We start from the raw sequence: 57,671 nt of genomic DNA, 5'->3' as shown, positions 1-57,671 counted from the left end.
GCCGCGTTGGAGGCCTTCACCGAGCCGCCGTACAGGACGCGGACCTTCGACGCCAGGTCGGCGTCGTAGAGCTCGGCCAGGCGGGCGCGGATCGCCCCGCAGACCTCCTGGGCGTCCTCGGGGGTGGCGACCTCGCCGGTGCCGATGGCCCACACCGGCTCGTACGCGACGACGACGCGCTCGGCGTCGGAGGCCGGCACGCCCTCCAGGGCGCCGTCGACCTGGGCGAGGGTGTGCGCGACCTGGTTGCCGGCCTTGCGGACGTCCAGGCCCTCGCCGACGCAGAGGATCGGCACGATGCCGTGGCGGAAGGCGGCCTTGACCTTGGCGTTGACGAGCGGCTCGTCCTCGCCGTGGTACTGGCGGCGCTCGGAGTGCCCGATCGCCGCGTAGGTGCACTTCAGCTTCGCCAGCATCGGCCCGGAGACCTCGCCGGTGTAGGCGCCGCCGTCGTGCGCCGAGACGTCCTGGGCGCCGTAGCGGATGCGGAGCTTGTCGCCGTCGACGAGCGTCTGCACCGAGCGCAGGTCGGTGAAGGGCGGCAGCACCGCGACCTCGACCGCGTCGTAGTCCTTGTCGGTGAGGGCGAAGGCGAGCTTCTGGACGTGGGCGATGGCCTCGAGGTGGTTGAGGTTCATCTTCCAGTTGCCCGCCATCAGCGGGGTGCGGGGGGTGGTGTCGCTCATGGTGGTTCAGTCCTCCAGTGCGGCGAGGCCGGGGAGCGTCTTGCCCTCGAGGTACTCGAGGCTGGCCCCTCCGCCGGTCGAGATGTGGCCGAAGGCGTTCTCGTCGAAGCCCAGGGTGCGGACGGCCGCGGCGGAGTCGCCGCCGCCGACCACGGTGAACGCCGGGCTGTCGAGCAGGCCCTGCGCGACGGCCTTGGTGCCCTCGGCGAAGGCGGGGTGCTCGAAGACGCCCATCGGGCCGTTCCAGAAGACGGTCGCGGCGTCGGCCAGCTTGGACGCGAACAGCCGGCCGCTCTCCGGGCCGATGTCCAGGCCCAGCCTGCCCTCGGGCATGGCATCGGCGGGCACGACCTCGAAGTCCTCGACCGGGGCGCCGCCCTTGACGTCGGGGAAGGAGGCGGAGACGGCGACGTCGACGGGGAGGACGAACTCCACGCCGGCCTTCTCGGCCCGCTCCAGGTACTCCTGCACGACCGGGATCTGGTCCTCCTGCAGCAGGCTGGAGCCGACCTCGTACCCCTTGGCCTTGAGGAAGGTGAAGACCATGCCGCCGCCGACGAGGATGCGGTCGGCCTTGTCGAGCAGGTTCTCGATGACGCCGATCTTGTCGGAGACCTTGGAGCCGCCGAGCACCACCGCGTAGGGGCGGGCGACGTCCTCGGTGAGGCGCCTGAGGACGCCGACCTCGGCGGTGACGAGCTGGCCGGCGGCGTGCGGCAGCCGGGCCGGCAGGTCGTACACCGAGGCGTGCCTGCGGTGCACGGCGCCGAAGCCGTCGCCGACGTACAGGTCGGCCAGGGCGGCGAGGGCGTCGGCGAAGGCGCCGCGCTCGGCGTCGTCCTTGCTGGTCTCGCCGGGGTTGAAGCGCAGGTTCTCCAGCAGCACCACCTGGCCGTCGGCCAGCGCGGCCACGGCGGCCCGGGCGCTGTCGCCGACGGTGTCGGCGGCGAAGACGACGTCGCGGCCGAGGAGCTCGCCCAGGCGGCGGGCGACGGGCGCGAGGGAGAACTGCGGGTCCGGGGCGCCCTTGGGGCGGCCCAGGTGGGAGGCGACGACCACCTTCGCGCCGGACTGCGCCAGCTTGGCGATCGTGGGGGCGACGGCGCGGATCCGGCCGTCGTCGGTGATGGTCTCACCGGAGAGCGGGACGTTGAGGTCGGCGCGGACGAACACCCGCTTGCCGGCGACGTCCAGGTCGTCGAGGGTCTTCACGGTGGGGTCTCCTGATGGCGGTGCCGAGGTGCGGAGAGGACGGCGGCGCTGCGGCGGGCCGCCGGGCGGTGCGCTGAGGGTGCGGTGCGCCCGCGTGCGCGGGCGGGACAGGGGACGGGGCCCGGACGCGCGCCGTGCGCGCCGTCCGGGCCCCGTCCCTCACATCGCGTCAGCCCGCGGGTGTCAGAGCCGGCCGCCGACGTAGGCGGTCAGGTCGACGAGGCGGTTGGAGTAGCCCCACTCGTTGTCGTACCAGCCGATGACCTTGACCTGGTTGCCCTGGGCCATGGTGAGCGGCGAGTCGAAGGTGCAGGAGGCCGGCCAGTTGACGATGTCCGAGGAGACGATCGGGTCGGTGCTGTAGGACAGGATGCCCTTGAGCTGGCCCTCGGCGGCCTTCTGGAAGGCGGCGTTGACCTCGTCCTTGGTGACCTCGCGCTCCAGGGTGACCACCAGGTCGGTGACCGAGCCGGTCGGGACCGGGACGCGCATGGCGATGCCGTCCAGCTTGCCCTTGAGCTCCGGGATGACCAGCGAGGTCGCCTTGGCGGCGCCGGTGGAGGTCGGGATGATGTTCTGCGCGGCGGCGCGGGCGCGGCGCAGGTCCTTGTGCGGGAAGTCCAGGATGACCTGGTCGTTGGTGTACGCGTGGACCGTGGTCATCAGGCCCTTGACGATGCCGAAGTTCTCCAGCAGCACCTTCGCCATCGGCGCCACGCAGTTGGTGGTGCAGGAGGCGTTGGAGATGACGTGGTGCTTCGCGGCGTCGTACTTGTCCTCGTTGACGCCCATCACGATGGTGATGTCCTCGTCGGAGGCGGGCGCCGAGATGATGACCTTCTTGGCACCGGCGGCGATGTGCTTCTTCGCGGCCTCGGCCTTGGTGAAGATGCCGGTGGACTCGATGACGATGTCCGCGCCGAGCTCGCCCCACGGGAGGGCGGCCGGGTCGCGCTCGGCGATCGCCTTGAAGGTCTTCCCGCCGACGGTGATGCTGTCACCGGAGTGGGTGACCTCGGCGTCGAGGCGGCCCAGGATGGTGTCGTACTTGAGCAGGTGCGCCAGGGTCGCGTTGTCGGTCAGGTCGTTGACACCGACGATCTCGATGTCCGCGCCCTGGGCCAGAGCCGCACGGAAGAAGTTGCGGCCGATGCGGCCGAACCCGTTGATGCCTACCCGGATCGTCACGAACCGATCTCCTCGTTAGGTACGCCGGACGTTGAGCCGACGGGGTGGATTTGGGATGTCCCCGACCGAGTACGACCCTACCTCGCCCACGTGTCCGGCAGCACACGCGGTCGGGCCGACGGGGCCGTACGGCCCGCCGGACGGGGCCCCGGGGCCCGCCCCGCACCCCTCGCCGCGCCGTGCGGGCACGGCCCGTTCGGGCACGCACGGGAGGGCCGGGGACCGGACGGCGGGGGCGGTCCGCCGGACCGGCGCGCCCCGCCGGGCGGTCCGGTCAGAAGCCGCCGCCCCCTCCGTCACCGCCGCCGAAGCCGCCCCCGAAGTCACCGCCGCCCCCGCCGTCGCCGAAGCCTCCCCCGAAGTCGCCGCCGTCGCCGCCGTCTCCCCCGCCGTCGCCGAGGCCGCCCGAGAAGCCGCCGTCGCCGTACCCCCACGGGCCCAGACTCCCGCCCAGCGCGGTGCCGACCAGCAGGCCCGGCAGCAGCATCGACCCGTAGCCGCCGAAGTAGCCCGCGCTCCACGGCGCGTACGCCGGGCCCGCCTCCCAGTACGGCACCCGGCCCCCGGCCGTAGGCACCGTGCGGGACACCGGCTCCAGGCCGTCCTCGATCCGGACGGCGTCCGCCGCGCACACCGGCACCGGGCGGACGGCGCCGCCGGGCGGCGCCCAGTCGGCGTCCCGCACGGAGGGGCCGTGCCGGGGGTCGAAGAAGCAGGGGGGACGGCGCTCGGGCAGCGGGCGGCCGGTGCGGCGGGCGTCGAGGCGGGCGAGCGCGAACCGGCCCTCCTCCAGCGCCTCGGTCACGGCCCTGACGTCCTCCGGGCGGGCGGCCGCGGCCTGCGCCTGCTTGGCCCGTTCGTACGCGTCCAGGGCGGTGCGGTAGTCGTCCAGCATCTCCGGGCCGGTACCGGGTGCGGCCGGGTCGAAGTCGAGCCGGTCGAGGGTCTCGCCGTAGGAGGTGATGTCCTCGTCGACGGCGCCGCGGACCTGCTCCAGCGCGGCCCGCTCCTCCTCGCGGCGCCGTCGGCGCGAGGCCCTGCGGACCAGCAGCAGTCCGCCGCCCGCGACGGCGGCCGCGGCCAGCACGCCGACCAGCAGCCCGCCGCCCCCTCCGCCGCCTCCCCCGCCGCTCCGCGGGGCGCCGCCGCCCTGCAGGGACGCCTCGACGTCGGCGACGAAGCCGTCGAGGATGGCGGCGGGCTGCCCGCGGTGCTCCCGCACGTTGCGGGCGGCGAGCTGCTGCGCGGTGCGGCCGGGCAGCACCGAGGAGTCGGAGGCGGCGCCGAACCGGGAGCCCAGTGCGACCGCGTACACGCCGGGCCGGCCCACCGCGGTGCGCAGCCGGTCGAAGACGGCGTTCCCGCCGTACGCCGGGTCGTCGGGCAGCACGGCGACGAAGACGGGGACGCCGCTCTCCCGGATCCGCGCGGACAGGGCGGCCGTGTCCGCCGCGGAGAGCCGGCCCCGCACGGCGGGGTCGACGTAGACGGGGTCGCGCCGCAGCGCGGCCGCGATCTCACCGGTGCCGGTGGCGGCCCGTGCGGCACCCACCGGGCCGAGCAGCGCCGCCACGGCGGCGAGCAGCACGGCCAGGAGCGCCTGGACCGGGACCGGCCGACCGGTTCTCACAGCTCTCCCGTACCCGGTCCGGGGGGCGCGACTCCTCCCAGGGCGGACGGCGGGGTCCGGACGGACGGCTCGGGAGCCGTCCGGCGGGCCGTCGGTGAGGCCGTCCGTCGGGCCGGGGGCGGCGCCGCGACTCACCGGGCCGGGGGGCAGACGGCGGCGGACGTCCGGGACGGGAGCCGGGACCGGGCCCCGGACGGGAGCCGGACCGCGGTCGCCGGCCGGGACGGGAGCGCGGCGGCGTCCCACCGGGACGGGGGCCGGGCCGCCTCCCGTGGGCCCAGGGCGCGGCCGACGGGGGGCCCGGCGGCGTCCTCCTGGAGCAGGGCGGAGATCCGGGCGAGGTCGTCGGCGACCGCCAGCAGCCCCTGGATGTCCCGGACGGCCGCCCCGTTCACGCCGACGTAGAAGGTGTGCCGCCGCCCGCGGCCGGCGTCCAGGTAGCCCGCGACCGTCTCGGCCCCGACGGCCAGGCCCTGGTTGACCGCGTCGAAACCGGCGACGGTCCCGGTCTTGGCGGAGACCCTGCCGCGGGCCGGGCAGGCGGTGCACGAGCCGGCGAGGGTGCCGTCCACGCCCAGCAGCGGCAGTGCCCGGCGGAACCGGTCGGCGTCGGGGGTCCCCAGCCAGTACCGCAGGATGCGGGTCTGGGCGGCGGGCGTGGCCCGGTCCACGGGGTTGCCGCCCCGGCCGTCCAGCAGCTGCACCTGCGCCGGGTCGACCCCGGCGGTGCGCAGGAACCGGGTGAGCACGGGGAAGCCGTCGATGCAGCCGTGCTTCCCGGCCGCGGCCGCCATGAGGCAGATGCCCAGGTTGGCGCCGAGGTTGTGGCTGGTCTTCAGGATCAGCTTCGCGTACTCGGAGTAGACGGGTGAGACGTGGGCCGCGACGCGCGGCGCCCCCGCATACGAGGCCGGCAGGCGGCGGACCGGGTTGGGACCGGTGGCGGGGGCGGCGACGGAGACCCCGGCACGGCGCAGGGCCTCGACGAACGCGGTGCGGCCGAAGGCGGCCGGGTCCTTCACCGGGGAGACCCGCAGGACGGGCGCGCCGCCGGCGGGGACGGTGCCGGAGAGGGTGATGCGGGTGCCGTCGGGCGAGGCGGAGACGCTGACGTCGGCGGGCGTGCCGGCGGCGGCCGTCCGCACGGTGGAGGTGACCCGGTACGGCGCCACCTGCGGGCGCCAGCTGAGGACGGCGGGGCGGCCGGGGGCGCTGCCCGGCGTGGTGAGCAGGTCGATGACGTCGTCGTTGACGATGAGCGGCGCCGGGGCGGGGTCGAGCTCCGGGTACGCGGTGAAGAGCCGGTCGTCGACGACCACGTCGCCGGTGACGCGGGTGATGCCGGACCGCCGGACCTGGCGGGCGAGGTCGTCGATCCCGGCGAGCGGGTCCTCGGGGGTGAGCTCGGCACCGGGGACGGAGTCGGCGTAGGTGTGGTCGACGGCGCGGTAGTCGACGGTGCCGTCCGGCCTGGTGCGGCCGCCCATCGTGAGGTCGCCCCGGCCGACGAGCACCAGGTCGCCGTGGAGGGCGGAGCCGGCGCGGGTGCCGACGGCGTGGACCGGGGTGGTGAAGCGGTGGTCGCCGCCGAGGGTGTGCCAGGTGCCGGAGACGGTGAAGAGCTTGGCGGCGGAGCCGGGGATGAAGAACTCGTCCGCCGCCACGGCGTGCAGGACGCGGCCGTCGGCGGGGTCCTCCTCCAGCAGTCCCCAGTGGGCGTGCCGGTAGGCGGGCTTCTCCGTGATCGCGGTGATCCGCGGGTCGAGGCCCGTCGGGAGGCCGCCCCCCGGACCGTCCGCGGGGGCGCCTGCGGTGACACCCGCCGGCCCGGCGGCCAGGGGCCCGGCGGCGACCGCCGGGAGGGCGGCGGCGGCCAGCACGGCGGTGACGGCTGCGGCCCTGGCCCGCCGTCCCGGCCGACGGGGGCCCCGGATGCGGGGAGTCCTCATCCCTCGACGTTAGGTAACCGCCGCAGGTCCGGCAATCCGGACACGGCCGCCGGACGGAGGCGGTGCCGCCGGGGCGGAGGCGGCGCGGCCGGGGCGGAGACGGCGCGGCCGGGGCGGCCGGACTCGTCGGACCGGGATCGGGCCGCGATCGGGCCGGGGCCGGCCCCGCGGTCACCGGGCGGCGCGGTGCGCCCAGGCGGTGTGGGAGGTCGCGACGGCGGCGGCCAGGACGGCGGCGAGGAGGAGGCCCGCGGCCGCACCGTGGTGCGGGAGGATCCAGGCCCCGGCGGCCGCGCCCGCCACGAGGGCGAGGATGCCGCCGGCCCGCCGCAGCGCCCGGGGGTTGGAGCCGCCCGCCAGGGAGGAGTCCGCGACCAGGCCGGTGAGGGTCCTGGTGACCACGGTGGTGGTCATGTCGGGCACGGCGAGCCGCCGGACGGTGGCGTTGCGGATGCCCATCGCCAGGGCGAGGACCGCGACGACGGCGTGCTCGGCGGTCCGGCCCGCCGCGGTCGCCGCGACGGCCGCCGCGACGGAGACGAGGACCGCCTCGGCGGCGAGCGCGGTGCCGACCCAGCGGTGCCGGGGCCCGTCCGCCATCCCCGCGGCCAGGCGGCCGCCGACGGCGGTACCGAGGACGAAGCCGGTGAGCGCGGTCAGCGACCGGCCGACCGAGAAGCCGGGGGCACCTGCGGCGGAGAAGCCGAGGATGAGCAGGTTGCCGGTCATGTTGGCGGTGAAGACGTGGCCGAGGCCGAGGAAGCTGACGGCGTCCAGCACCCCGCTGACGAAGGTGAGCGCCAGCAGGGCGGCGACCTGCGGGTCGGACCGGAACTCCGGCACGGCGGCACCGTCCCTTCGGTCGCGGGAGGCGGGTCGGGGCGGTCCGCGCCGGGTCCCGTCCGGATTCCGGGCGGACCCGCCGGGAGCGCCGTCCGGGGCCGGGCCGGCCGCGGCCGGGCGGGCGGGCGGTGCGGCCGTTCCGTGCGGACGTGCCGGCGCGGCGGGGGGTGCGCGGCCGGGCGGGGCGGTCGACGCGGGGCGGGCCGTCGCGGGGGTCCGCCCCGGGACGGCCCGGCGGCCCGGCGGCCCGTCCGCCCGGTGCGGCCGCACCGGGCGGACGGGCAGGGCGCGGGCTCAGCCCGCGACCATCTCCTCGGTCAGATTGGCCTCGGTGCTGGGCAGGCCCAGCTCCTGGGCGCGCTTGTCGGCCATGGCCAGCAGGCGGCGGATGCGGCCGGCGACGGCGTCCTTGGTCAGCGGCGGGTCGGCGAGCGAGCCCAGCTCCTCCAGGGACGCCTGCTTGTGCTCCATGCGCAGCCGGCCCGCGGCCGCCAGGTGCTCGGGGACCTCCTCGCCGAGGATCTCCAGCGCCCGCTGGACCCGGGCCCCGGCCGCGACCGCCGCGCGGGCGGAACGGCGCAGGTTGGCGTCGTCGAAGTTGGCCAGCCGGTTGGCGGTGGCCCGGACCTCGCGGCGCATCCGCCGCTCCTCCCAGGCGAGGACCGCCTCGTGGGCGCCGAGGCGGGTGAGCAGCGCGCCGATGGCGTCGCCGTCGCGCACCACGACCCGGTCCACGCCGCGGACCTCGCGGGCCTTGGCGGCGATGCCGAGCCTGCGGGCCGCGCCGACCAGGGCGAGCGCGGCCTCGGAGCCGGGGCAGGTGATCTCCAGGGAGGAGGACCGGCCGGGCTCGGTCAGCGAGCCGTGCGCCAGGAACGCGCCGCGCCAGGCCGCCTCCGCGTCGCAGGTGGCGCCGGAGACCACCGCGGGGGGCAGGCCCCGGATCGGCCGTCCCCGCCCGTCCACCAGCCCGACCTGCCGCGCCAGCAGGTCGCCGTCCTTGACCACGCGCACCACGAACCGGCTGCCGCGCCGCAGGCCGCCGGGGGCCATCACCACGAGCTCCGAGGAGTGGCCGAAGATCTCCAGGAGGTCCTTGCTCAGCCGCCTCGCCGCAAAGGTGGTGTCCAGCTCCGCCTCGATCACGATGCGTCCGCTCACAATGTGCAGACCACCCGCGAACCGCAGGACCGCCGACACCTCCGCCTTGCGGCAGCAGGTCCGGGTGACGGGGAGCCGGCTGATCTCGTCCTTCACCGCTGCCGTCATCGCCATGCGCCGATCCTTCCATGTGTCCGGAAAATCCGGTCGTACGCGGCGGCCAAGAGCTCGGGGTCGTGTCGCGGGGTGCCGTCCGCCGCCGCCACGCGGTCGAGCACCAGTTCGCCGCCCATCCGCCCGGCGGCCTTCTCAAGACCGGGCAGGTCGGCGTCGCCGAAGGCGCCGCCGGTCACCGCGCCCTCGTCCACCAGGATCGCGTCCACGGAGAGCCGCGGGGCGTGGTGGGCCAGCACCTCCAGGTGCCGCTGCGGGGTGAAGCCCTCCGTCTCGCCCGGCTGCGGGGCGAGGTTGAGGGTGAGCAGCCGCCGCGCCTTGGTGGCGAGCAGCGCCTCGGCGAGCTCCGGCACCATCAGGTGCGGGAGCACGCTGGTGAACCACGACCCGGGGCCGAGGACCACCCAGTCGGCGTCCAGGACGGCGGCCACCGCCTCCGGGACGGCCGGCGGGTCCTCGGGGAGCAGCCGGATGGACTGCACCGTCCCCGGGGTCACCGCGACGTGGGCCTGCCCGCGGACGGTCCCGGTCTCGGTGGGGCGCGCCGGGTCGTGGCCGCGCACGGTGGCCTCGATGTCCAGGGGCACGGCGGACATCGGCAGGACCCGGCCGTGGGCGCCGAGCAGCCGCCCCACCCACTCCAGGGCGGCGACGTGGTCGCCGAGCTTCTCCCACAGCGCCACGATGAGCAGGTTCCCCACCGCGTGGCCGTGCAGTTCGCCGTCGCTGGTGAAGCGGTGCTGGATGACCTCGGACCAGGTGCGGCCCCACTCGTCGTCGCCGCAGAGCGCGGCGAGCGCCTTGCGCAGGTCGCCCGGGGGCAGCACGCCCAGCTCCTCGCGGAGCCGGCCGCTGGAGCCGCCGTCGTCGGCGACGGTGACCACGGCGGTCAGGTTCGCGGTGAGCCTGCGCAGCGCGGACAGCGACGCGGAGAGCCCCTGCCCGCCGCCGAGCGCGACGATCCTGGGAGCGGCGGCCCTGTGGGCACCTCCCTGCGCCCGGTCGGCAGCCCTGCGCTGGAGCTGCCGCCCCGGAGAGTGTCCCGTCACACGTGCCCCACGTTCCTCCGCCGACCGGGCGGCCCGCCGCCCCGGACCGGACCGGCCCGGGGCGGGAGGGTCGCTGCGGTCACTCCCGTCCCATGTCGCGGTGGACCAGGACCGTCTCCACGCCGTCCGCTATCAGCCGCTTGGCCAGGCGCTCCGACATGGCGACACTCCGGTGCTTCCCGCCGGTGCAGCCTACGGCAAGCGTCATGTACCGCTTGCCCTCCCGTCGGAAGCCCGCGGTGACGATGCGCAGCAGCTCGGAGTAGCCGTCCAGGAACTCCTTCGCGCCGGGCTGGTCGAAGACGTAGCGGGCGACCTCGTCGTCGGTGCCGGTGCGGGGGCGCAGCTCCGGGACCCAGTGGGGGTTGGGCAGGAAGCGGCAGTCCACCACCAGGTCGGCGTCGACCGGCAGGCCGTACTTGAAGCCGAAGGACATGACCGTGGCGCGCAGCTCCGGCTCGCCCTCGCCGGAGAACTGGGCGTCCAGCTTGGCCCGCAGCTCGTGGACGTTGAGGCTGGAGGTGTCGATCACGAGGTCGGCCTCGCCGCGGAGCTCCCGCAGCAGGTCGCGCTCACGCGCTATCCCGTCGACGATCCGGCCGTCGCCCTGCAGCGGGTGCGGGCGGCGGACGCTCTCGAAGCGGCGGACCAGCGCGTCGTCGGAGGCCTCCAGGAAGACCACCCGCAGGCGCACGCCGCGCCGCTCAAGCTCCTCCAGCGAGGTCAGCAGGTCGTCGAAGAAGCGGCGGCCGCGGACGTCCACCACCACGCCTATGCGCGCGACCGCCCCCTGGGAGCGGGCGCCGAGATCGACCATGGTCGGTATCAGGGACGGCGGCAGGTTGTCGACGACGAACCAGCCCAGGTCCTCCAGGCACTTCGCCGCCGTGCTGCGGCCCGCCCCGGACATGCCGGAGATGATCACCAGCTCGGGGACGTTCTCCCCCGCACCGGACACAGTCACTGTTCTTCCCCGCTTTCGGTGGTTCTGCTGAGGAGAACGCGCCGGACGCCCCGGGGCTTCCCTCTCTCACCCGGGAGGGTGACGCGGGACCGCCCGGGGGCACCGTGGAGCGGACGGGCGGCGTCGGCCGTCATCGCGCCTCCTGGTCTTCGATGATCTCCCCCGTGGAGGTGTTCACGGCGGGAGCGGCGGGTGTACGGGACGCCAACGCGGCGGCAACGGCCTCCGCGGTGCGCCGGCCGACGCCCGGCACCGCGCAGATCTCCTCCACGGTGGCGGCGCGCAGCCTCTTCAGCGACCCGAAGTGCTTCAGCAGCGCCTGCCGCCGGGTCTCGCCGAGGCCCGGCACCTCGTCCAGGCCGCCCGTCGTGAGCCGCTTGGAGCGCTTGGTGCGCTGGTAGGAGATGGCGAACCGGTGGGCCTCGTCGCGGACCCGCTGGAGCAGGTACAGGCCCTCGCTGGTGCGGGGCAGGACCACCGGGTCGTCCTCGTCCGGCAGCCAGACCTCCTCCAGCCGCTTGGCGAGGCCGCACAGGGCCACGCCGTCGATGCCGAGCTCGTCCAGGGCCCGCTTGGCGGCGGCGACCTGGGGCTGCCCGCCGTCGACCACGACGAGCTGGGGCGGGTAGGCGAAGCGGCGGGGCCGGCCGGTCTCCGGGTCGATCGGGCCGGACGCGGGTGCGCCGCCGTCGGCCCCGGACGTGCCGTCGACCCCTGGCGCGCCGTCGGCCCCTGGCGCACCGCCGCCCCCCGGGTCGCCGTGCCCGGGGGCGCCGGGATCCGGGGCCTCCCACTCGCCGGTCTCCTGCCGCTCCTGGAGGTAGCGGCGGAAGCGGCGGGTGAGCACCTCGTGCATGGAGCGGACGTCGTCCTGGCCGGCGAAACCCTTGATGGCGAAGCGCCGGTACTCGCCCTTGCGGGCCAGGCCGTCCTCGAAGACCACCATGGAGGCGACCACGTCCTCGCCCTGCAGGTGGGAGATGTCGAAGCACTCGATGCGCAGCGGGGCGGAGTCCAGGCCGAGTGCGTCGGCGATCTCCTGGAGGGCCACGCTGCGGGTGGTGAGGTCCGAGGCACGCCGGGTCTTGTGGAGGGCCAGGGTCTGCTGCGCGTTGCGCTGCACCGTGGCCATCAGGTCCTTCTTGTCGCCGCGCTGTGGCACCCGCAGGTCGACGCGGGCGCCGCGCAGGTCCGTGAGCCAGTCGGCCAGCGGCTCGACGGGCTCGGGCAGCGCGGGGACCAGCACCTCCTTCGGGACCGCCTCGTCGCCGCCGCCGTACAGCTGCTGGAGGGCGTGCTCCACCAGCCCCGGGGTGTCGACGTCCTCGACCCGGTCGGTGACCCAGCCGCGCTGGCCGCGGATGCGGCCGCCGCGGACGTGGAAGATCTGGACGGCGGCCTCCAGCTCGTCCTCGGCGAGGGCCAGGACGTCGGCGTCGGTGCCGTCGGCGAGGACGACGGCCTGCTTCTCCATCGCCCTCCGCAGGGCGCCGATGTCGTCGCGCAGCCGGGCGGCGCGCTCGTACTCCATCGCCGCGGCGGCCTCCTTCATCTGATCCTCCAGCCGGCGCACGTAGGCGCCGGTGCGGCCGGCCATGAAGTCGCAGAAGTCCTCGGCGAGCGCCCGGTGCTCCTCGGGGGTGACCCGGCCGACGCAGGGCGCGGAGCACTTGCCGATGTAGCCGAGCAGGCAGGGGCGGCCGACCTGCCCGGCGCGCTTGAAGACGCCCGCGGAGCAGGTGCGCACGGGGAAGACCCGCAGCAGGAGGTCGACGGTCTCGCGGATGGCCCAGGCGTGGCCGTACGGGCCGAAGTAGCGCACGCCCCTGCGGTGCGGCCCGCGCATCACCTGGACGCGGGGGAACTCCTCGTTCAGCGTGACCGCGAGCGACGGATAGCTCTTGTCGTCGCGGTACTTGACGTTGAACCGGGGGTCGAACTCCTTGATCCAGGTGTACTCCAGCTGGAGGGCCTCCACCTCGGTGCCGACCACGGTCCACTCGACGGCGGCGGCCGTGGTGACCATGGTGGCGGTGCGGGGGTGGAGGTTCGCCAGGTCCTGGAAGTACGAGGAGAGCCGGGAGCGCAGGCTCTTGGCCTTCCCGACGTAGATCACCCGCCCGTGGGCGTCGCGGAACTTGTAGACACCCGGGGAGTCCGGGATCTGCCCGGGCGCGGGGCGGTACGTCGACGGGTCGGCCATGCCCCCACCGTACCGACTGGGGAGGACATCCCGGGCGGCGCGGACGGGCCCGGCGGACGGACCGGGCGGACGCGCCCGGCGGACGCGCCCGGCGGACGGGCCGGGCGCGGGACGGCGGTGCGGCGGCGGCCGGCGCGGCGGCGGCCGGGACGGCGGGGCGTCAGCCGCCCGCGACCAGGCGGCCGCCCCGGACCGCGACGGGGACCGCGGGCAGGGGCCGGGGGGCCGGGCCGTCGGCCACCGAGCCGTCGGCGATGCGGAACCGGCTGCCGTGGCAGGGGCACTGGATGAGGCCGTCGGCGACCTTGTCCACGATGCAGCCGGCGTGCGTGCAGCGGGCGCTGAACGCCTTGAACTCGCCCTTGGCGGGCTGGGTGACGACGATCCGGTCGTCGCGGTGGACGACGCCGCCGCCGACCGGGACCGCCGCCGCGTCGCCGAGGTCGACCGGACCGGCGGACGCGGGCGCCGAGGAGCCCCCGGAGGGGGAGCAGGCGGCGAGGCCGAGCGCTCCGGCGCCGGCTGCGGCGGCGCCGCGCAGGACGGCGCGCCGCGTGGGGGCGCCGGCAGGGGCTGCGGGCTGCGGGGCGGCCGCGGGCCGGGCCGACGCCGCGGGCCGGGCGTCCGCCGGGACGGCGGCACAGCCCGTGCAGGCGGGACGGCCGGCGCCGGCCGGGGTGGCGGTACCGGCCGGGGTGGCGGTGGGGGTGTCGGAACGTCCGCTGTCGGCGTGGTGCATGGTCGCTGCTCCGTGGGTCCCGGCTCCTGGTCGTCGCACTCTACCGCCGGAAGGCCGCGACGGCTCCGGAGCCCTGCGGGGCGGCGGGTACCGCGGCGGAGGAGGCGGGCTCCGCGCGCGGTACGGGGCGGAGCAGGTCGAGCGCGAACGGCGCGCCGAGCACCGCCGGGACCCAGAGGAGGGCCCAGAGCCGGTCCTGCTGGGCGGCGACGGGGTGGGCGGCGGCCGTGGCGGCGCCGACCGCGGCGGCGGCCGCGGCCAGCACGCCGAGGGTGCGGCAGCGGCGGGCCAGGGCCCAGCCGGCGAGGCAGAGCAGCGCCGGGAGCAGGGGCTGGGCGGCCTGGTCGCGCAGCCACTGCTCCCCGTAGTGGGCGTCCAGGCGGAGCAGCCGCTGCCAGACGTCGGCGACCGGGGGGCGGTGGAAGCTGCGGGTGAAGGTGTCCTGGAGGGTCTCGGCCGCGTCCGGGAGGCGCAGCGCGGTCGTGCCGACCGCGATCAGCGCCGCCGCGGAGCCGGCGAGCGCCGCCAGCAGGACGGCCCCGGAGCGGGTCCCGGCAGCGGTGTCGGCGGCGGTGTCCGTGCCGGTGCGGGTGCCGGTACGGGTGCCGGCGCCGGGCCGGGGGCGGGCGGCCCGGCCGAGCAGGCGGCAGACGGCCGCGGCGGCCAGGGCGCAGGCCAGCATGAGGGCGGTGGGGTACTTGACCGCGGTGGTGGCGGCGAGGGCGCCGAGCAGGAGCGCCGCGCCCGCGCGGGTGCGGCCGTGCAGCAGCCACCAGCCGCCGAGCAGCGCGGCGAGCACCCCGGTGGTGACCGCCCCCTCGGCGAGCGGCTGGGTGGACCACCAGCCGAGGCGGCAGCAGAGGAAGAGCAGCTGCCCGGCGGTGGCCGCGGTCGGCGAGGCGCCCGCCTGGCGCAGCAGGGCGACGACGAGCAGGGAGGAGCCCGCCGTGAGCAGCAGGCCGGTCAGCCACATGCCGCGGGCGACGCCGAGGAGGGCCACGGCCGGGGAGATCAGCAGCGGGTAGCCGGGCCGGGTGGTGAAGATCCGCTCGTACCGGGGGTCGGTCGGGGAGAGGCCGGCGGCGTTGGCCCGGAGGCAGGAGCGCAGGTCGGCCCGGCGGGCGGCGTCCGCCGGGCCGGAGGCCGCCGGGTCCAGCCGGCGGATCCGCGCGAGGCGGGCGGCGTCGCTCGCGCAGTAGGCGGCGACGGCGCGGCTGCGGGCCTCGGCGGGCGGCACGCCCAGGAACTCCAGGCTCTGCCGGGCGTAGCGGTAGGAGTCGTTGGAGAGGGTCCAGACGGGGTGGGCGACCGTCTGGAGGGCGGCGAACACCAGGACCACCAGCAGCGGCAGCGTGGCCGCGGACCGGCGGGGCCGGGCTGCGGCGGGCCTGGGATGCGTGTGCGGCTGCGACGGCCCGCACTGCTCCGCCGGGCCGTCCTGGACCGGCGCGTCCCGGACCGGCGGGCCGGAGTGGCCCGATGACGCGTCCCGGGCCGAGGAGCCGTCCTGGCCCGCCGGGCCGTCCGGGCCCGGCAGGACGCCCTGACCCGACGGGTCGTCCTGACCCGACGGGGCGGCGGCGCGGTCCAGCGGATCGGGGGCCTCTGCGGCGGCACTCGGTGCGGACATACCGCCCATGGTGGGCACCGCGCCCCCGCCGCCCGCCGACCGGCGCTCCGCCCGGGGACGGAACCACACGGTCGGCGGGGGCGCGTACCGCTACACGGCGCTCTTGCGCCGCGCCCGCTTCGCGACCGGCGGGGCGTCGCTGACCCGGTCGCCGAGGATGTCCCGGAGGAACTTGCCGGTGTGGCTCTCGCCCACGGCCGCGACCTCCTCCGGGGTGCCCTCCGCGACGACCCCGCCGCCGCCGTGGCCGCCTTCCGGCCCCATGTCCACGACCCAGTCGGCGGTCTTGATCACGTCGAGGTTGTGCTCGATGACGATGACCGTGTTGCCCTTCTCCACCAGGCCAGAGAGGACCTTGATCAGCTTGCTGATGTCCTCGAAGTGGAGGCCGGTGGTGGGCTCGTCCAGGACGTAGACGGTGCGCCCGGTGGAGCGCTTCTGCAGCTCGGAGGAGAGCTTGACGCGCTGCGCCTCACCGCCGGAGAGGGTGGGCGCGGACTGCCCGAGGCGGACGTAGCCGAGGCCGACCTCGTTGAGGGTGCGCAGGTGGCGGGCGATGGCGGGCACCGCCTCGAAGAAGTGCAGCGCCTCCTCGATCGGCATGTCCAGCACCTCGGCGATGGACTTGCCCTTGTAGTGGACGTCCAGCGTCTCCCGGTTGTAGCGGGCGCCGTGGCAGACCTCGCAGGGGACGTAGACGTCCGGCAGGAAGTTCATCTCGATCTTGATGGTGCCGTCGCCGGAGCAGTTCTCGCAGCGGCCGCCCTTGACGTTGAACGAGAACCGGCCGGGCAGGTAGCCGCGGACCTTGGCCTCGGTGGTCTCGGCGAAGAGGCGGCGGATGTGGTCGAAGACGCCGGTGTAGGTCGCGGGGTTGGAGCGCGGGGTGCGCCCGATCGGCGACTGGTCGACGTGGACGACCTTGTCCACCAGGTCGGTGCCGGTGACCCGGGTGTGCCGGCCGGGCACGCTGCGGGCGCCGTTGAGTTCCCGCGCGAGGTGGGTGTAGAGGATGTCGTTGACCAGGGTGGACTTGCCGGATCCGGAGACGCCGGTGACGGCGGTCAGCGTGCCGAGCGGGAAGCCGACGGTGACGTCCTTGAGGTTGTGCTCGCGGGCGCCGTGGACGACGATCTGCCGCTTGCGGTCGCGCGGCCGCCGCTTCTCCGGCGTGGGGATGGCGCGCTTGCCGGACAGGTACTGCCCGGTCATCGACTCGTCGTTGGCCAGCAGCTCGGCCAGCGGCCCGGAGTGGACCACCCTGCCGCCGTGCTCGCCCGCGCCGGGGCCGATGTCCACGACCCAGTCGGAGGTGCGGATGGTGTCCTCGTCGTGCTCCACCACGATCAGGGTGTTGCCGAGGTCCCGCAGCCGCACCAGGGTCTCGATGAGCCGGTGGTTGTCGCGCTGGTGGAGGCCGATGGACGGCTCGTCCAGCACGTAGAGCACGCCGACCAGGCCGGAGCCGATCTGGGTGGCCAGGCGGATGCGCTGCGCCTCACCGCCGGAGAGGGTGCCGGCGGCGCGGTTGAGGGAGAGGTAGTCCAGGCCGACGTCGACCAGGAACCGCAGCCGCTCGTTGACCTCCTTCAGCACCCGCTCGGCGATGGTCTTCTCACGGTCGGTCAGGGTCAGGCCCTGCAGGAAGTCGGCGCAGTCGCTGATGGACATCGCCGCGACGTCCGCGATGGACCGGTCCTGGACGGTGACGGCCAGCACCACCGGCTTGAGCCGCGTGCCCTGGCAGCCGGGGCACGGCACCTCGCGCATGTAGCCCTCGAAGCGCTCGCGGCTGGAGTCGCTCTCCGCCTCCGAGTGGCGCCGCTGCACGAACGGCACCGCGCCCTCGAAGGAGGTGGTGTAGGAGCGCTCACGCCCGTAGCGGTTGCGGTAGCGCACCTCGATCTGGGTCTTGTGGCCGTACAGCAGGGCCTTGCGGGCGCGGGCCGGCAGGCCGGCGAAGGGGATGTCGGTGCGGAAGCCCAGCTCCTTGGAGAGGGCGCCGACCAGCCGCTGGAAGTACTCCTTGGTGTGGCCGAGCGACCAGGGGTGGATGGCGCCCTCGTCGAGCGACTTCTCCTCGTCGGGGACGACCAGCTCGGGGTCGACCTCCATGCGGGTGCCGATGCCGGTGCACTCCGGGCAGGCGCCGAACGGCGAGTTGAAGGAGAACGACCGCGGCTCCAGCTCCTCGAAGGAGACGTCGTCGTACGGGCAGTAGAGGTGCTCGGAGAACATCCGCTCGCGCTGCGGGTCGTCCTCGGGCAGGTCGACGAAGTCGAGCACCACCATGCCGCCGGAGAGGCCGAGCGCGGTCTCCACGGAGTCGGTGAGCCGGCGCTTGGCGGACTCCTTGACCGTGAGGCGGTCGACGACCACCTCGATGGTGTGCTTCTCCTGCTTCTTCAGCGTCGGCGGCTCGGTGAGCTGCACCGTGGCGCCGTCCACCCGGGCGCGGGCGTAGCCCTTGGCCTGGAGGTCGGCGAAGAGGTCGACGTACTCCCCCTTGCGGCCGCGCACCAGCGGGCTGAGCACCTGGAAGCGGGTGCCCTCCGCCAGTTCCAGCACCCGGTCGACGATCGCCTGCGGGGTCTGCCGGGCGATCGGCCGGCCGCAGTGCGGGCAGTGCGGCCGGCCGATGCGGGCGAAGAGGAGCCGCAGGTAGTCGTAGACCTCGGTGATGGTGCCGACCGTGGAGCGGGGGTTGCGGGAGGTCGACTTCTGGTCGATGGAGACGGCCGGGGAGAGCCCCTCGATGAAGTCGACGTCGGGCTTGTCCATCTGCCCGAGGAACTGCCGGGCGTACGAGGAGAGCGACTCCACGTAGCGGCGCTGGCCCTCGGCGAAGATGGTGTCGAAGGCCAGCGACGACTTGCCGGAGCCCGAGAGCCCCGTGAAGACGACGAGCGAGTCGCGGGGCAGGTCGAGCGAGACGTTCTTCAGGTTGTGCTCGCGAGCACCGCGGACGATGAGGCGGTCTGCCACGCTGTGCGCCTTTCTCCGGGGAGGGGGCAGGGGCTGGTCGGTGCCGCGGCCCCCGTGGCGGGGGGCCGGGCGGAGCGCGACGGGGCTGGTCGGCCCCGCCCGGCGTTCTCGGCCCGTGGTCGAGCGGACGCGGCGCTGCGGGGCCGCGTCGTCAGGCCCACAGGGATCGTAACCACGCGGGTCGGGCGTTTCTTCCAGGTTCGGAAAGACAGCCTATAGCTCACGCGTTCGAATATCGAGCCTGTCCAGCCGGGACCACCCGAACGGGTGACGCGGCTCCCGCCCCGGCGCGCCGCACCGGCCGGGGAAACCCCCGTTGGGAACGGGGATCGCGGGTAGCGTCCGCAGTGCGCCTCCCCCGGACCAACGACCGGGACGCGCAAGGGAAACGCCGTCGACCCGCAGGAGGTCCCATGTCCGCAGCGACCGAGCCCGCCACCCCGGCCCCCGGCGCGCCCGCCGCCGTCCGCGACGACCTGGCGGAGGTCGCCGAGGCCGCCGAGCGCGTCCTGCGCACCGCGGCGGAGCTGGACCCCGACGGCCTGGCCGGGCCCTCGCTGCTGCCCGGCTGGACCCGCGGCCACGTGCTGGCCCACCTCGCCCGGAACGCCGACTCGCTCGTCAACCTGCTCACCGGCGCCCGCGAGGGGCGGGACATCCCCGCGTACGCCGACGGCGACGCCCGCGAGCGGGGCATCCGGGAGGGGGCGGGGCGCCCGCTCGACGAGCAGCTCGCCGACCTCGCGGCCGCGCAGGAGCGCTTCGCGGCGGCGGCCGCGTCCCTGCCGGACGAGGCGTGGTCCTCCCGGGTCCGCCACCGCAGCGGGTACCTGTTCCCGGCCTCGGAGATCCCCGCCAAGCGGCTCCAGGAGCTGGAGTACCACCACGTGGACCTCGGCGCCGGCTACACGCCCGCGCACTGGACGGCGGGCTTCGCCGCCCGCGAGCTGGAGCGGCTGGCCGCACGGTACCGCGGCGAGGAGGGCGTGCCGGCGGTCCGGCTGCTCACGGAGGGCGGGGAGCACGACCTGCGCATCGGCGCGGCGGACGGGGAGCCGGAGCTGACCGTGGAGGGGCCGGTCCGCGGGCTGGTGGCCTGGCTCTCCGGCCGCTCGGACGGCGACGGCCTCCAGGTCCACCGCGGCGACGACCCGCTGGCCGACCCGCGGACCGCGCTGCCGGAGCTGCCGCCCATGGCGTGACGGCCCGCCGGGAACGGCGGGGGCGGGATGAGGCCCGGGGCCGGGTGCGCGATCATGGCCGGGAGGCCGGTGCGGACGGCGAGGACGAGGAAGAGGAGGACGGCATGCCGTACCACGGAGCGGTGAGGGTCGGCGGGCCGGCGGAGGTGCGCGAGCTGGCCCACCTGATGATCACCAAGGTGGCGGTGGGGCCGATGGACAACAACGCCTACCTGCTGCGCTGCCGGGCCACCGACGAGCAGCTGCTGGTCGACGCCGCGGCGGACGCGCCGACCCTGCTGGAGACGGTCGGCGACCGGCTCGCCACCGTGGTCACCACCCACCGCCACCGCGACCACTGGTCCGCGCTGGCCGACGTGGTCGCGGCCACCGGGGCCCGCACCGCCGCGGGCCGCCACGACGCGGAGGGCATCGCCGTCCCCACCGACCTGCTCCTGGACGAGGGCGGCACGGTCCGGGTCGGGCAGGTGGAGCTGACCGTCCACCACCTGGTCGGCCACACGCCCGGAGCCGTCGTGCTGGTCTACGACGACCCGCAGGGCCACCCGCACCTGTTCACCGGGGACTGCCTCTTCCCCGGCGGGCCGGGGAGGACGACGCGGCCCGAGGACTTCACCTCGCTGATGGACGGGCTGGAGGCCAAGGTCTTCACCCTGCCCGACGAGACCTGGGTCTACCCCGGCCACGGCGACGACACCACCCTCGGCGCGGAGCGGCCGCACCTGGCGGAGTGGCGCGCCCGGGGCTGGTGACACGGGGCCGGTGACACCGCGGGCGGCGGACCCCGCCGGGGCCCGCCGCCCGCACCGCAGGGCCGCCCGCACCGGGGGTGCGGGCGGCCCTGCGGCATGTCCTGGGGTCAGCGGCCGCGGCCGTGGTCGCCCTGGTTGCCGTGGTCGCCCTGGTTTCCGGAGCCGCCCTGGCCGCCGGTGCCGACCGGGGTGGTGGTGCCCGGGGTGCCCGGGTTCGGGTTGCCGGGGGTGCCCGGGTCGTTGTGGTCGCCGCGGCCGTCGTGGTCGCCGCGACCCCGCCCGTCGTGGTCACGGCCGTCGTGGTCGCCGCGGCCACGGCCGTCGTGGTCGCGGTCGCGGTCGCCCCAGGTCTCGCGGTCGATCACGCGGCCCCGGTCGTCCCGCAGGACGGCGGTGTCCTCGCGGTCCCACAGCGGCCGCCAGCGGCCCTGGAACACCTCGTGGCGGTGGTCGCGGCCGCGCCCGGTGTAGACCCGGACCTCGTCGTGCCCGCGCAGGTAGAGGTGGCCGAAGCGGTAGGTGTGGCGGTCGCGGTCCGAGAGGGTCCAGCCCTCCAGGTCCACGCCGTGGCGGCCGGTGTTCACGACGGTGATCCACTCACGGCGGGCGTCGCGGTCGTGATGGACCCGGCCGAGCTCGACCGAGGCGCGCGGGTCGCGCTCGAGGCCGTGGCGCCCGTGGTCGTGGTCGGCGGCCTGGGCCGCGCCGGCACCGAGGACGACCGCCGTGGCGGCGGCGAGGAGGGTGGAGGCGATGCGGCGTGCGTGCATGTGTGTCCCCATGGTTCGTTGGCGCCGCCCAGGTGCGGCTGCGCCGTTGGAATGACCGTATGAGGGGTTCGGGGCGCGTCGCCCCTGCTCGCGGCGGTATTCGCTCGGATAGGTGGTCCTGGGGCGGGGGCCCCGGGCCGGGGCCGGGTACCGGACGCGCGCCGGTCCCGGTTCCCGCGCACCGCCCCCGCTCCAGGGGGCGGCACGGCCGCGCCCCCTGCCGGGGGACCCGGGAGGGGGCGCGGCCGGGCGGCGCGGGGGCGCGGCCGGAGGGGCGGAGCGGTCAGGCGTCGACCCGCTCCCGCGCGGCCTCGTCGTCCGCCCTGCGGCGGGAGGCGACGAGGCTGGTCACCGTGGTGACGGCCAGCACGGTGCAGATGACGCCCAGCGAGAGCGGGATGCCGATCTCGGGGACGTGCACGCCCGCCTCGTGCAGGGCGTGCAGCACCAGCTTCACACCGATGAAGCCCAGGATGATCGACAGGCCGTAGGAGAGGTGGACCAGCTTCGTCAGCAGGCCGCCGATGAGGAAGTACAGCTGCCGCAGGCCCATGAGGGCGAAGGCGTTGGCGGTGAAGACGATGTACGGGTCCTGCGTCAGCCCGAAGATCGCGGGGATGGAGTCGAGGGCGAAGAGCACGTCGGTGGTGCCGATCGCCACCATGACGACGAGCATCGGGGTGATCAGGCGCCGGCCGCCCTCCCGGACGACCAGCTTCGTACCGTGGTAGCGGTCGGTGGCGGGGAAACGCTTCTGCACGGCCTTGAGCAGGCGGTTCTCCTCGAACTCGTCCTCCTCCTCGTCGGAGCGCGCGTCCTGGACGAGCTTCCAGGCGGTCCAGATCAGGAACGCGCCGAAGAGGAAGAAGACCCAGGAGAAGCTGCCGATCACGGCGGCGCCGGCCGCGATGAAGACGGCGCGGAGCACGAGGGCGATCAGCACGCCCACCATCAGCACGCGCTGCTGGTAGGCCCGCGGCACGGCGAACTTCGCCATGATCAGGATGAAGACGAAGAGGTTGTCGACGCTGAGCGACTTCTCGGTGATGTACCCGGCGAAGAACTCGCCGGCCGGCTGCGCGCCGGAGTGCCACCACAGGAAGCCGCCGAAGAGGACCGCCAGCACGACCCAGACGGCGGTCCAGGCACCGGCCTCCCGCAGGGAGACCTCGTGCGGCTTGCGGCCGCCGATGAAGAAGTCGGCAGCGATGAGGGCGCACAGCGCCAGGATGGTCGAGGCCCACATGGCCAGGGAGACGTCCACTGCACCTCCGGCAGATTCGGCGGACATTCGTCGGCTGCCGGAGGTCTCTTCCGTCCGCGGCTGGGCGGACCAACGCCCCCGGGTGCCGCCGGCTCTGCCGGACGGCGCCGTGATGACGAGGACGCTGCGGGGGAGTACTCCCCTCCGATGCAAAGAACTCTACCCGAAGAACCAAGGAAAGGTAAAGAAAGACCCTGCGAAGGTAAAGAGCACCGGGGTGCGGGGTGTCAGGCGAGCCGGTGCAGCAGGTCGGTGACGACGGTGCTGCCGGGTGCCGGGACCAGCGGCTCGAAGGTCCACACGTGCTCCACCCACGGGTCCGCCAGGCAGTCCTGGGGAACCGGGGACAGCCTGGTCAGGCCGTGCCAGAACGGGTCCAGCGCCGGCCCGTACCCGGCGGCGTCCGCCCGGTCCGCGACGAGCAGCAGGTGGACCCCCGCGGCCGGCCCCTCCTCGGCGAGGTAGCGCAGCCCGCCCACCGTCCGGTCGTCGAACCCGTACGGGAAGTCGTGCACCAGCAGCAGCCGCGCGGCCCGGTCCACGGACGGCGGGAGGGCGTCGTCCGCCCCGCCCCGCAGCGCCATCCGGACCAGGTCGACGCGCTTCACGAGCGAGTCCACCAGTGCCGCCACGGCGGGGAGGCCGGTCGCGGGCGGTCCGGCCAGGAGGCCCGCGCGGGCGAAGGGCGCCAGTGCGGCGGCCGCCGCACCGTCGGGGTCCACGGCGTGCAGCAGCATGCCGCCCGGCGGACGGCAGGCCAGCAGGCGGGCGGCGAGGGCCGCGGCGACCGCCGCCGCGGTGCCGCGCAGCCCTCCGCGGCCAGGCGGCGGGCCGGGGACACCGGGGCCCGGGACGCCGTGGTCGGGCGAGGCGCCGGCGTCGACCCAGAGGCCGCGCGGCAGCGGCATCCGGACCAGCATGGGGACGCGCAGCCCGGGGTGGTCGGGCAGGTGGAGGTCGCCGAGGCGCACCGCGTACGGGGGCTCCTCCCGCGGGGCGCGCCAGTCGGCCCAGACGGGGGCGTCCCACCGGGCCATGGGTGCGGGCATCGCGGCCTCCACCGCCCGCATCTCGGCCAGCAGCTGGGCGCTGTCGCGCTCCAGGACCTCCCGTGCCCGCCGCTCCAGGTCGTCGCGGCGGGCACGGATCTCCCGGCGGGCGGACTCGGCGGCGGGCCCGAAGCGGGCGGCGGGATCGGCGAGCAGGGCTTCGAGCTCGGCCTCCTGCCGGCTGTCGGCGAAGTCCGCGGCGGAGCGGTAGGCGGCGGCGGAGCGGGCGGCGTCCTCGAAGACGCCCCACACCTGGTTGTACAGGCGCTCGTCCATGGTCAGGCCCGGGGCGTCGCCGGCGACGGGCACCGGCGGCCCGGCGGTGGCGGGCGGAGGCGTCGGGGCGGTGGCGTTGGGGGCGGTGGCGGACGGGGTGGGACGGGGACGCCCGGGGCCGGGAAGCCCGGAGCCGGGGTGCACGGGGCGGTCGGGTCCGGCGGTGACGGCGGCCGCCAGCGCGGCGGCGTCCGGCACACCGTGGTCGTGCAGCAGTGCCGCCATGCCGCCCGCGTAGCCCTGGCCGACGGCGCGCACCTTCCAGGCCCCCGCCCGGAGGTAGAACTCCAGGGCGACCACGGCGGTCTCCGCGGTGAGCCCCGCGAGGGTGAAGGAGGCCACCCCGGTGCCGTCCGGGGTGGCCACGTCGGTGTGCGGGGCCGCGGTGGCACCGAAGGCGCCCGCACCGGGCGGCAGTGCCAGGGCGAGGTGCAGCCGCTCGACCCCCGGGGGCAGAGCGCCGAGGTCGAGGGCGAGGTGGTGGCCGGCCGCCGGCGGCCCCGGCGCGGCGACGCCCGGGGGCGGCGCGGCGCCGCAGTGGGCGACACGGCCGGGGCCGGGGGCGCGGCCGGAGCCGTCGGTGAGCACCACCGCGGCGGCCACCGGCCGGGCGGCCGAGACCCGGACCTCCAGTCGTGCGGAGGGCAGCGGGTGGTTCTGCCCCGGTACCAGTTCGGCGGTCACCGCCCGTGCCCCTCCCCCTGCGCCCCTCCCCCGCCGCCTGCTACAGGAACGGCGCGATGGCGGGGAGCATGTCCTGGAAGGTGCGGGCCTGCGCCGGGGCGCCGATCGCGGCCATCTGCCAGCCGCCGGACCCGTCGCGGTAGACCTTGGCCATGATCTGGCCGGTGTGGGCGCCGCCGCCGGCCAGGTCGTAGCGGGCGAGCTCCTGGCCGGTGGCCTCGTCGACCAGGCGGCAGTGGGCGTTCTCCACCTGCTGGAAGTTCTGTCCGGTGTAGGAGCTGACGGTGAAGACGATCTGGGTGATGTGGACCGGCACGCGGGGCAGGTCCACCAGGATCGACTCGTCGTCGCCGCCCGCACCGACACCGCCGACGAGGTTGTCGCCGGTGTGGCGGATCGAGCCGTCGTTGCTCACCAGGTGCTGGAAGAAGACCACGTCGGACGGGGTCTTGTCGGCGTAGAGCACCGCCGAGGCGTCGAGGTCGATCTCGCGGGTGCGGGTGCCGAACAGGCCGCGGCGGGGGGCGGCCTTCCAGCCGAGGCCCATCCGCACGACCGACAGCGACTCTCCCGTGGACTTCTGCAGGCTGACACTCTGGCCCTTCGCCAGGTTCACCGTCACGATGCCGTCCTCTCCTCCGGATCGCCCCGATGCCCTGACGGCCGAGGCCCCCCTCACACGTGTTCCGGCGCGGCACCGCGGTCGCGGGAGCGCGCCGCGGGAACAGGATCAGCCCCCGCCGTGCACACCCTATGGCCAACCGGGTCCGCCGCCACGCAGGGCCTACCCCTTTGTGGCGCTGCTGAGACATTCCCCCGGCGGACGCCCGGGGAGGGCGTCCGCCGGGGGGAGGTGGTTCAGACCATGCCCGCCTCGCGCATCTGGCGGAGCTCCTTCTTCAGCTCCCCGACCTCGTCGCGCAGCCGCGCCGCGACCTCGAACTGCAGCTCGGCCGCGGCGGTGTGCATCTGGTCGGTGAGGCTCTGGATCAGCTCGGCCAGCTCGGCGGCGGGCAGGGACTTCGCGTCGCGCCCGTCGGTGCCGCCCTTGCCGAGTGCGGGGACGGGCGCCTTGCCCTTGCCCGCGCCGCGGTAGCCGGTGGAGAGCAGCTCGGCGGTGTCGACGTCCTCGCGGGCGATGGTGTCGAGGATGTCGCCGATCTTCTTCCGCAGCGGCTGCGGGTCGATGCCGTGCTCCCGGTTGTACGCCGTCTGCTTCTCGCGGCGCCGGTTGGTCTCCTCGATGGCCTTCTCCATCGCCGGGGTGATCCGGTCGGCGTACATGTGGACCTGGCCGGAGACGTTGCGCGCCGCGCGGCCGATGGTCTGGATCAGCGAGGTGCCGGAGCGCAGGAAGCCCTCCTTGTCGGCGTCGAGGATGGCGACGAGCGACACCTCGGGCAGGTCCAGGCCTTCGCGGAGCAGGTTGATGCCGACCAGGACGTCGTACTCGCCGGCCCGCAGCTCGCGCAGCAGCTCCACCCGGCGCAGGGTGTCGATGTCGCTGTGCAGGTACCGGACGCGGATGCCCAGCTCCAGCATGTAGTCGGTGAGGTCCTCGGCCATCTTCTTGGTGAGGGTGGTGATGAGGACGCGCTCGTCCTTCTCGGTGCGGGTGCGCACCTCGTGGACGAGGTCGTCGATCTGCCCCTGGGTGGGCTTGACGATCACCTCGGGGTCGACGAGGCCGGTGGGGCGGATGATCTGCTCCACCTGGCCGTCGCCGCGGGAGAGCTCGTACGGGCCGGGGGTGGCGGAGAGGTAGACGGTCTGGCCGATCCGCTCCTGGAACTCCTCCCACTTCAGCGGCCGGTTGTCCATCGCCGAGGGCAGCCGGAAGCCGTGCTCGACCAGGGTGCGCTTGCGGGAGGCGTCGCCCTCGTACATGGCGCCGATCTGCGGCACGGTGACGTGCGACTCGTCGATGACCAGGAGGAAGTCCTCCGGGAAGTAGTCGAGGAGGGTGTTGGGCGCGGTGCCGGGGGCGCGGCCGTCGATGAACCGGGAGTAGTTCTCGATGCCGGAGCAGGTGCCGATCTGGCGCATCATCTCGATGTCGTAGGTGGTGCGCATCCGCAGCCGCTGGGCCTCCAGCAGCTTGCCCTGCCTCTCCATGCGCTCCAGGGTCTCGGCGAGCTCCTTCTCGATCTCGCCGATGGCCCGCTCCATCCGCTCCGGCCCGGCCACGTAGTGGGAGGCGGGGAAGACGTAGAGCTCGCTGTCCTCGGAGACGATCTCGCCGGTGAGGGGGTGCAGGGTGTACAGCGCCTCGATCTCGTCGCCGAACATCTCGATCCGGACGGCCAGCTCCTCGTACACCGGGAAGATCTCGACGGTGTCGCCGCGCACCCGGAAGGTGCCGCGGGTGAAGGCGAGGTCGTTGCGGGTGTACTGGATGTCGACGAAGCGGCGCAGCAGGGCGTCGCGGTCGACCTCCTCGCCCACCTTCAGCGGGACCATGCGGTCGACGTACTCCTGCGGGGTGCCCAGGCCGTAGATGCAGGAGACGGAGGCGACCACGACCACGTCGCGGCGGGTGAGCAGCGAGTTGGTCGCGGAGTGGCGCAGCCGCTCGACCTCCTCGTTGATCGAGGAGTCCTTCTCGATGTAGGTGTCCGTCTGCGGGACGTACGCCTCGGGCTGGTAGTAGTCGTAGTACGAGACGAAGTACTCGACGGCGTTGTTGGGCAGCAGCTCGCGGAACTCGTTGGCGAGCTGGGCGGCGAGGGTCTTGTTGGGCGCCATCACGAGGGTCGGGCGCTGGAGGCGCTCGATCATCCACGCGGTGGTGGCGGACTTGCCGGTGCCGGTCGCGCCGAGGAGCACCACGTCCTTCTCGCCCGCGCGGATGCGGCGCTCCAGCTCGTTGATGGCGGCGGGCTGGTCGCCGTTGGGCTGGTAGGGGCTGACGACCTCGAAGGGCGCCACGGACCGCTTGATCTCGGTGATGGGTCGCACGACACCCACCGTACGACCCGCCGCCGACAACCGGGGCCGGATCCCGCCGCGGCCGGACCCGGCGGGCCGCACCGGCCCGCGGCACCGGCCTGACGGCCCGACGGGCGGGCGGCCGGCCGGCGGGCGCGCGGGCCGACGGGCGGGCGCGCGGGCCTAGGAGACGGTCCGGGCGCCGTCGCGGGCGAGCGCGACCAGCCGGGAGACGGCCCGCAGGTACTTCTTGCGGTAGCCGCCCCGCAGCATCTCCTCGCCGAAGACCGCGTCGAAGGGCGTGCCGGAGGCGACGACCGGCAGCTCGCGGTCGTACATGCGGTCGGCGAGCACCACCAGGCGCAGCGCGGTGGCCTGGTCGGGGACCGGCCGCACGCCGCGCAGGAAGACCGCCTCCACGCCGTCGAGCAGCGCGCCGTAGCGGCTGGGGTGGACGGTGGCGAGGTGGTCGAGCAGGTCGCCGAAGTCGTCGAGCGAGGCGCCCGGGGTGCGGGCGGCGGCGGCGGTGACGGCGTCGTCGGCGTGCGGGGCCGGGGCCTCGGGCAGGCCGCGGTGGCGGTAGTCCTCGCCGTCGATGCGCAGCGGGCGGAAGTGGGCGGCGAGGCCCTGGATCTCGCGCAGGAAGTCGGCGGCGGCGAAGCGGCCCTCGCCGAGCCGGTCGGGGAGGGTGTTGGAGGTGGCGGCGAGCCGGACGCCGTTCTCCACGAGCCTGCCGAGCAGGGTCGAGACGAGGACGGTGTCGCCCGGGTCGTCCAGCTCGAACTCGTCGATGCAGAGCAGCCGGTGCCCGGAGAGCGCCTGCACGGCCTGCTGGAAGCCGAGGGCGCCGACGAGGTTGGTCAGCTCGACGAAGGTGCCGAACGCCTTGGGGCCGGGGACGGCGTGCCACAGGGAGGCCAGCAGGTGGGTCTTGCCGACGCCGTAGCCGCCGTCGAGGTAGACCCCGGCGGGGCCGGACGGCTCCTGGGCGGCCCGGCGGAACCAGCGGCGGCGGCCGCCGCCGCCCGCGCGGCCGTCCAGGCCGGCGGCGAACCCCTCCAGCACCCGGACCGCCTCGGCCTGGCTGGGCTGCCCGGCGTCGGGTATGTACGAGGAGAAGCTGACGCCGCCGAAGCGCGGCGGCGGCACCATCTCGGCCACCAGGCGGTCGGCGGGCACGACGGGGTGGCGCTCGCAGAGGCCGGCGGGGCGGGTGTGGGGAACGGCTGGCACGGTGGTACAGCCTACGGGGCGTGGAAGACTGCCCGGTATGCGCAGCCTCCTCACCGATCCCGCCGGCGCCGCCGACGCCCGCCGCCCCGCCGCCGATCCGGGGACCCTGGAGGGGCTGGCCGCCGTCTACGCCTACCCCGACGCCGCGGACCGGGGTGTCGGCACCCCGTGGCTGCGGGCCAACATGGTCGCCTCGCTGGACGGCGCCGCCCGCTGGGACGGCCACTCCGAGGGCCTGTCGGGCACCGCCGACAAGCGGGTCTTCGGGGTGCTGCGGGCCCTGTCGGACGTGGTGCTGGTGGGCGCGGAGACCGTCCGCAGCGAGGGGTACCGGCCCGCGCGGGCCCGGGAGGCCTTCGCGGCGGCCCGGGCGGCGCGCGGCCAGGCCCCGGCGCCGGCGGTCGCCGTGGTCAGCCGCAACCTGGACCTCGACTTCTCGGCCCCGCTCTTCACCGGGCCGCTGGTGCGCACGGTGGTGGTCACCGCCGAGGCGGCGCCCGCCGGGGCGCGCCGGGCCGCCGCGGAGGTCGCCGACGTGGTGGTGGCGGGCGGGGAGCAGGTGGACATGGCGGCGGCGGTGCGGGCGCTCGCCGACCGCGGCTGGACCAGGCTGCTCACCGAGGGCGGCCCGCGGCTGCTGGGCCAGCTGGCGGCGGCCGGGCTGCTGGACGAGCTGTGCCTGTCGCTGGCGCCGCTGGTCGTGGCGGGCGACGCGCCCCGGATCATGCACGGCCCGCAGCTCGCGGCGGCGCAGCGGATGGAGCTGCGCTCGCTGCTGGAGGAGGACGGCTTCCTCTTCGCCCGCTACGCGCGGGCCGGCCGGTAGCCGGGCCGGGGGCGGGCCGCTCCCTCCCGGGGCCGGGCCGCTCCCGCCGCCCCGTCCGGCACGTCCCGGCGGCCCCGCACCCGGACGGCCCAGCGTCCCCGTGTGATCTCGGCGACTCCGCCGCCCGCACCGTTCGCACGTGCGCGGATGCGGGGAAGGGCACTATGGGACCAGGCAGGGACCGGGGGCCTGGCAGAAGAGGGGACTCACGTGTTCACCACCGTACTGATGATCGAGAAGGCGCTCTCCGAGGCCGACATCGAGACGGTCACCACGCTCCACGGCGAGGAGGAGGTCTCCTTCGTCGTGCTGATGCAGCCGCGCGGGCGGCAGGACGAGCTGCTGAGGGCGCTGGACGACGTGGCGCTCGGGCACCTGGAGCAGGCGATGCACGAGCGCGGGGAGGACGAGGGCGCCACCCCCGCCGACCAGGCGCTGGCGCACACCCTGGACCGGCTGCGGGCCGCCGGGGCGCAGGCCGTCGGGCACGTGGTGGCGGACAACCCGCTCGGCATCCTGCGGACCGTGGTGGAGGACACCAAGGCCGACGAGGTCATCGTGCTGGCCGCGCCGCACTTCGTGGAGGAGTTCTTCCACCGCGACTGGGCCTCGCGGGCCCGGCACCGGGCCGGGGTGCCCGTCCTGAAGCTCTTCGCGCACGACTCCTGAGCCCGGACCCCGCATCCGGAGCCCCGGGCCCCGGGGCGTCCGCGGCCGCGGCCCCGGGCGCGGGACGGCCCCGCCGGGGAGCCCGGGCGGGACGGCCCGCCGCACCCCGTCCGGACGCGGGGCGCGGCGGCCCGCGCGGCGGGTGGTGCAGAATCGTCCTTGCGTCCGCGGCGCCCGCGACGCCCCGCGCCGCGCGCCGCCGGACCGAGCAGCCTCAGCCCACCACCCCTCGGAGACATTCGTGAGCGACGCCCCGAGCGACCTGCGCGCCCCGCACTTCATCGGCATCGGCGGGGCCGGCATGTCCGGCCTGGCGAAGATCCTCGCCCTGCGCGGCGCCGAGGTGTCGGGCAGCGACTCCCGGGAGTCGGAGACCGTGGCGGCCCTGCGGGCCCACGGCGTGCGGGTGTCCGTCGGGCACGCCGCGGAGAACCTCCCGGCGGGGGCCGGCTGTGTCGTCGTCTCCAGCGCCATCCGCCCGGACAACCCGGAGCTGGCCGAGGCCGCCCGGCGCGGCCTGCCGGTGATCCACCGCGCCGACGCGCTCGCCGCGCTGATGGCGGACCGGCGCGCCATCGCGGTCGCCGGCACCCACGGCAAGACCACCACCACCAGCATGCTCGCGGTCAGCCTCCGCGCCCTCGGCCTCGACCCGTCGTACGCGATCGGCGGCGACCTGGACGGGCCGGGCAGCAACGCGCACCACGGCGGCGGCGAGATCTTCGTCGCCGAGGCGGACGAGAGCGACCGCTCGTTCCACAAGTACGCGCCCGAGGTGGCGATCGTGCTCAACGTGGAGCTGGACCACCACGCCAACTACGCCTCCATCGACGAGATCCACGAGTCGTTCGAGACCTTCGTCGGCCGCGTCGCGCCCGGCGGGACCCTGGTCGTCTCCGCCGACCACCCGGGCGCCCGCGAGCTGACCGCCCGCGTCTCGGGCCGCCCCGACCTGCGGATCGTCACGGTCGGCGAGTCCCCCGACGCGTCGCTGCGCATCCTCTCCGTGGTGCCGAAGGGCATGTCCAGCGAGGTCACCGTGGAGCTGGAGGGCGCACCGCTGGCCTTCACCGTCTCGGTGCCGGGCCGCCACTACGCCCACAACGCCGTCGCCGCCCTCGCCGCGGGCGCCGCCCTGGGCGTGCCCGCCGCCGACCTCGCCGAGGCGCTGGGCCGGTACACGGGCGTCAACCGGAGGCTGCAGCTCAAGGGTGCGGCCCGCGGGGTGCAGGTGATCGACTCCTACGCCCACCACCCCACCGAGATCGCCGCCGACCTGGACGCCATCCGGGAGAACGCCGACGGCGGCCGGGTCCTGGTGGTCTTCCAGCCGCACCTGTTCAGCCGCACCCAGCAGCTGGGGGCCGAGATGGGGCAGGCGCTGGCGCTGGCGGACGCGGCCCTGGTGCTCGACGTCTACCCGGCCCGTGAGGACCCCATCCCCGGCGTGACCAGCGACGTCATCATCGAGGCGGCCCGCAGCCACGGCCTGGACGCCACCGCGGTCCACACCATGGCCGAGGTCCCGGACGCCGTCGCGGCGCTCGCGCGGGAGGGCGACCTGGTGCTCACCATGGGCGCCGGCGACGTCACCGCCCTCGGCCCGGAAATCCTGGGCCGCCTCGACGGTGTTGTGGCCAGTGCCTGAACCGGGCGGCGCGCCCGGGCCGGGGACGGCAGGCACACGGAAGGAGCGGGCAGTGGAACCGCAGACCGGGAAGTACAGGGTCGAGAAGAGCGACGCCGAGTGGCGCGAGGAGCTCACCCCCGCGGAGTACCACGTGCTCCGCGAGGCGGGCACCGAGCGGCCGCACACCGGCGAGTACACCGACACGAGGACCGTGGGCGTGTACTCCTGCCGGGCGTGCGGCGCGGAGCTGTTCACCTCCGGCACCAAGTTCGACAGCCACTGCGGCTGGCCCTCGTTCTACTCCCCGCTGGCCGAGGACCGGGTGGAGTACATCGAGGACACGTCCCTCGGCATGCGCCGGGTGGAGGTGCGCTGCGCGTCCTGCGGGTCGCACCTCGGGCACGTCTTCGAGGGCGAGGGGTACGACACGCCCACCGACCAGCGGTACTGCATCAACAGCATCTCGCTGCGGCTGCGCCCCGCGGACGGCGCCGAGGGCTGACGGCACCGGGGGCCGAGGGTACTGAAGACCGACGGCGCCGAGGGCTGACGGCGCACCCGGGACGGACCCGGGCCGGGCGGGGCCGCTAGGCGGCCTGCCCGGCCCGGCCCGCCTGGTCTCCCGGGTCGACCCGGCTGTCCCGGCCGGACAGGTCGGCACGGTCGGCCGGGCCGACCAGGGCGCGCCGCTGGACGATCCGGGCCATGTCGTGGCCGGTGACGATGCCCACCAGCCGGCCGCCGTCCACCACCAGCAGGCGGGAGCCGCCGTGCTCGGCGGCCCGCTCCAGGGCCTCGGTGAGCGGCTCGCCCGGCGCGGCCGTGGTGCAGCGGGCCAGCGGCAGGGCCACGTCCCGCACCCGGGTCGTGGCGCGCTGCGCGGGCGGGAGGGCGGCGATCCGGCGGAGGGTGACCAGGCCGGTGGGCCGCCCGTCCACGTCCACCAGGGGCAGCGCGGAGTGGTGGCCGCGGGCCACCACCTCGTCGACGAAGCGGGCCGCGGTCAGCCAGTCCGGGCCGGTCTCCACCGGCGCGGACATGGCGTCCGACACCCGCAGTCCGTGCAGCGCGCCGCCCAGCGCCGCGCGCCGCCGCTCGGCTCCCGCGCTGACCGCCACGAAGAAGCCGATCAGCGCGATCCAGAACCCGCCGGACGAGCCGCCGAGCACCGAGAGCACGCCCAGCCCGATCAGCACGTACCCGACGACCTGGCCGCTCTGGTCGGCCACCTGCTCGGCCCGCGCCCGGTCCCCGGAGCGCCGCCACAGCAGCGCCTGGAGGACGCGGCCGCCGTCCAGCGGCGCGGCGGGCAGCAGGTTGAAGACGCCCAGGAGGAGGTTGGCCGAGCCCAGCCAGGCCAGCAGCGCCGCCGCCATCCCCCAGCCCAGCCCCGCGCGCAGCCCCAGGCCCGCCCCCAGGAAGGCGCCGCCCAGGACCAGGCTGGTCAGCGGCCCGCTGCCGGAGACGGCCAGCATCGTGCCGGGGGTCTGCGGCTGCCCCATCCGGGTCACCCCGCCCAGCGCCCAGAGCGTCATGTCCTCGACCTTGACCCCGGACCGGCGGGCGACCACGGCGTGCGCCCCCTCGTGCAGCACCAGGCTCCCCAGCAGCACGAGGGCGCCGACCAGCCCGGCGGCCGCGTAGGCGGCGCCCGTCCGCCCGGGCACCCACGCCGGCAGCACCTGCCGTCCCAGGCCGTAGCCGAGCACCACCAGCAGCAGCGGGACGCTCCAGTGCACCTTCAGCGGGATGCCGAAGACGCGGCCGATGCCGATCGAGCCGTCCAAGGCGGGCTCCTCTCCCTCGCGCCCCGTCCTCCACGCTGCTCCGGGCCGCCGCTCCGGAGAAGGGCCCGATGGTCCCGAGGGCGGGGCCGGCGGGGCCGGGCCCCGCCCCGCGCGGCGGCGCGCCCGGCCCGGGCGGCCGCTCAGAGGTCCCGCACGCAGCGCCACTCCGCGAGGTACGGGGTGTAGCCGAACCGGGCGTTGACCGCGAGCATGGGCGCGTTGCCCGCGTCGTTGCCGGTGAGGGCCTCGGTGCAGCCCGCGACGCGGGCGCGGTGCAGCGAGTCCGCCTTGACCAGCCGCGCCAGGCCCCGGCCCCGGTGGGCCCGGACGGTGCCGGTCATCCCGGAGAGGTACCGGCCGCGCCGGTCGGTGTGGGCGAGGGTGAAGGCGGCGACGGCGCCGTCCGCGAGGGCGACGGTGCTCAGGGAGCGGTCGAGGGCGGGGTGGTCCCAGGTGGTGGCGAGCCAGTCCTCGTACGCGATCGTGCCGACCGCGACGTCGCCCGGCTCGTCCCGGGACGCCTCGACGTCCGCCGCGTACAGCGGGCGGGGGTCGGCGGCGAGGTCCGCCGCCGTGCACAGGCGGACCCCCTCCGGGACGGGCGGGACGGGCGGCAGCGGGGTTCCGGCGAGGTCGAGCCGCAGGGCGCGGGAACGCCGGCCCCGCCGGTAGCCGCGCCGCTCGGCGAAGCCCGGCGAGACGCCGTCGTCCACCGTCCAGGCGTGGACCCGGACGGCGCCCCGGCCGCGCAGGTACTCCTCGGCGGCCGCGAGCAGGGCGGTGCCCGCCCCCCGGCCCCGGTGGGCGGGGTGCACGGCCGGGTTGCAGAAGCCCTGGCCGGGCTCGGCGGCGTCGGCCACCAGGCCGGTGTGGGCGACGCCCGCCACCTCGCCGCCGCACTCGGCGACCAGGAGGCGGAAGCACTGCCCGGCGGGGGCCCGGCCGACCTGCCAGGCCACCGTCTCCGGCGTGGTCACCAGGTGCGGGTAGGCGGAGCGGACCGCCTCGGCGGCGGCGGGCGCGTCTGCGGGCCGGTACCCGCGCACGGTCGTGGTCACGATCCGGCACCGTACGCCCCGCGGAAGCCCGGCCGCGCGCGGTTTTCCGGCCCTCGGGGGCCCCTCGGCGGCGGGCGGGGGCGGCGAAGCTCAAATGAAGCTCTGAGAACGGCCTCCCCCGGTTGGCGGACGCGCCTGCGGGATACATCATCGGCATCCGGGTCGGGCACGGGGGTCTCGACCCGGCACCGCCCCCGGGGAGGCACGCCCTCCTCGGGGAGCGGCCCGCCCCCGGGGGCGGATCACCACAGCGCGGCGGCACGCAGGGGCGACGGAGCCCGGCCGGCCGGACCGCGCCTCACGAAGGGGGCGCCCATGGGACGCGGCACACCACTCCCCCGTCTCGGAGTGGGCATCGGCTGGCGGGCGGAGATCGACACGGTGGTGGAGCGGATGCCCGGCGTCGACTGGGTGGAGGTGGTCGCGGAGAACGTCTGCCCGGGCCACCTGCCGGAGTCGCTGCGGCTGCTGCGGGAGCGCGGCACGACCGTCGTCCCGCACGGCGTCTCGCTGGGCCTGGGCGGCGCGGACCTGCCCGACCCGGACCGGCTGGCCTCGCTCGCCGCGACGGCGCGGGCGCTGGACGCGCCGCTGGTCACCGAGCACCTGGCCTTCGTCCGCGCGGGCGGGGCGGGCACCGGCCTGCCCCGCATGGAGGCGGGCCACCTGCTGCCCGTGCCGCGCACCCGCGACGCCCTCGCGGTGGTGGCGGAGAACGTCCGCATCGCCCAGCAGGAGCTGCCGGTGCCGCTGGCGCTGGAGAACGTCGCCGCGCACCTGGCCTGGCCGGACGACGAGCTGACGGAGGGGCAGTTCCTCGCCGAACTGGTGGAGCGGACCGGGGTGGGGCTGCTGGTGGACGTCGCCAACCTGCACACCAACCGGGTCAACCTCGGCCTGGACCCGGCGGCCGAGCTGGACCGCCTGCCCCTGGACGCGCTCGCCTACGTGCACGTCGGCGGCGGGGTGATGGTCGACGGGGTGTGGCACGACACCCACGCCCACCCGGTGACCGGGCCGGTGCTGGAGGTGCTGGCCGAGCTGTGCGCCCGCACCGACCCGCCCGGCGTGCTGCTGGAGCGGGACGACGCCTTCCCGCCGCCCGCCGCGCTGGCCGCCGAGCTGGACGCGGTGCGCGGGGTGCTGCGGAGGGGGGTGTCGGCAGGTGTCTGAGGAGTACGAGTACCTGGTGGCCCGGGGTGCCGGGGAGCCCGGCACGGTCCTCGCCCGCACCCGGCTGGCGCACCGCCAGGCGGAGCTGCTGGCGGCCCTGGTGGCGGGCGGGCCCCTGCCGGACGGCTTCGACGCGGCGCAGGTGCGGGTGCAGGCGGCGGGCCTGGCCGCGAAGCGGCGGGACACGGTGGCCAAGGTGGCGCCGGAGCTGCCGGTGCTGCTGGGCGGCGGGTTCGCCCCGGCCTTCCGGCGGTACGCGGAGGGCTCCGCGCTGTCGGGCGGCTACCGGGCGGACGCGCTCGCGTTCGCCCGCTGGGCCCTGGACCACGCGGACGGGATGACGAAGCGTCAGAGGCGCGCGCTGGAGAGGTGGTACGCCGACCGGGCCGGACCGGCGCCGCGCCGCACGGTCCGGGCCCTGCTGGGTTCGCTGCCGGGCTCGCTCGCGGGGCCGTCGCCGCGCCCCGGGGGCCGGCCCGCGGGGCGGGGGGCCGCAGGACGGGGAGCCGCGGGGCGGGGGCCCACGGGGCGGCGGGGAGGGGGACGCTGATGTGGGGGACGGAGTTCGCGGTGGCGAGCACGGCGGTGCTGGCCGCGTCGGTCGACGCCGGCTGGGCGGGCGCCCGGATGCGCCGGGCACCCGCGCCGCACGGCCTGCCGGGGCGCGGTCTGCCGCTGCTGGAGGCGGCGTTCCTGGCCGGGGGGCCGAGGCGGGCGGCGGAGGTCGCGCTGGTGCGCATGCAGCAGCAGGGGCGGGCCGTCGTCTCCCGCGGCGGGACGGTCACGGTGACCGACCCGCAGCCGTGGGACGAGGTGGAGGCCGCGCTGGTCGCCGCCGCCGGACCGGGCCGGCAGCGGCACGTGGCGGAGCTCCGGCCGGCGCTGATGCGCAGCCCCGCCGTCCAGGCGGTGGGCGACCGGCTGGCCGACCGCGGCCTGATGCGGCGGCCCGCCGCGCACCGGCGCGTCCGGACCGCCCGGAACCTGCTGGGCTGGGCGATGGCGCTGACGCTGGTGCTGGGGGCGGTGGCGACCTACCGGTGGGTGGACGCCCTGTCGGGCCTCTCCGGGGACGGCGGCCTCTTCCCGCCGTTCCCCGCCTTCCTGGGGGTCTTCGTGTACGGGCTGCTGGTGATGGTGGTGACGTCGCCGGGGCGCGGCCGGATCAGCCCGGCGGGACGGCGCCAGCTGCAGCTGATGCGGGCCGGCGGCGGGCCGTGGCGGCCGCACGACGCGATGACGGCGCCGGACCCGGCGCTGCTGGGCGCGCTGGCGCTGGGCGGCACGGCGATGATCGCCGACCCGGCGCTGCGGTCGGCGCTGACGCCGGTGCCGGGCGGGACCGGCGCGGGCGGCCCGGGGTCCGCGGGCTCCGGTGCGGACTGGTCGCCGGCGGTCTGGTGCGGGGCGTCGCCGGGGGGATCGGACGGCGGCGGGTCGGGCTGCGGGTCGTCGTCGAGCTGCGGCTCGTCGTCGAGCTGCGGGTCCTCGTCCAGCTGCGGTTCGTCCTCGAGCTGCGGTTCGTCGTCGAGCTGCGGGTCCTCGTCCAGCTGCGGGTCGTCCTCCAGCTGCGGGTCGCCCTCCAGCTGCGGGTCCTCGTCCAGCTGCGGCAGCAGCACCTGACGCGCCGCCGCCCCGCGCCGGGGGACGGCACGGGGCGGCGGCGACGGGGCGTCAGACCAGGCCGGCCAGCAGCTCGGCGACCGACTTGCGGCGGCCGGTGTAGAACGGCACCTCCTCGCGGACGTGCAGCCGGGCGCTGGAGGCGCGCAGGTGGCGCATCAGGTCCACGATGCGGTGCAGCTCGTCGGCCTCGAAGGCGAGCAGCCACTCGTAGTCGCCCAGCGCGAACGAGGCGACGGTGTTGGCCCGCACGTCGGGGTAGCCGCGCGCCATCATGCCGTGCTCGGCGAGCATCCGGCGGCGGTCCTCGTCGGGGAGCAGGTACCAGTCGTACGAGCGGACGAACGGGTACACGCAGACGTAGCCGCGCGGCTCCTCGTCGGCGAGGAAGGCCGGGATGTGCGACTTGTTGAACTCCGCGGGCCGGTGCAGCGCCATGTTCGACCAGACCGGCTCCAGGTGGCGGCCCAGCCCGGTGCGGCGGAAGCGGTTGTAGGCGTCCTGCAGGGCGTCGGAGGTCTCCGCGTGCCACCAGACCAGGACGTCGGCGTCGGCGCGCAGCCCGGAGACGTCGTAGGTGCCGCGCACCACGACGTCCTTCTCCCTCAGCTGCGCGAAGAGCTCGTCGACCTCGGCGGCGTACGCGGAGCGGTCCTCCGGCAGCGCCTCCTTGAGGCGGAAGACCGACCACATGGTGTAGCGGACGACCTGGTTGAGGTCGCGGGCCTTCTTCTTCTCGGGCTGGGTGCTCTCGCTCATGGCCTCATTCTCCTCCTCGTCGGGGGTCCCCGGTCCACCGGGTCCCGGGCGGCTCGCCGGGGCGCCGCCCCCGGGCGGTCTCACCGGGCGGCCGCCGCGGCGAGGGCGCCGGCGACCGCGTCGGCGGCCTGCCGCGCGCTCGCGACGCAGGCGGGGATGCCGACGCCGTCGTACGCGGCGCCGCACAGTGCGAGCGTGCCGTGGCGGGCGGCCCGCTCCCGGATCCGCCGCACCCGGTCGGGGTGCCCCACCGGGTACTGCGGCAGGCCGCCCTGCCACCGGGTCACCTCGGTCGCGTACGGGACGGCCTCCAGCCCCACGGCCTCCCGCAGGGCCGCCAGCGAGCGGGCGACCAGCTCCTCGTCGGGCAGGCCCAGCTCGGCGTCCTCGCCGTGCCGGCCGACCGAGGTCCGCAGCAGGAAGCGGTCCGGCGCGGAGCGGTCGAGCCAGCCCCACTTGTTGGTGGAGAAGGTGGACGCCTTGATCGCGCGGCCGTCCACCGGCGGCACCAGGAAGCCGCTGCCGGTCAGCCCGGCGGGCATCGCCGCGCGGTCGAAGGCCAGGGTCACCAGGGCCATGCCCGCGTACTCGACCGCCGCGAGCTCGGCGGCGGCCGCGGGCTCCTCGGCGGCGAGGAGCCGGGCCGCGGCGGGAGCGGGGACGGCCAGCACGACGGCGTCGGCGTCGAGGCCGTGCTCGCCGTCGGCGTCACGGACGGCCAGCCGCCAGCCGTGCGGGGTGCGGCGCAGCGCGCGGACCTCGGTGCCGGGGCGCAGCTCGGCCCCGGCGGCGCGGGCCGCGTCGGCGACCGCGCCGGGGAGGCGGCCGACACCGCCGGCGATGCCCTGGAAGACCGGCGGGGGCACCGCCGGCGCGGCCGCGGCGGCGCGCTGCTGGAGGGCTCGGACGCCCTCCACGAGGGAGCCGCCGCTCCGGGCCAGGGGCAGCAGCTGGGGCACGGCGGCCCGGAGCGAGATCCGGTCGGCGTGGCCGGCGTAGACGCCGCCGAGCAGCGGCTCGACCAGGCGGTCCACGACCTCCCTGCCGACCCGGGCGGCGACCCAGTCGCCGATGGAGACGTCGTCGCCGACCTCGGTGGGGGGCAGGACGAGGTCCTGCCGGACGCGCTCCAGGCCCTCGGGGGAGAGCACGCCGCTGCGCTCCAGCGCCTCCAGGTCGCCGGGCACGCCCATGACGTGGCCGGTGGGCAGCGGGCGCAGCGCGCCGCGGGTCCAGACGGCGGCCCTGGCGGTCGCCGGGGGCTCCATCGCGTCGGCCAGGCCGACGTCGCGGGCGAGGTCGACCGCCTCGGGGCGGCGGGCCAGCATGGACTCGGCGCCGAGGTCCACGGCGACGCCGCCGACCTCGCCGGGGCGGAGCTTGCCGCCGAACCTGGCGGAGGCCTCCAGGACGGTCACCCGGGCGCGCGGGCCGCCCCCGCCCGCGGCGCCGGTGAGGAACGCGGCTGCGGCCAGGCCGGCGATACCGCCGCCGACGACGACCACGTGCGGCGGCCCGCCCTCCGGGCCGGCTGCGGGATCGGTGCGTCGGTCGGCGGCTGCGCTCGGGTTCATGGTCCCACTCTCGCAGACCGGGGCGGACGGGCAGGACGGACGGGCGGCCCGTCCGCGGGGGCCGTCCGGCCCGGCGGGGAGCAGGCGGAACCCGGAGCGGAGCCGGGCGGGACCCCGGCGTGGAGCGGGCAAAGGACCCGCGATCGCGGGCGTTCCGGACCGTGACCCTTTCGCAACGCACGGTCGGGAACGCGGGACGGCCGGCCGCGTCCCATCCCCGTCGCCGCCGGATCGGCGGCGGGACGGTGCGGGCGGTCCGCAGGGGCCGGCGGGACAGGACGAGGGGGAACGGGGATGAGCGGCAGAGCGGCCACCGCCGCGGGGGGTGCGCTGCTGGCGGCGCTGGCCCTGCTGGGCGCGGGGTGCAGCGCCGGGAGCGGCAGCGGCCCGAGCGCGGCGGACAAAGCGGTGCCGGGCGCGGCCCGGGCGCAGGACTCCGCGGCGGGCGGCGCGGCGAAGGAGGGCGGCGGCAGGGCCGCGGCGGCCCTGCCGGGCGCCGGCCCCACGGGGGCGGGGACCCCGGCGGGGAGTCCGTCCGCCGCGGCGACCGCGGGGCGGTCCATCGCGTACACCGCCGAGCTGGAGCTGGAGGCCGCGGACGTGGCGGGCACGCTGGAGCGCCTGCACGGCCTGGTCACCGGCGCGGGCGGCTACGTGAGCAGCGAGACGGCGTCCGGCCAGGGGGGTGCGGCCACGCCCGGCGGGGATCCGCAGGAGGGGGCGCAGCTGGTGGCCAAGGTGCCGGCGGCCGCCTTCGACCGGACCCTGGCGGGCGCCGGACGGCTGGGGCGGGTGCTCCGGCGGCACCGCGAGGCCGAGGACGTCACCGACCGGGTGGTCGACGTGGAGAGTCGGCTGAGGACGCAGCGCGCCAGCGTGGCGCGCGTCCGCGCGCTCATGGACCGGGCGGCCGGCATCACCGACGTGGTGGCCCTGGAGGCCGAACTGGGCCGGCGGGAGGCCGACCTGGAGTCGCTGGAGCGGCAGCAGCAGGAGCTGGCCTCCCGGACGGCGCTCTCCACCCTCACGGTCGACCTCGTCGCCCCCTCGCCGGACCCGGCCGCGGCGCCGGGCGGCGGGCACCGGGGGTTCTGGGCGTCGGCGGGACACGCACTGGGGGCGGGCTGGCACGCGCTGTACGTGACCGCGCGCGGGCTGCTGGTGTGCCTCGCGGCCGTCGCGCCCTTCGCCCTGGTCCTGGCGCCCGCCGGATGGCTGGCGGTGCGGCTGGCGCGGCGCCGCCGGGCGGCGGGCCGCGTACCGGCCGCCCCGCCGGGGCCCGTGGAGCCGGCGGCCCCGGCCGGGGGGAGCTGACCGGAGGGGCCGCCCCCGGCCCCGGCGCGGCGGCCCGCCCCGGGCCGGAGGGCGGCGGGGCGGGCAGCCGGACCGGCGGGCGATGCCGGATCGGCGGACGGCACCGGTCGGGAAGCGGTGCCGGTCAGCGGGCGGTACCGGTCAGCGGGCGGTCGCCTCGTGGACGTACGCCACCAGGCGGGTCAGCGCGTCGGGGTCGGTGGTGGGCAGCACGCCGTGGCCGAGGTTGAAGACGTGGCCGGTGCCGCCGAGGGCCCCGGCGGCGGCGAGCACCTCGTCGGCCTTGGCCCGCACCGCCGACTCGGGGGCGAAGAGCACCGCCGGGTCGAGGTTGCCCTGGAGGGCCTTGCCGGGGCCGACCCGCCGGTGCGCCTCGTCCAGCGGCACCCGCCAGTCGACGCCGACGACGTCCGCGCCGGCCTCGCCCATCAGTCCGAGCAGCTCGCCGGTGCCCACGCCGAAGTGGATGCGGGGCACGCCGTACCCGGCGACGGCGTCGAAGACCTTGCGGCTGGCGGGCATCACGGAGGCACGGTAGTCCCGGGGGGCGAGGGCGCCGACCCAGGAGTCGAAGAGCTGCACGGCGGAGGCGCCCGCCTCGATCTGCACCTTCAGGAAGGCCGCGGTGATGTCGGCGAGGCGGTCGAGCAGGTCGGCCCAGAGCCCGGGCTCGCCGTACATCATCGCCTTGGTGCGCTCGTGGTTCTTGGACGGGCCGCCCTCGACCAGGTAGCTGGCGAGGGTGAAGGGCGCGCCGGCGAAGCCGATCAGCGGGGTGGCGCCGAGCTCGTCCACCAGCAGGCCGACGGCCTCGGTGATGTAGCGGACGTCGTCCGGCTCCAGCGGGCGCAGCCGCTCCAGGTCGGCGCGGGTGCGGATCGGGTCGGCGACGACGGGGCCGACGCCGGGCTTGATGTCGAGGTCCAGGCCGATGGCCTTGAGCGGCACCACGATGTCGCTGAAGTAGATGGCCGCGTCCACCCCGTGCCGGCGCACCGGCTGCAGGGTGATCTCCTTGACCAGGTCGGGCCGCATGCAGGAGTCGAGCATCGCCACGCCTTCGCGCACCTTGAGGTACTCGGGCAGCGACCGGCCGGCCTGCCTCATGAACCACACGGGGGTGTGCGGCACGGCCTCGCGCCGGCAGGCGCGCAGGAAGGCCGAGTCGTGGGCGGCGCCGCGTGCCGCGGCGGGCTGCCGGGTGCTGGTGCCGGGCGTCGGTACGGGGGTCGCTGCGCTGGTATCGCTCACGGGGGAAATCTTCGCACGCGCCCCGCGGCGCCCGTGCCGCCCGGCGGCCCTGCCGCCCTGCCCGCCCTGCCCGCCCTGCCCGCCCTGCTGCCCGGGAGCGCCGGTCCCCCGCGGCGCGCGGGCGCGGACCGCCCCGGTCCCGCCCCGGTCACGCCCCGGCCGCCGGGAGCGCTCTCCGCCGCGCCGCGCCGGGCGCGTTCCACCGATCCGCGGGCCGCCCGCCCTACGCTTCGGCTCATGGCAGCGGTCAGCGGAGGTCCCGCACACGGCGGCGGCACGGGCGAGGACGCCCGGCCCGCGGCGTTCCGCGACGCTGTCGGGGCGCTGTCCGCGGCCAGGCTGCGGCCGGAGGTGCGGCTCGGCTCCGCGCCGGCGCCGCGCCGCCTCGCGCCGTACGCGCACGCCCTGACCGCCTCCGTGGAGGTCGACGGCGAGGAGCTGGCCGAGGGGCGGCTGGTGCTGCTGCACGACCCGGCCGGACACGAGGCCTGGCAGGGGAGCTTCCGGGTGGTGACCCTGACCCGGGCCGAGCTGGAGCCGGAGATGGCGGGCGACCCGCTGCTGTCCGAGGTGGGCTGGGCGTGGCTGCTCGACGCGCTGGGTGCGAACGCCGCCCGGTACACGGAGGCAGGGGGCACGGTGACCCGCTGCGCCTCCCAGTACTTCGGTGCCCTCGCGGAGCGCGACAGCTCCACCGAGATCGAGGTGCGGGCGTCGTGGACGCCCGCCGACGGGCGGTTCGAACGGCACCTGGCGGCCTGGGGCGACCTGCTGTGCGCCTGCGCCGGGCTGCCCCCGGCGGCACCGGCGCACGGCGCGCCCCCGGACGCGCCGTCGCTCGGCGGAGTGGTTCCGATGCCGGCCCGCCGGCGTCCGCGCTCACGCTGAGTAGCCCGCGCGCCCCCTTTTTTGACTCAGAGTGTCGACAAAATGACCGTTGTCGATCGAACTTGAGCGCCCTCTGGTCGAACTCGACCGATCTAGTGCACGATTTGTCCGGATTGCGTGTCCCTCGATCGTGATCGCCCGCTAAAGCCCCCCGGGGTCGGTGCCGAAGCAGTGAGTGACCCTTTCCGCAAGCGGAACCCCAGCGCCCCCACCGGGGTTCCGTCCCGCCACTCCCCTATCAGGAGGCCTGGTGTCGGTCCTTCTCGAGCACCCCGCAAACCTGGTCGCCTACCGTCCGACGAAGCCCACTGCCATGGTGGTCGTGGCGGACCCGCGTGTCCGCAACACCGTCACCCGGCACCTGTGGGCCCTGGGCGTGCGCGACGTCATCGAGGCGTCCTCCATCGCAGAGGCGAGGCCGCGGGTCAGCACTCCCCGCGACATCTGCGTGGCCGACGTCCACCTCCCGGACGGCTCCGGGCTGACCATCCTGGCCGAGACCAGGGCCGCGGGCTGGCCCAACGGCCTCGCCCTCTCCGCCGCCGACGACATCGGCGCCGTCCGCAGCGCCCTCGCCGGCGGCGTCAAGGGCTACGTGGTGACCGGCACCCGCGGGTCCATCGGCATGCCGGGACGCCCGGGCATGCCGCTGGGCGCCGCCGGGATGGCCGGCCGGATGCGCCGCCCGGGCATGCCCGGCACCCCGGGCGCACCCGCCGCACCCGGGACCCCCGGGGCGCAGCCCACCACCTACCGGGAGCTCTCCGGCCGGGAGGTGGAGGTGCTGCGCCTGGTCGCCGAGGGCCAGTCCAACAAGGCCATCGGCGTCGCCATGGGCCTGTCCGCACTGACCGTGAAGAGCCACCTGGCGCGGATCGCCCGCAAGCTGGGCACCGGCGACCGGGCCGGCATGGTCGCAGTGGCCCTGCGGACCGGCATCATCCACTGACCCCACCCGCCCACCACCCGGCCGGAGGAACGTTTCCCTGCCCTTCCGACCCGACTCCGCCGCCCGCCACCACCCGCCTCCGCCCGCGCCCCGTCCGGGGTCGCGGGCGGAGGCGCCCGCGGGCCCCCTCCCCCGCTCCCGACGCTTGTCCGACCCCCGACACACGCCCCGGCGTACCCTTGGGGGGTGACCGACGCCCGAGAAGCCATCGCCGTAGACGTGAACCCGGGGCCGGTCCCCCTGCTGGAGCCGCGGGAGGGCATCCCGCCGGTCGTGACCGACGCCGGGGCGCTCGCCGAGACGGTGGCCGCCTTCGCCTCGGGCGACGGTCCGGTCGCGGTGGACGCCGAACGCGCCTCCGGCTACCGGTACGGGCAGCGTGCCTACCTCATCCAGCTGCGCCGCGCCGGGGCCGGGACCGCCCTGATCGACCCGATCGCCTGCCCCGACCTCACCGCCCTGGGGACCGCGCTCGCCGACGCCGAGTGGGTGGTGCACGCCGCCACCCAGGACCTGCCCTGCCTGGCCGAGGTGGGCATGCGCCCCGCCCGGCTCTTCGACACCGAGCTCGCCGGCCGCATCGCCGGCTTCCCGCGGGTCGGCCTCGGCCCGATGACCGAGAACGTGCTCGGCTACTCGCTGGCCAAGGAGCACTCGGCGGTCGACTGGTCCACCCGCCCGCTGCCGGAGCCCTGGCTGCGCTACGCGGCCCTGGATGTCGAGGTGCTGGTCGAGCTGCGCGACGCGCTCGAGCAGGAGCTGGACAGCCAGGGCAAGCTGGACTGGGCCCTGGAGGAGTTCGCGGCGATCGCCGCCGCCCCGCCGCCCGCGCCCCGGGTCGACCCGTGGCGCCGCACCTCCGGACTGCACAAGGTGCGCCGCCGCCGGCAGCTCGCCGCGGTGCGCGAGCTGTGGCAGCTGCGCGACCGCGTCGCCCGCGAGCGGGACGTCTCCCCGGGCCGGGTCCTCTCCGACGCCGCGATCGTGGCGGCCGCCCTCGCCATGCCGGCCACCGCCCAGGCGCTCCAGGCGGTCCAGGGCTTCGGCCCCCGGGTCCACCGGCGGCAGCTGGAGCAGTGGCTCGCCGCCGTGGAGCGGGCGCGGGCCGTCCCCGAGGCGGAGCTGCCGCCGGCCACCGCGCCGCACGACGGCCCGCCGCCGCCGCGCGCCTGGGCCGACAAGGACCCGGTGGCCGCCGCCCGGCTGTCCGGGGCCAGGGCCGCCGTGAGCGCGCTCGCCGAGGAGCACGGCCTGCCGGCCGAGAACCTCATCACCCCCGACCTGGTCCGCCGGGTCAGCTGGGAGCCGCCGGCCGAGGCGGACGCCGAGGCGGTGGCGGCCGCCCTGCGGGGCCGGGGCGCCCGGCGCTGGCAGGTGGAGCTGGTGGCGCCCGCGCTCGCGGCCGCCTTCGCCGCCGCCGGCAAGGACGCCTGAGGCACCCGCCGGCGTCCTTCCCGCGGTGGGCGGCCCGTCCGCGGCGCACCCGTCCGGGGCCGACCGGACGACGGCCGACCGGACGACGGCCGACCGGACGACGCACGCGGCCCCGTCCGGAGCTCCCCGCGGCGGCCGCAGGCCCCGGATTCCGTGCCACCGCGGCCCGCCGCCCCCGTCCGGGGCGGCGGGCCGCGGCGTACCGGCAGTGGCACGCACCACACCCGGCGCGCGAAGGGGCGGCCGCCCTGTGCATCCTGGTTACCGACGAGTAGCATGACCGCGAAGCGGCGGGTTCCGTGTGCGCGGCCGCTGCACCACCGACGTGTTGGGCTCCTGATTCTGGGACCTGGGAGGAGAGCCACCGTGCCTCGTACCGCGAGGGACGTCGTCTTCGTCGACGGCGTCCGCACCCCGTTCGGCAAGGCGGGCCCGAAGGGCATCTACCACGAGACCCGCGCCGACGACCTGGTCGTCAAGTGCATCCGGGAGCTCGTCCGCCGCAACCCGAACCTGCCCGTCGAGCGGATCGACGAGGTCGCCGTCGCGGCCACCACCCAGATCGGCGACCAGGGCCTGACCATCGGCCGCACCGCCGCCCTGCTGGCCGGGCTGCCGAAGTCGGTTCCCGGCTACGCCATCGACCGCATGTGCGCCGGTGCGCTCACCGCCGTGACCACCACCGCGGGCGGCATCGCCTTCGGCGCGTACGACGTGGTCGTCGCGGGCGGCGTGGAGCACATGGGCCGCCACCCGATGGGCGAGGGCGTCGACCCCAACCCGCGCTTCGTCTCGGAGAAGCTGGTCGACGAGTCGGCCCTCTTCATGGGCATGACCGCGGAGAACCTGCACGACCGGTTCCCGCACCTGACCAAGGAGCGCTGCGACGCCTACGCCGTCGCCTCGCAGGAGAAGGCCGCCAAGGCGTACGCCGACGGCAAGATCCAGCCCGACCTGGTGCCGATCGCGGTGCGCCGCACCAACCCCGAGGCCGGCGAGACCGGCTGGGGCCTGGCCGTCAGCGACGAGCCGATGCGCCCGGGCACCACCCTGGAGAGCCTGGCGGGCCTCAAGACCCCGTTCCGCCCGCACGGCCGGATCACCGCCGGCAACTCCGCGGGCCTCAACGACGGCGCCACCGCCTCGCTGCTGGCCGCCGAGGACGTCGCGGTCGAGCTGGGCCTGCCGGTGAGGATGCGCCTGGTCTCCTACGCCTTCGCCGGCGTGGAGCCCGAGGTCATGGGCGTCGGCCCGGTCCCGGCGACCGAGAAGGCCCTGGCCAAGGCCGGCCTGTCGATCTCCGACATCGGCGCCTTCGAGGTCAACGAGGCCTTCGCCGTCCAGGTGCTCGCCTTCCTGGACCACTACGGCATCGCCGACGACGACGAGCGCGTCAACCCGTACGGCGGCGCCATCGCCTTCGGCCACCCGCTCGCCTCCTCCGGCGTCCGCCTGATGAACCAGCTGGCCCGCCGCTTCGAGGAGCGCCCGGACGTCCGCTACGGCCTGACCACCATGTGCATCGGCTTCGGCATGGGCGGGACCGTCATCTGGGAGAACCCGCACTTCGAGGGGGACAAGTGACCACCACCGAGCTGCTGCAGCGCGCCGCCGAGCTCTTCCCGGACGAGGTCGTGACCACGGCTCACGTCCGCCACGTCGACCTGCCCAAGGGCGCCGGGCGCCTCGCGCTGGTCACCCTGGACAACGGCTTCGACCACACCAAGCCGACCACCTTCGGCCCGGGCTCCCTCGCGAAGCTCTCCGAGGCGCTGGACCAGGTCGAGCGCGAGGCCGCCGCCGGGGAGATCGTCGCCGTCGCCGTCACCGGCAAGCCGTTCATCTTCGCGGTCGGCGCCGACCTGAAGGGCGTCGAGGTGCTCAAGGAGCGCAGCGACGCAGTCGCCATCGGCAAGGGCGGCCACGACGTCTTCAAGCGCATCGCCGCGCTGCCGGTGCCGAGCTTCGCGTTCTACAACGGCGCCGCCATGGGCGGCGGCGTGGAGATCGGCCTGCACTGCACCTACCGCACCGTCTCCTCGGGCGTCCCGGCGTTCTCGCTGCCGGAGTGCTTCCTCGGCCTGGTGCCGGGCTGGGGCGGCTGCACGATCCTCCCCAACCTGATCGGCCCGCAGAAGGCCGTCCAGGTGATCATCGAGAACGCCCTGAGCCAGAACAAGCAGCTCAAGGGAAGGCAGGTCTTCGAGCTCGGCATCGCCGACGCGATCTTCGAGCCCGCCGACTTCCTGGAGCAGTCGCTGCTCTGGGCGGCCTCGGTCCTCACCGGCGAGACCGCCGTCGAGCGCCCGGAGATCGACCGCGGCGAGGCCTGGGACCAGGCCGTCGCCCACGGCCGCCTCGTCGCCGACTCCAAGGTCCACGGCGCCGCCCCGGCCCCGTACCGGGCGCTGGACATCATCGCCGCCGCCAAGGACGGGGACCTCCAGAAGGGCTTCGACGCCGAGGACGAGGCGCTCGCCGACCTCATCATGAGCGGCGAGCTGCGGGCCGGCCTGTACGCCTTCAACCTGGTGCAGAAGCGCGCCAAGCGGCCGGCCGGCGCCCCGGACAAGTCGCTGGCCCGCAAGGTCACCAAGGTCGGCGTCGTCGGCGCGGGCCTGATGGCCTCCCAGCTGGCGCTGCTCTTCGCGCGCCGCCTGGAGGTGCCGGTGGTCCTCACCGACATCGACCAGGAGCGGATCGACAAGGGCGTGGGCTACGTCCACGGCGAGATCGACAAGCTGCTGGACAAGGGCCGCATCGGCAAGGACAAGGCCAACCGCCTCAAGGCGCTGGTCAGCGGCTCGCTGGACAAGGCCGCCGCCTTCGGCGACGCGGACTTCGTCATCGAGGCCGTGTTCGAGGAGATGGGCGTCAAGCAGGACGTCTTCGCCGAGCTGGAGGCCGTGGTCTCGCCGACCGCGATCCTGGCCACCAACACCTCCTCGCTGTCGGTCACCGAGATGGCGTCGAAGCTGCAGCACCCCGAGCGGGTCGTCGGCTTCCACTTCTTCAACCCGGTCGCCGTCCTCCCGCTGCTGGAGATCGTCCGCGGCGAGAGGACCGACGACGCCTCGCTGGCCACGGCCTTCGCCACCGCGAAGAAGCTGAAGAAGACCGCGGTGCTGGTGAAGGACGCCCCGGCGTTCGTCGTCAACCGCGTCCTCACCCGCTTCCTCGGCACCGTCCTCGGCACCATCGACGAGGGCACCCCGATCGAGGTCGCCGACCGGGCCCTGGAGCCCCTCGGCCTGCCGATGTCCCCGATCGTGCTGCTGGAGCTGGTCGGCCCCGCCGTCGCCCACCACGTCGCGGGCACGCTGCACGCCGCCTACCCGGACCGCTTCGGCGTCTCCGAGAACCTGGGCCGCGTCGTGAAGGCCGGCAAGCGCGGCATCTACACCTGGGCGTCGGGCAAGCAGGAGGTCGACCCCGAGGTCGCCGCGCTCTTCCAGGTCGGCTCCACGGTCCTCACCGAGGAGCAGGTGCGCGACAAGGCGCTCGACGCCATCGCCGAGGAGATCCACCTCATGCTGGAGGAGGGCGTCGTCGCCGAGGCGCAGGACGTCGACCTCTGCCTGATCACGGGCGCCGGCTGGCCCTTCCACCTGGGCGGCATCACGCCGTACCTGGACCGCGCGGGCGTCTCCGAGCGGGTCAACGGCAAGCCGTTCCTCGCGAGGGGCGTCGCCAGCATCCCGGCCTGACGCCGGACCCCGCGGGCGGAGTCCCGCACAGCGACGCCGGTGCCCGGCACACCCCCGCGGTGTGCCGGGCACCGGCGCGTCACGGGACCGGCGCCCGCCCGCGGGACCCGGCGGGCGGGGCCGGTCCCGCCCGTGGCGCCGTTGCGTTCCGCACGGGCCCCCGGAGCGGCATACTGCTCCGATCAAGGGGCGCCGGGCGGGACGGGCGGCGGCCCGGGGCGCCGGGGGCCCGCACGGCCGGCCCGGCAGGTGCGGTGGCGGGCGGCGCGGGGAAGGGTGGCGGAATGGGAGAGCCGGAGGGGCCGCCGCGGGAGCCGCGCCCCGTCCTCGTGGTCGACGGCGCCAACGTCGTCGGGTCGGTGCCCGACGGCTGGTGGCGGGACCGGCGCGGGGCGGCCGAGCGGCTGCGCGACGCGCTGGCCGGGGTGGCGGCGCACGGGCTGCCGGAGGGCAGCGGTGCGCCGGGGTGGGCCTGCGGCGTCGCGCTGGAGGTGGTGCTGGTGGTCGAGGGGGCCGCCCGGGGGGTGGCGGAGGTCCCCGGGGTGCGGGTGGCCTCCGCGGCGGGCAGCGGGGACGACCTGGTGGTGGAGCTGGTGGCCGCCGGACGGGCCGGGGACGGGGCGGCGCCGCGCCGCTGCCTGGTGGCGACCGCCGACCGGGGGCTGCGGGCCCGGGTGGCGGCGCTCGGCGCCGAGGTGGTCGGCCCGCGCGCGGTGCGGCCCCGGTGAGCGCGCCGGGGCGCGGATCCGGGCGCGGGGGCGGTCCGGGTTGCCGGGGCGTACGGGCCGTACCAGGTTGGAGGTACTGGCGGTGGTGCGTGCAGGCACCGGACCCGGGCGGTGACGCGGTGGACGCGGACGGCGGGACGGGCGGGCCGGTCGGCGGGCCCGGGCGGCGCGGTCGCTGCAGCACGGCCGGGCACCCGTCCGGCCGCGCACGGCGGGGCCGGACGGGTCCGGACCCGGCGGCGCCGGGCCGCCCTGCGCGGGGCCGGCCGGCGACGGCCGGGCGGCGGGCGCCGGGGGTGGCCGGGCGGCGGGCGCCGGGGGTGGCCGGGCGGCGGGCGCCGGGGGTGGCCGGGTGAGCGGCGTGCCGCGCACCGCCGAGTTCGAGCGGGTGCTGGCGGAGGGCACCGTCAGGGCCGTCGCCGCCGCCGGCGGCTACGGCGGCGGCGTGTACCTGTCCTCCCGCAGCGGGCGCTCGCTGGTGCTGGCCGCCGTCGCCGGGGTGCCGCGCTCGCTGCTGCGGGCCACCTGGCGGGTACCGGTGGCGGGCCCCTTCCCCGTCGCGGAGGCCTACCGCTCGGGGCGCAGCATCCACCTGGACGACGCGGACGAGACGATGCGCCGCTTCCCCCAGCTGGCGATCGCGCTCCCGTACCCGTTCGCCTCGGTCTACACGCCGGTGACGGCGGACGGGGAGACCGTGGGCGTCCTGGTGGTGCTGCGGGCGGCGGTGCCGCGCCGGGTACTGGCGAGCCCCGCGCGCCGCCGGGTGCGCGGCGCGGCGAACCGGCTGGGCACGGCCCTGGCCGGGCTGCGGGAGCAGGGGGTGTCCGTCCGCTGGGAGGCCGAGCCGATCTCGGTGCAGCTGCCCGTCACGGCCGCCCGCCCCGCGCGGGTGGGCCAGTTCGACTGGTACCCGGAGACGGGCGTGTTCGCCGCGGACGACGAGTGCTGCGCCATCCTCGGGCAGGACCGGGCGTCGTTCGGGGGGACGGTGGCGGCGCTCGCCGCCCGGGTGGTGCCCGAGGACCTCTACGCGCTGCGGGCCGCCGCCCGGGAGGCCGTGGAGAGCGGAGCGGTGTCCGTGCACCGGCTGCGGGTGCTGGGGCCGCAGGACCGGCCCTGCCTGGTGGAGCTGCGGGCACGGCCGGCCGGTCCGGAGTCCGGCGGGCCGGGACCGGGCCGGTACATGGTCGGCGCGCTCGTGGACCTGGGGAGCGGCGTCACGGCCGCCGAGGCGGCGGAGCGGCTGCCCGACGGCCTCTTCTCGCTCGACCAGGACGGGCGGCTGACCTACGCCAACCACCGCGCGGAGGCCCTGCTGGGGGCGGACCGGTCCGGGCTGGTGGGCTGCCACCCGTGGGACGTCCTGCCGTGGCTCTCCGACCCCTCGTACGAGGACCGGTACCGGGCGGCGATGCTCTCCCAGGAGCCGACGTCGTTCCTGGTGCGGCGCGCGGAGGGCCACTGGCTGGCGTTCACGCTCTACCCGGACGTGCACGGCCTGACGGGCCGCGTGGTGCCGGTGGAGCCGCCTCCCGGGGAGCACGGGGACGCCGGGGGGCGCCCGGACCGCGCCGGGCGCGGCGGGCGGGGCGGCCCCGGGGAGCACCGGGGTCCCGGCGGGCCGGCCGGGCCTGCGGAGGAGGGGCCCGCCGCCGGGGGGCCGCCCGCCGCCGTCGCCCGCCCCGGGGCGCTGTACCGGGTGCTGCAGATGGCCAGCGCGCTGACCGAGGCCGTGACGGTGCGCCAGGTCTGCGAGGTCGTCACCGACCAGCTGCTGCCCGCCTTCGCGGGCCAGGAGCTGGCCCTGTACACGGTGCGCGACCGGCACATGCACCTCGCCTGGCAGCGGGGCTACCCGGAGGGGTTCCTCGAACCGTTCGAGGGGGTGTCGCTGCACGCCCGGCTGCCGGGCGTGCAGGCGCTGACGTCCGGCAGCCCGATCTTCTTCGAGTCCGAGCGGCACCTGACCTCCGCCTACCCGGGCATCCCGGTGGACCTGATGCGCTCCTGGGCGTTCCTGCCGCTCATCGCGTCGGGCCGGCCGGTCGGCTCGTGCATCCTCGGCTTCGACCGCCCGCGCACCTTCACCGCCGAGGAGCGCAGCGTGCTCACCGCCCTGGGCGGGCTGATCGCCCAGGCGCTGGAGCGGGCCCGGCTGTACGACGCGGAGTCGGCGGTGGCCCGCGGACTGCAGGAGGCCCTCCTGCCGCACCGGCTGCCGGCCGTGGCGGGGGTGGAGACCGCCGGGTGCTACCTGCCGGGCACCCAGGGCATGGACATCGGCGGCGACTGGTACGACGTGGTGGAGACCGCGCACGGGGTCGCGGTGGTGATCGGCGACGTGGAGGGGCACAGCGTCGCCGCGGCGGCGGTCATGGGGCAGCTGCGCAGCGCGGTGCGGGCCTTCGCGACCGGCGGCCAGTCCCCGGACGGGGTGATGGCCTGCACCAACCGGCTCCTCGCCGACCTGGACGCCGGCCTCTTCGCCACCTGCTGCTACGTCCAGCTGGACCCGGCGACCGGCAGGGCGCAGGCGGTGCGGGCGGGGCACCTGCCGCCGCTACTGCGGCACGCGGACGGGCGCACGGAGGTGCTGGACGTCCCGGGCGGCGTGCTGCTGGGGGTCGACCCGGAGGCCCGCTACCCGGTGGCGGAGCTGCTGCTGCCGCCGGGGTCGGTGCTGGCCCTGTACACGGACGGCCTGGTGGAGCAGCCGGGCGCGGACGTCGGCCAGGGCATCGACCGGCTGCGCTCGGCGCTGGCGCACACCAGGGCGCCCTCGCTGGCCGACGTGGCCGAGCGGCTGGTCCGGGAGGCGCGGCAGTCCCCGGACCGGCTGGACGACATCGCGCTGCTGCTCACCGGCCGGCCCCCGGCAGGCGGGTGAGGGCCCGGCGGGGTGGGCTCAGCGGCGCACGAGGCGGTAGATCACCGTGTCGCCGGTCAGGCCGACCATCTGGTAGTGGGCGTCCAGCAGGCGTTCGATCCGGGGGATGCGGACCGGGGAGTAGGGCGAGGTGCCGGAGTCGTCGACCACGATCTCCGGCAGGTTGCGGCTGAGCTCCCGGTCGAAGGTCTTCCACGCGTCCTGCACGCTGTAGGCCTCGCCGACCTGGCGGTCGCCCTTGCCGCCGCTGTAGTTGGTGAGGAAGCCCGCCGTGAGGTAGCGGGTGGCGGGGCGGCGGTCGGCGAGCCAGTACATCTCCGGGTGCATGCCCCAGACCAGCATGGTGTCCCCGGGCCCGGTCTGCTCGGCGACGGCCGTGGCGACCTTGGCCGACCGGTCCAGGCGGTGGCCCGGCCAGGCCAGGGCGAGGCCCCAGAAGGCGGTCGCGGCGACCGCGCTGTACACGAGGACCGGCCGCCAGCGCACGGCGGACGCGGAGGCGGCGCCGACCCCGAGGAGGACCAGCGGGGGCATCAGCTGCAGGTAGTAGTGGCCGAAGAAGTGGAAGCCGGTGCAGACCGCGACCACGGCGGAGGCCAGGAACACCCACAGGTCGGAGACCGAGCCGCCGGCGGCCCCGCGCCGCGGCGGCGCGGACGCCCCGGGGGCCGCCCGCCGCAGCGCCCGGCGCCGCCGCAGCAGCGGGACGGCGAGGCCGAGGAAGGCGGCGGCGAGGATGGCGGCGTTGCCGAGGGCCCGGCCGGCCATCAGCAGCACCGAGCCGTCGAACGAGGCGTAGTCGCCGCTGCCGGTGACCACCCAGAACAGGAAGCCCCCGGGCTTGGTGAGGATCACGGCCACCAGCGCCACCGGGATGGCGAAGCCGGCCAGGACCCTGCCGAGGGCGGCGGGCCGGCGCACCCCGCGGTGGCGGGCGTCCTGGAGGAGCATCCACAGCACGGGCAGCAGGACGGCGCCGCCGGTCTGCTTGGTCAGGGCGCAGACGGCGGTGGCGACGCCCGCCGCCAGCCAGCGGCGGCGCTCCGCGTAGCGGAAGGCCGCGACCATGGCCGGCAGCATGAAGACCTCGAAGGTCGCCGCCTGGGTGTCCTCCGGGGAGAGCCCGATGGAGACCAGGAGGTACAGGGCCCCGGCGGCGGCCCCGGCCCGGTCGCCCCAGCGGCCGCGGGCGACGGAGGCGAGCAGCAGCGCGGTGGCCAGGTGCGCGACGATGGCCAGGACCCGCAGCGGCCACAGGGAGAGCGAGCCGAAGACCCAGAAGGCGGCCTCGTACAGCCAGGGCAGCAGCGGCGGCTTGCGGTCCACCACCGTGTCGTAGAGCACCCCGCCGTCGGCGAGCATGCGGGCCTGGGTGGCGAGGTAGCCCTCGTCGGGGCTCCACACCGGGCGGACGAACGAGGGGGCGTGGGTCAGCGCGGCGAGGGCGGCGAGGGCCGGGACGAGCCGGGTCCAGTAGCCGGTGCGCAGGCGCTGCGGCAGGCGTGCGGCGAGCGCGGCGAGCGGTCGGCTGATCGGGTCCCTGGGCACGGAGGACAACCTACCCGCGGAGCCCGGCACCACGGGTGCCGGGCTCCGGGGCGGGGGTGCGGCGTGCGTCACGTCCCGCTGCGGCCGGCGCCGGGCGTGGCCCCGGCGGCTCCGCGGGGCGGCCCCTCGGTACGGCCGAGGCGGCTGTGGGAGCGGCCGTAGGCGAAGTAGACGACGAGCCCGAGCACCATCCAGATGCCGAACCGCCACCAGGTCGCGACCGGCAGGTTGACCATGAGCCAGACGCAGCTGAGGACCGCGAGGACGGGCACCAGCGGCACGGCCGGAGTGCGGAAGGCCCGGGGCAGGTCGGGCCGGGTGCGGCGCAGGACGACCACGCCGACGGAGACGATGACGAAGGCGAAAAGGGTGCCGATGTTCACCAGCTCCGAGAGCTCCTTGAGCGGGATGACGCCGGCCACCGCGGCGACCACCAGGCCGAGGAGCAGGGTGCTCTTCCAGGGGGTGCCGAACCGCGGGTGGACCTCGGCGAAGGTCCGGGGCAGCAGCCCGTCGCGGCTCATGGCGAAGAAGACCCGGCTCTGGCCGAGCAGCAGGATCATGGTGACCGAGGTGAGGCCGGCGACCGCGCCGACGCTGATCAGGTCGGCGAAGACGGGCTGGTCCACGGCCTTGAAGGCGTCGGCGAGCGGGGCGTCGGTGGAGAGCTCGGTGTACTTCTGCATGCCGGTGACCACGACGGAGACCAGCATGTAGAGCAGGGTGCAGATGGCGAGCGAGCCGAGGATGCCGCGCGGCAGGTCGCGCTGCGGGTTGCGGGTCTCCTCGGCGGCCGTGGCGACGATGTCGAAGCCGATGTACGCGAAGAAGACCACGGCCGCGGCGCTGAAGACGCCCATCACGCCGAAGGTGGAGGGCGTGAAGCCGAAGAGCGCCTGCACCAGCGGGGTCGCCCCGCCGGACGCGCCGCCGTTGTGCTGCGACGGCGGGAGGAAGGGGTGGAAGTTCGCCCCCTTGACGAAGAACGCGCCGGCGATGATCACCAGCAGCACCACGGTGACCTTGATGCCGACGATGACCGAGGTGACCCGGGCGGAGAGCTTCATCCCGGCCACCAGGACGGCCGTGAGGAGCAGCACCAGCAGGGAGGCGGGCAGGTTGAAGCCCCACGAGCCGCCGGAGCCGCCGCCGGCGATCGCCGCGGGGAGGGTGACGCCGGCGCTGCTGAGCAGCGACTGCACGTAGCCGGACCAGCCGACCGCGACCACGGCGGCGCCCAGGGCCAGCTCCAGGACGAGGTCCCAGCCGATGATCCAGGCGGGGAACTCGCCGATGGAGGCGTAGGAGAACGTGTACGCGGAGCCCGCGACCGGGACGGTCGAGGCGAACTCGGCGTAGCAGAGGGCGGCCAGGGCGCAGACGATGCCGGCCCCGGCGAAGGAGAGCGCCACGGCGGGGCCGGCGTAGTCCCTGGCGGCGGTGCCGGTGAGGACGAAGATGCCGGTGCCGATGACCACGCCGACGCCGAAGACGACCAGGTCCAGGGCCGACAGCGACTTGCGGAGGGCGTGCTCCGGCTCCTCGGTGTCGGCGATGGACTGCTCGACGGGCTTGGTGCGCAGCAGGCCGCCGGGCGGGGCGGTCCCGCCTCCCGTGCCGCCGGATGGACTGGACGCTGTGGCCATGGAACGCCTCCCGGGGAAAGTCCGCCTCCAGCGGATACCCGGAACGGGCGGTTCCATGGCGGGAAGGGCGGCTGTTCACCCCCGGCGCGCCGCGGGGGCCGGGAGCGGTGTGCTCCCGGCCCCCGCGGGCGGTCCCGGCGGCGGCCGGACGGGCCGGCCGCCGCCGGGCTCAGGCGTCGACGGGCTCCGCGTCGAGCCTGGCCACCAGGGCGGTCACCTGGCGGGCGATGTCCGGGGCGTTGAGGCCGATCTCGGCGAGGATCTGGTCGCGGGAGGCGTGGTCGAGGAACTCCTGCGGGATGCCGAAGTCGCGGAGCGGCACGTCCACGTCGGCGTCGCGCAGCGCCTGGGCGACGGCGGAGCCGACGCCGCCGGCGCGGCCGTTGTCCTCGACGGTGACCACGACGCGGTGCTCGGCGGCGAGGGCGGGCAGCGCGGGGTCGACGGGCTTGACCCAGCGGGGGTCGACCACGGTGGCGGTGATGCCCTGGGCGGCGAGCAGGTCCGCGGTCTCCAGGCAGGTGGCGGCCATGGCGCCGACCGAGACGAGCAGCACGTCGGCGCGCCGGGCGCGGGGGGCGTCGCCCCCGAACGCGGCGCCCGCGGCCTCCGCAACGGGCTCGGCGCTGCCGCGCAGCACGTCCATGCCGCCGATCCGGCCGAGGGAGGGGACGGGGGCGCCGACCGTGCCCTTGGAGTAGCGGACGACGGTGGGGGCGTCGTCGACGTCGACGGCCTCGCGGAGCTGGGCGCGGAGCTGGTCGGCGTCGCGGGGCGCGGCCAGCCGCAGCCCGGGGACGACCTGGAGGATCGACATGTCCCACATGCCGTTGTGGCTGGCCCCGTCGGTGCCGGTGACCCCGGCCCGGTCCAGTACGAACGTCACGCCCAGGCGGTGCAGGGCCACGTCCATCAGGACCTGGTCGAAGGCCCGGTTGAGGAACGTCGCGTACACCGCGACGACCGGGTGCAGGCCCCCGGTGGCCAGGCCCGCCGCCGAGACCGCCGCGTGCTGCTCGGCGATCCCCACGTCGTAGACCCGCTCGGGGAACTCCCGCGCGAACGGCGCCAGGCCCACCGGGTGCAGCATCGCCGCGGTGATCGCCACCACGTCCCGCCGCTCCCGGCCCAGCGCCACCATCTCCTCGCCGAAGACCGACGTCCAGTCCCTGCCGGCGGTCTTCACCGGCAGGCCGGTGTCGGGGTGGATGACGTTGACGGCGTGGAAGCGGTCCTCGTCGTGCTGCTCGGCGGGCCGGTAGCCGCGGCCCTTCTGGGTCAGGCAGTGCACGATGACCGGGCCGCCGAAGTTGCGGGCCCGCTTCAGGGCGGACTCCAGGGCGCCGATGTCGTGGCCGTCGATCGGGCCGATGTACTTCAGGCCCAGGTCCTCGAACATGCCCTGCGGGGCGATGAAGTCCTTCAGGCCCTTCTTGGCGCCGTGCAGGGTCTCGAAGATCGGCTGGCCCACGACGGGGGTGCGCTGGAGGGCGTCCTTGCCCCAGGAGAGGAACCGCTCGTAGCCCCGGGTGGTGCGCAGGGTGGCGAGGTGGTTGGCGAGGCCGCCGATGGTGGGCGAGTAGGAGCGCTCGTTGTCGTTGACGACGATGACCACGGGCCGGTCCTCGGCGTCGGCGATGTTGTTCAGCGCCTCCCAGGCCATGCCGCCGGTCAGCGCGCCGTCGCCGATCACCGCGACCACCGGG

General features: G+C 76.2%; 42 protein-coding genes and 1 pseudogene (1 of these 43 running past the window's edge). 16 read left to right on the top strand and 27 right to left on the bottom strand.

What is annotated here, in order from left to right:
* The 13 genes from tpiA to uvrA all read right to left on the bottom strand — a co-directional run.
* A protein-coding gene (tpiA, locus tag LO771_RS12010) for a triose-phosphate isomerase (protein WP_230651162.1) crosses the window boundary here: on the bottom strand, window positions 1-686 show its 5' portion. 109 nt of this gene lie to the left of the window's left edge; the window shows 686 of its 795 coding nt (coding positions 1-686); it begins with the start codon at window positions 684-686; the stop codon falls past the left edge of the window.
* 6 nt (window positions 687-692) lie between these two features.
* Entirely contained in the window at window positions 693-1,898 is a 1,206-nt protein-coding gene (gene pgk, locus LO771_RS12005; RefSeq protein ID WP_230651160.1) for a phosphoglycerate kinase, read from the bottom strand.
* 183 nt (window positions 1,899-2,081) lie between these two features.
* Window positions 2,082-3,086: a type I glyceraldehyde-3-phosphate dehydrogenase gene (gene gap / locus LO771_RS12000; protein ID WP_230651156.1), complete on the bottom strand. Its 1,005-nt coding sequence runs from the start codon at window positions 3,084-3,086 to the stop codon at window positions 2,082-2,084.
* A gap of 274 nt (window positions 3,087-3,360) precedes the next feature.
* Window positions 3,361-4,716 (bottom strand): hypothetical protein, encoded by a 1,356-nt coding sequence (locus LO771_RS11995; protein ID WP_230651154.1) that lies wholly within the window; start codon window positions 4,714-4,716, stop codon window positions 3,361-3,363.
* A gap of 131 nt (window positions 4,717-4,847) precedes the next feature.
* Complete coding sequence (dacB, locus tag LO771_RS11990; protein WP_230651151.1) at window positions 4,848-6,665, bottom strand: D-alanyl-D-alanine carboxypeptidase/D-alanyl-D-alanine-endopeptidase; 1,818 nt, start codon at window positions 6,663-6,665, stop codon at window positions 4,848-4,850.
* Between the two features lie 171 nt (window positions 6,666-6,836).
* Entirely contained in the window at window positions 6,837-7,508 is a 672-nt protein-coding gene (locus LO771_RS11985) for a YoaK family protein (RefSeq protein WP_230651148.1), read from the bottom strand.
* A 294-nt stretch (window positions 7,509-7,802) separates the two neighbouring features.
* A complete protein-coding gene (gene whiA / locus LO771_RS11980; protein ID WP_230651145.1) occupies window positions 7,803-8,783 on the bottom strand; it encodes a DNA-binding protein WhiA in 981 nt (326 codons plus the stop codon).
* Window positions 8,774-9,832 carry a uridine diphosphate-N-acetylglucosamine-binding protein YvcK gene (gene yvcK / locus LO771_RS11975; protein ID WP_374228152.1) on the bottom strand — a complete coding sequence of 353 codons (1,059 nt, stop codon included), beginning with the start codon at window positions 9,830-9,832 and terminating at the stop codon, window positions 8,774-8,776. The genes whiA and yvcK overlap by 10 nt, the downstream gene beginning before the upstream one ends.
* A 79-nt stretch (window positions 9,833-9,911) precedes the next feature.
* Entirely contained in the window at window positions 9,912-10,796 is an 885-nt protein-coding gene (gene rapZ, locus LO771_RS11970) for an RNase adapter RapZ (RefSeq protein WP_308188893.1), read from the bottom strand.
* 130 nt (window positions 10,797-10,926) lie between these two features.
* Window positions 10,927-12,999, bottom strand: a complete 2,073-nt coding sequence (gene uvrC, locus LO771_RS11965; RefSeq protein ID WP_230651142.1) for an excinuclease ABC subunit UvrC — start codon at window positions 12,997-12,999, stop codon at window positions 10,927-10,929.
* Window positions 13,000-13,159: 160 nt separating this feature from the next.
* A complete protein-coding gene (locus LO771_RS11960) occupies window positions 13,160-13,738 on the bottom strand; it encodes a Rieske (2Fe-2S) protein (protein ID WP_308188892.1) in 579 nt (192 codons plus the stop codon).
* Window positions 13,739-13,778: 40 nt separating this feature from the next.
* Window positions 13,779-15,368, bottom strand: a complete 1,590-nt coding sequence (locus tag LO771_RS11955) for a hypothetical protein (protein WP_230651139.1) — start codon at window positions 15,366-15,368, stop codon at window positions 13,779-13,781.
* Window positions 15,369-15,458: 90 nt separating this feature from the next.
* A complete protein-coding gene (gene uvrA / locus LO771_RS11950; protein WP_230651136.1) occupies window positions 15,459-18,353 on the bottom strand; it encodes an excinuclease ABC subunit UvrA in 2,895 nt (964 codons plus the stop codon).
* A gap of 413 nt (window positions 18,354-18,766) precedes the next feature.
* Between uvrA and LO771_RS11945 the strand changes: the two genes are divergently transcribed.
* Both LO771_RS11945 and LO771_RS11940 read left to right on the top strand, forming a co-directional pair.
* The gene (locus LO771_RS11945) at window positions 18,767-19,555 is read left to right on the top strand and encodes a maleylpyruvate isomerase family mycothiol-dependent enzyme (protein ID WP_230651133.1); all 789 of its coding nucleotides are present in this window, start codon (window positions 18,767-18,769) and stop codon (window positions 19,553-19,555) included.
* Window positions 19,556-19,659: 104 nt separating this feature from the next.
* A complete protein-coding gene (locus LO771_RS11940) occupies window positions 19,660-20,307 on the top strand; it encodes an MBL fold metallo-hydrolase (RefSeq protein WP_230651607.1) in 648 nt (215 codons plus the stop codon).
* A 107-nt stretch (window positions 20,308-20,414) separates the two neighbouring features.
* On the opposite strand, the gene LO771_RS11935 is transcribed toward LO771_RS11940, so the two are convergent.
* The 6 genes from LO771_RS11935 to zapE all read right to left on the bottom strand — a co-directional run bounded on the left by LO771_RS11935 (window position 20,415) and on the right by zapE (window position 28,511).
* The gene (locus tag LO771_RS11935; RefSeq protein WP_230651130.1) at window positions 20,415-21,077 is read right to left on the bottom strand and encodes a lamin tail domain-containing protein; all 663 of its coding nucleotides are present in this window, start codon (window positions 21,075-21,077) and stop codon (window positions 20,415-20,417) included.
* A 283-nt stretch (window positions 21,078-21,360) separates the two neighbouring features.
* Window positions 21,361-22,341, bottom strand: coding sequence for a TerC family protein (locus LO771_RS11930; protein WP_230651127.1), 981 nt, complete (start codon window positions 22,339-22,341; stop codon window positions 21,361-21,363).
* 227 nt (window positions 22,342-22,568) lie between these two features.
* Window positions 22,569-24,350 carry a TerD family protein gene (locus LO771_RS11925; protein WP_230651124.1) on the bottom strand — a complete coding sequence of 594 codons (1,782 nt, stop codon included), beginning with the start codon at window positions 24,348-24,350 and terminating at the stop codon, window positions 22,569-22,571.
* 40 nt (window positions 24,351-24,390) lie between these two features.
* On the bottom strand, window positions 24,391-24,972 hold the full coding sequence (locus tag LO771_RS11920) for a TerD family protein (RefSeq protein WP_230651122.1): 582 nt from the start codon (window positions 24,970-24,972) through the stop codon (window positions 24,391-24,393).
* Between the two features lie 236 nt (window positions 24,973-25,208).
* Window positions 25,209-27,308, bottom strand: coding sequence for an excinuclease ABC subunit UvrB (gene uvrB, locus LO771_RS11915; protein WP_230651119.1), 2,100 nt, complete (start codon window positions 27,306-27,308; stop codon window positions 25,209-25,211).
* Window positions 27,309-27,461: 153 nt separating this feature from the next.
* A complete protein-coding gene (zapE, locus tag LO771_RS11910) occupies window positions 27,462-28,511 on the bottom strand; it encodes a cell division protein ZapE (RefSeq protein WP_308188891.1) in 1,050 nt (349 codons plus the stop codon).
* A gap of 37 nt (window positions 28,512-28,548) precedes the next feature.
* Between zapE and LO771_RS11905 the strand changes: the two genes are divergently transcribed.
* From LO771_RS11905 to msrB, 4 genes are all read left to right on the top strand, one after another.
* Window positions 28,549-29,337, top strand: coding sequence for a pyrimidine reductase family protein (locus LO771_RS11905; protein WP_230651116.1), 789 nt, complete (start codon window positions 28,549-28,551; stop codon window positions 29,335-29,337).
* A 210-nt stretch (window positions 29,338-29,547) separates the two neighbouring features.
* Complete coding sequence (locus LO771_RS11900) at window positions 29,548-30,006, top strand: indole-3-glycerol phosphate synthase (RefSeq protein WP_230651113.1); 459 nt, start codon at window positions 29,548-29,550, stop codon at window positions 30,004-30,006.
* Between the two features lie 241 nt (window positions 30,007-30,247).
* Window positions 30,248-31,654, top strand: coding sequence for a UDP-N-acetylmuramate--L-alanine ligase (gene murC / locus LO771_RS11895; protein WP_308188890.1), 1,407 nt, complete (start codon window positions 30,248-30,250; stop codon window positions 31,652-31,654).
* Window positions 31,655-31,706: 52 nt separating this feature from the next.
* Window positions 31,707-32,138 carry a peptide-methionine (R)-S-oxide reductase MsrB gene (gene msrB / locus LO771_RS11890; protein WP_230651110.1) on the top strand — a complete coding sequence of 144 codons (432 nt, stop codon included), beginning with the start codon at window positions 31,707-31,709 and terminating at the stop codon, window positions 32,136-32,138.
* 85 nt (window positions 32,139-32,223) lie between these two features.
* On the opposite strand, the gene LO771_RS11885 is transcribed toward msrB, so the two are convergent.
* Complete coding sequence (locus LO771_RS11885; protein WP_230651107.1) at window positions 32,224-33,423, bottom strand: site-2 protease family protein; 1,200 nt, start codon at window positions 33,421-33,423, stop codon at window positions 32,224-32,226.
* Between the two features lie 140 nt (window positions 33,424-33,563).
* Window positions 33,564-34,481: a GNAT family N-acetyltransferase gene (locus LO771_RS11880; protein ID WP_230651104.1), complete on the bottom strand. Its 918-nt coding sequence runs from the start codon at window positions 34,479-34,481 to the stop codon at window positions 33,564-33,566.
* A 315-nt stretch (window positions 34,482-34,796) separates the two neighbouring features.
* Between LO771_RS11880 and LO771_RS11875 the strand changes: the two are divergent.
* Window positions 34,797-36,060: pseudogene (locus LO771_RS11875) on the top strand (DUF692 domain-containing protein); the annotation flags it as partial.
* Between the two features lie 143 nt (window positions 36,061-36,203).
* Entirely contained in the window at window positions 36,204-37,277 is a 1,074-nt protein-coding gene (locus LO771_RS11865) for a TIGR04222 domain-containing membrane protein (protein WP_230651096.1), read from the top strand.
* A gap of 51 nt (window positions 37,278-37,328) precedes the next feature.
* Here LO771_RS11865 and hemQ read toward each other — a convergent pair whose 3' ends face one another.
* Both hemQ and hemG read right to left on the bottom strand, forming a co-directional pair.
* Window positions 37,329-38,036, bottom strand: coding sequence for a hydrogen peroxide-dependent heme synthase (gene hemQ, locus LO771_RS11860; RefSeq protein WP_230651093.1), 708 nt, complete (start codon window positions 38,034-38,036; stop codon window positions 37,329-37,331).
* 80 nt (window positions 38,037-38,116) lie between these two features.
* Window positions 38,117-39,610: a protoporphyrinogen oxidase gene (gene hemG, locus LO771_RS11855; RefSeq protein WP_230651594.1), complete on the bottom strand. Its 1,494-nt coding sequence runs from the start codon at window positions 39,608-39,610 to the stop codon at window positions 38,117-38,119.
* Window positions 39,611-39,904: 294 nt separating this feature from the next.
* Between hemG and LO771_RS11850 the strand changes: the two genes are divergently transcribed.
* Window positions 39,905-40,924, top strand: coding sequence for a DUF4349 domain-containing protein (locus tag LO771_RS11850; protein ID WP_230651091.1), 1,020 nt, complete (start codon window positions 39,905-39,907; stop codon window positions 40,922-40,924).
* Window positions 40,925-41,065: 141 nt separating this feature from the next.
* On the opposite strand, the gene hemE is transcribed toward LO771_RS11850, so the two are convergent.
* Window positions 41,066-42,079, bottom strand: coding sequence for a uroporphyrinogen decarboxylase (gene hemE, locus LO771_RS11845; RefSeq protein WP_230651591.1), 1,014 nt, complete (start codon window positions 42,077-42,079; stop codon window positions 41,066-41,068).
* A gap of 333 nt (window positions 42,080-42,412) precedes the next feature.
* Between hemE and LO771_RS11840 the strand changes: the two genes are divergently transcribed.
* The 7 genes from LO771_RS11840 (at window position 42,413) to LO771_RS11810 (ending at window position 52,771) form a co-directional block, all read left to right on the top strand.
* A complete protein-coding gene (locus LO771_RS11840; RefSeq protein WP_230651088.1) occupies window positions 42,413-43,063 on the top strand; it encodes a DUF3000 domain-containing protein in 651 nt (216 codons plus the stop codon).
* A 250-nt stretch (window positions 43,064-43,313) separates the two neighbouring features.
* Window positions 43,314-44,012, top strand: coding sequence for a response regulator transcription factor (locus LO771_RS11835; RefSeq protein ID WP_230651086.1), 699 nt, complete (start codon window positions 43,314-43,316; stop codon window positions 44,010-44,012).
* A gap of 186 nt (window positions 44,013-44,198) precedes the next feature.
* Complete coding sequence (locus LO771_RS11830) at window positions 44,199-45,446, top strand: ribonuclease D (RefSeq protein ID WP_230651084.1); 1,248 nt, start codon at window positions 44,199-44,201, stop codon at window positions 45,444-45,446.
* Window positions 45,447-45,812: 366 nt separating this feature from the next.
* Complete coding sequence (locus LO771_RS11825) at window positions 45,813-47,030, top strand: acetyl-CoA C-acyltransferase (protein WP_230651081.1); 1,218 nt, start codon at window positions 45,813-45,815, stop codon at window positions 47,028-47,030.
* Window positions 47,027-49,153: a 3-hydroxyacyl-CoA dehydrogenase NAD-binding domain-containing protein gene (locus tag LO771_RS11820; RefSeq protein WP_230651079.1), complete on the top strand. Its 2,127-nt coding sequence runs from the start codon at window positions 47,027-47,029 to the stop codon at window positions 49,151-49,153. The genes LO771_RS11825 and LO771_RS11820 overlap by 4 nt, the downstream gene beginning before the upstream one ends.
* 284 nt (window positions 49,154-49,437) lie before the next feature.
* Window positions 49,438-49,881 carry an NTP pyrophosphohydrolase gene (locus LO771_RS11815; RefSeq protein ID WP_230651076.1) on the top strand — a complete coding sequence of 148 codons (444 nt, stop codon included), beginning with the start codon at window positions 49,438-49,440 and terminating at the stop codon, window positions 49,879-49,881.
* A gap of 352 nt (window positions 49,882-50,233) precedes the next feature.
* Entirely contained in the window at window positions 50,234-52,771 is a 2,538-nt protein-coding gene (locus LO771_RS11810) for a SpoIIE family protein phosphatase (protein WP_230651072.1), read from the top strand.
* 18 nt (window positions 52,772-52,789) lie between these two features.
* Here the strand turns inward: LO771_RS11810 and LO771_RS11805 are convergent, their stop codons facing one another.
* The 3 genes from LO771_RS11805 to LO771_RS11795 form a co-directional block, all read right to left on the bottom strand.
* On the bottom strand, window positions 52,790-54,319 hold the full coding sequence (locus tag LO771_RS11805; RefSeq protein ID WP_230651068.1) for a glycosyltransferase family 39 protein: 1,530 nt from the start codon (window positions 54,317-54,319) through the stop codon (window positions 52,790-52,792).
* Between the two features lie 68 nt (window positions 54,320-54,387).
* Window positions 54,388-55,965 (bottom strand): amino acid permease, encoded by a 1,578-nt coding sequence (locus tag LO771_RS11800; RefSeq protein ID WP_230651065.1) that lies wholly within the window; start codon window positions 55,963-55,965, stop codon window positions 54,388-54,390.
* Window positions 55,966-56,134: 169 nt separating this feature from the next.
* On the bottom strand, window positions 56,135-57,671 hold a 1,537-nt coding region (locus tag LO771_RS11795; protein WP_230651060.1), incomplete at its 5' end, for a 1-deoxy-D-xylulose-5-phosphate synthase.

It is taken from the genome of Streptacidiphilus sp. ASG 303 (genome assembly GCF_020991365.1).
Lineage (GTDB): Bacteria > Actinomycetota > Actinomycetes > Streptomycetales > Streptomycetaceae > Peterkaempfera.
The sequence above is the reverse complement of the archived record's forward strand: the minus strand, read 5'-3'. Positions and strand labels throughout refer to the sequence as shown.

Bases quoted from the DNA above. Each gene is read 5' to 3' on its own strand.
- LO771_RS11905 (WP_230651116.1), top strand. From the start codon at position 28,549: ATGCGCAGCCTCCTCACCGATCCCGCCGGCGCCGCCGACGCCCGCCGC.
- LO771_RS11935 (WP_230651130.1), bottom strand. From the start codon at position 21,077: ATGCACGCACGCCGCATCGCCTCCACCCTCCTCGCCGCCGCCACGGCG.
- LO771_RS11815 (WP_230651076.1), top strand. From the start codon at position 49,438: ATGGGAGAGCCGGAGGGGCCGCCGCGGGAGCCGCGCCCCGTCCTCGTG.
- LO771_RS11940 (WP_230651607.1), top strand. From the start codon at position 19,660: ATGCCGTACCACGGAGCGGTGAGGGTCGGCGGGCCGGCGGAGGTGCGC.
- LO771_RS11955 (WP_230651139.1), bottom strand. From the start codon at position 15,368: ATGTCCGCACCGAGTGCCGCCGCAGAGGCCCCCGATCCGCTGGACCGC.
- LO771_RS11850 (WP_230651091.1), top strand. From the start codon at position 39,905: ATGAGCGGCAGAGCGGCCACCGCCGCGGGGGGTGCGCTGCTGGCGGCG.
- hemQ (WP_230651093.1), bottom strand. From the start codon at position 38,036: ATGAGCGAGAGCACCCAGCCCGAGAAGAAGAAGGCCCGCGACCTCAAC.
- whiA (WP_230651145.1), bottom strand. From the start codon at position 8,783: ATGGCGATGACGGCAGCGGTGAAGGACGAGATCAGCCGGCTCCCCGTC.
- dacB (WP_230651151.1), bottom strand. From the start codon at position 6,665: ATGAGGACTCCCCGCATCCGGGGCCCCCGTCGGCCGGGACGGCGGGCC.
- LO771_RS11840 (WP_230651088.1), top strand. From the start codon at position 42,413: ATGGCAGCGGTCAGCGGAGGTCCCGCACACGGCGGCGGCACGGGCGAG.
- LO771_RS11960 (WP_308188892.1), bottom strand. From the start codon at position 13,738: ATGCACCACGCCGACAGCGGACGTTCCGACACCCCCACCGCCACCCCG.
- uvrC (WP_230651142.1), bottom strand. From the start codon at position 12,999: ATGGCCGACCCGTCGACGTACCGCCCCGCGCCCGGGCAGATCCCGGAC.
- LO771_RS11800 (WP_230651065.1), bottom strand. From the start codon at position 55,965: ATGGCCACAGCGTCCAGTCCATCCGGCGGCACGGGAGGCGGGACCGCC.
- LO771_RS11865 (WP_230651096.1), top strand. From the start codon at position 36,204: ATGTGGGGGACGGAGTTCGCGGTGGCGAGCACGGCGGTGCTGGCCGCG.
- hemG (WP_230651594.1), bottom strand. From the start codon at position 39,610: ATGAACCCGAGCGCAGCCGCCGACCGACGCACCGATCCCGCAGCCGGC.
- LO771_RS11945 (WP_230651133.1), top strand. From the start codon at position 18,767: ATGTCCGCAGCGACCGAGCCCGCCACCCCGGCCCCCGGCGCGCCCGCC.